Annotated in this window: 52 protein-coding genes and 2 pseudogenes (1 of these 54 only partly in view); 17 read left to right on the top strand and 37 right to left on the bottom strand. The window is 64.1% G+C overall.

Translation table 11 applies throughout. The features are described 5' to 3' along the window. Window positions 1–1,026: the 5' portion of an AMP-binding protein gene (locus tag HY852_RS06650; protein ID WP_291603597.1), read on the bottom strand. The gene continues 618 nt to the left of window position 1, outside the view; 1,026 of the gene's 1,644 nt are visible here — the first part of the coding sequence; it begins with the start codon at window positions 1,024–1,026; its stop codon lies beyond the left edge, outside the window. A gap of 1,661 nt (window positions 1,027–2,687) precedes the next feature. On the opposite strand from HY852_RS06650, the gene HY852_RS06645 reads away from it, so the two are divergent. Beyond that, window positions 2,688–2,924, top strand: a complete 237-nt coding sequence (locus tag HY852_RS06645) for a hypothetical protein (RefSeq protein ID WP_291603596.1) — start codon at window positions 2,688–2,690, stop codon at window positions 2,922–2,924. A gap of 72 nt (window positions 2,925–2,996) precedes the next feature. On the opposite strand, the gene HY852_RS06640 is transcribed toward HY852_RS06645, so the two are convergent. From HY852_RS06640 to HY852_RS06630, 3 genes are all read right to left on the bottom strand, one after another. Next, a complete protein-coding gene (locus HY852_RS06640) occupies window positions 2,997–3,662 on the bottom strand; it encodes a hypothetical protein (RefSeq protein WP_291603594.1) in 666 nt (221 codons plus the stop codon). Window positions 3,663–3,799: 137 nt separating this feature from the next. Further along, window positions 3,800–4,480, bottom strand: a complete 681-nt coding sequence (locus HY852_RS06635; protein ID WP_291603593.1) for a hypothetical protein — start codon at window positions 4,478–4,480, stop codon at window positions 3,800–3,802. Window positions 4,481–4,637: 157 nt separating this feature from the next. Continuing rightward, window positions 4,638–4,886, bottom strand: coding sequence for a hypothetical protein (locus HY852_RS06630; RefSeq protein WP_291603592.1), 249 nt, complete (start codon window positions 4,884–4,886; stop codon window positions 4,638–4,640). Window positions 4,887–5,058: 172 nt separating this feature from the next. Between HY852_RS06630 and HY852_RS06625 the strand changes: the two genes are divergently transcribed. After that, complete coding sequence (locus HY852_RS06625) at window positions 5,059–5,688, top strand: hypothetical protein (protein WP_291603590.1); 630 nt, start codon at window positions 5,059–5,061, stop codon at window positions 5,686–5,688. 109 nt (window positions 5,689–5,797) lie between these two features. On the opposite strand, the gene HY852_RS06620 is transcribed toward HY852_RS06625, so the two are convergent. The 9 genes from HY852_RS06620 to HY852_RS06580 form a co-directional block, all read right to left on the bottom strand. Beyond that, window positions 5,798–6,706 (bottom strand): nitronate monooxygenase, encoded by a 909-nt coding sequence (locus HY852_RS06620; protein WP_291603612.1) that lies wholly within the window; start codon window positions 6,704–6,706, stop codon window positions 5,798–5,800. A 328-nt stretch (window positions 6,707–7,034) separates the two neighbouring features. After that, window positions 7,035–9,089 carry an ATP-binding protein gene (locus HY852_RS06615; protein ID WP_291603589.1) on the bottom strand — a complete coding sequence of 685 codons (2,055 nt, stop codon included), beginning with the start codon at window positions 9,087–9,089 and terminating at the stop codon, window positions 7,035–7,037. Continuing rightward, complete coding sequence (locus tag HY852_RS06610; RefSeq protein WP_291603588.1) at window positions 9,086–10,585, bottom strand: ATPase domain-containing protein; 1,500 nt, start codon at window positions 10,583–10,585, stop codon at window positions 9,086–9,088. The genes HY852_RS06615 and HY852_RS06610 overlap by 4 nt, the downstream gene beginning before the upstream one ends. Window positions 10,586–10,706: 121 nt before the next feature. Then, complete coding sequence (locus HY852_RS06605) at window positions 10,707–11,480, bottom strand: thioesterase family protein (protein WP_291603587.1); 774 nt, start codon at window positions 11,478–11,480, stop codon at window positions 10,707–10,709. 8 nt (window positions 11,481–11,488) lie between these two features. Further along, window positions 11,489–12,457, bottom strand: coding sequence for a nitronate monooxygenase family protein (locus HY852_RS06600; protein ID WP_291603586.1), 969 nt, complete (start codon window positions 12,455–12,457; stop codon window positions 11,489–11,491). 116 nt (window positions 12,458–12,573) lie between these two features. Then, window positions 12,574–13,098: a hypothetical protein gene (locus HY852_RS06595; protein WP_291603611.1), complete on the bottom strand. Its 525-nt coding sequence runs from the start codon at window positions 13,096–13,098 to the stop codon at window positions 12,574–12,576. A gap of 92 nt (window positions 13,099–13,190) precedes the next feature. Then, window positions 13,191–13,772, bottom strand: a complete 582-nt coding sequence (locus tag HY852_RS06590) for a YqaA family protein (RefSeq protein WP_291603585.1) — start codon at window positions 13,770–13,772, stop codon at window positions 13,191–13,193. Window positions 13,773–13,834: 62 nt separating this feature from the next. Further along, a complete protein-coding gene (gene hisE / locus HY852_RS06585; protein ID WP_291603584.1) occupies window positions 13,835–14,239 on the bottom strand; it encodes a phosphoribosyl-ATP diphosphatase in 405 nt (134 codons plus the stop codon). Between the two features lie 107 nt (window positions 14,240–14,346). After that, on the bottom strand, window positions 14,347–14,829 hold the full coding sequence (locus HY852_RS06580) for a hypothetical protein (protein WP_291603583.1): 483 nt from the start codon (window positions 14,827–14,829) through the stop codon (window positions 14,347–14,349). Window positions 14,830–15,082: 253 nt separating this feature from the next. On the opposite strand from HY852_RS06580, the gene HY852_RS06575 reads away from it, so the two are divergent. The 5 genes from HY852_RS06575 to HY852_RS06555 all read left to right on the top strand — a co-directional run bounded on the left by HY852_RS06575 (window position 15,083) and on the right by HY852_RS06555 (window position 22,288). Continuing rightward, the gene (locus tag HY852_RS06575) at window positions 15,083–16,093 is read left to right on the top strand and encodes an ABC transporter substrate-binding protein (protein WP_291603610.1); all 1,011 of its coding nucleotides are present in this window, start codon (window positions 15,083–15,085) and stop codon (window positions 16,091–16,093) included. A gap of 84 nt (window positions 16,094–16,177) precedes the next feature. Beyond that, window positions 16,178–17,974 (top strand): glucan ABC transporter ATP-binding protein/ permease, encoded by a 1,797-nt coding sequence (locus HY852_RS06570; RefSeq protein ID WP_291603582.1) that lies wholly within the window; start codon window positions 16,178–16,180, stop codon window positions 17,972–17,974. A gap of 186 nt (window positions 17,975–18,160) precedes the next feature. Then, window positions 18,161–19,687: a D-alanyl-D-alanine carboxypeptidase family protein gene (locus tag HY852_RS06565; protein WP_291603581.1), complete on the top strand. Its 1,527-nt coding sequence runs from the start codon at window positions 18,161–18,163 to the stop codon at window positions 19,685–19,687. Window positions 19,688–19,844: 157 nt separating this feature from the next. Further along, window positions 19,845–21,533, top strand: a complete 1,689-nt coding sequence (locus HY852_RS06560) for a long-chain fatty acid--CoA ligase (RefSeq protein WP_291603580.1) — start codon at window positions 19,845–19,847, stop codon at window positions 21,531–21,533. 269 nt (window positions 21,534–21,802) lie between these two features. Further along, window positions 21,803–22,288 carry a peroxiredoxin gene (locus tag HY852_RS06555; RefSeq protein ID WP_291603578.1) on the top strand — a complete coding sequence of 162 codons (486 nt, stop codon included), beginning with the start codon at window positions 21,803–21,805 and terminating at the stop codon, window positions 22,286–22,288. 104 nt (window positions 22,289–22,392) lie between these two features. Here the strand turns inward: HY852_RS06555 and rnhA are convergent, their stop codons facing one another. The 3 genes from rnhA to ispH are packed head-to-tail and all read right to left on the bottom strand — an operon-like array spanning window position 22,393 to window position 24,804. Next, complete coding sequence (gene rnhA, locus HY852_RS06550; protein ID WP_291603576.1) at window positions 22,393–22,857, bottom strand: ribonuclease HI; 465 nt, start codon at window positions 22,855–22,857, stop codon at window positions 22,393–22,395. After that, window positions 22,854–23,837: a homoserine kinase gene (locus HY852_RS06545; protein WP_291603574.1), complete on the bottom strand. Its 984-nt coding sequence runs from the start codon at window positions 23,835–23,837 to the stop codon at window positions 22,854–22,856. The genes rnhA and HY852_RS06545 overlap by 4 nt, the downstream gene beginning before the upstream one ends. A gap of 4 nt (window positions 23,838–23,841) precedes the next feature. After that, the gene (gene ispH / locus HY852_RS06540) at window positions 23,842–24,804 is read right to left on the bottom strand and encodes a 4-hydroxy-3-methylbut-2-enyl diphosphate reductase (protein ID WP_291603572.1); all 963 of its coding nucleotides are present in this window, start codon (window positions 24,802–24,804) and stop codon (window positions 23,842–23,844) included. A gap of 232 nt (window positions 24,805–25,036) precedes the next feature. Between ispH and HY852_RS06535 the strand changes: the two genes are divergently transcribed. Further along, window positions 25,037–25,729 carry a DUF1013 domain-containing protein gene (locus HY852_RS06535; RefSeq protein ID WP_291603571.1) on the top strand — a complete coding sequence of 231 codons (693 nt, stop codon included), beginning with the start codon at window positions 25,037–25,039 and terminating at the stop codon, window positions 25,727–25,729. 85 nt (window positions 25,730–25,814) lie between these two features. Next, window positions 25,815–26,030, top strand: coding sequence for a hypothetical protein (locus HY852_RS06530; protein ID WP_291603570.1), 216 nt, complete (start codon window positions 25,815–25,817; stop codon window positions 26,028–26,030). A gap of 127 nt (window positions 26,031–26,157) precedes the next feature. Here HY852_RS06530 and HY852_RS06525 read toward each other — a convergent pair whose 3' ends face one another. From HY852_RS06525 to HY852_RS06490, 8 genes and pseudogenes are all read right to left on the bottom strand, one after another. Then, on the bottom strand, window positions 26,158–26,877 hold the full coding sequence (locus HY852_RS06525; protein ID WP_291603569.1) for an OmpW family outer membrane protein: 720 nt from the start codon (window positions 26,875–26,877) through the stop codon (window positions 26,158–26,160). 309 nt (window positions 26,878–27,186) lie between these two features. Then, a pseudogene (locus tag HY852_RS06520) lies at window positions 27,187–27,359 on the bottom strand (PhnA domain-containing protein); the annotation flags it as partial. A 12-nt stretch (window positions 27,360–27,371) separates the two neighbouring features. Beyond that, on the bottom strand, window positions 27,372–27,578 hold the full coding sequence (locus tag HY852_RS06515; RefSeq protein WP_291603568.1) for a DUF6494 family protein: 207 nt from the start codon (window positions 27,576–27,578) through the stop codon (window positions 27,372–27,374). A 17-nt stretch (window positions 27,579–27,595) separates the two neighbouring features. Continuing rightward, a complete protein-coding gene (locus HY852_RS06510; RefSeq protein ID WP_291603566.1) occupies window positions 27,596–27,856 on the bottom strand; it encodes a hypothetical protein in 261 nt (86 codons plus the stop codon). Window positions 27,857–28,035: 179 nt separating this feature from the next. Further along, window positions 28,036–29,937, bottom strand: a complete 1,902-nt coding sequence (locus HY852_RS06505; protein WP_291603565.1) for a propionyl-CoA synthetase — start codon at window positions 29,935–29,937, stop codon at window positions 28,036–28,038. Window positions 29,938–30,059: 122 nt separating this feature from the next. Then, complete coding sequence (locus HY852_RS06500; protein ID WP_291603564.1) at window positions 30,060–31,457, bottom strand: tetratricopeptide repeat protein; 1,398 nt, start codon at window positions 31,455–31,457, stop codon at window positions 30,060–30,062. Between the two features lie 308 nt (window positions 31,458–31,765). Continuing rightward, entirely contained in the window at window positions 31,766–32,296 is a 531-nt protein-coding gene (locus HY852_RS06495; protein ID WP_291603563.1) for a DUF992 domain-containing protein, read from the bottom strand. 186 nt (window positions 32,297–32,482) lie between these two features. After that, window positions 32,483–33,256, bottom strand: coding sequence for a hypothetical protein (locus HY852_RS06490; protein WP_291603561.1), 774 nt, complete (start codon window positions 33,254–33,256; stop codon window positions 32,483–32,485). A gap of 141 nt (window positions 33,257–33,397) precedes the next feature. Here HY852_RS06490 and HY852_RS06485 point away from each other — a divergent pair. Beyond that, window positions 33,398–34,167 (top strand): annotated as a pseudogene (locus HY852_RS06485) (hypothetical protein). Between the two features lie 179 nt (window positions 34,168–34,346). On the opposite strand, the gene HY852_RS06480 reads toward HY852_RS06485, so the two are convergent. Beyond that, window positions 34,347–35,147: an SDR family NAD(P)-dependent oxidoreductase gene (locus HY852_RS06480; RefSeq protein ID WP_291603558.1), complete on the bottom strand. Its 801-nt coding sequence runs from the start codon at window positions 35,145–35,147 to the stop codon at window positions 34,347–34,349. Between the two features lie 246 nt (window positions 35,148–35,393). Between HY852_RS06480 and HY852_RS06475 the strand changes: the two genes are divergently transcribed. Continuing rightward, entirely contained in the window at window positions 35,394–36,569 is a 1,176-nt protein-coding gene (locus HY852_RS06475) for a YncE family protein (RefSeq protein ID WP_291603557.1), read from the top strand. Window positions 36,570–36,698: 129 nt separating this feature from the next. Here the strand turns inward: HY852_RS06475 and HY852_RS06470 are convergent, their stop codons facing one another. After that, window positions 36,699–37,178, bottom strand: coding sequence for a hypothetical protein (locus HY852_RS06470; RefSeq protein WP_291603556.1), 480 nt, complete (start codon window positions 37,176–37,178; stop codon window positions 36,699–36,701). A 237-nt stretch (window positions 37,179–37,415) separates the two neighbouring features. On the opposite strand from HY852_RS06470, the gene HY852_RS06465 reads away from it, so the two are divergent. After that, window positions 37,416–37,715 carry a hypothetical protein gene (locus HY852_RS06465; RefSeq protein WP_291603609.1) on the top strand — a complete coding sequence of 100 codons (300 nt, stop codon included), beginning with the start codon at window positions 37,416–37,418 and terminating at the stop codon, window positions 37,713–37,715. A gap of 72 nt (window positions 37,716–37,787) precedes the next feature. Here the strand turns inward: HY852_RS06465 and HY852_RS06460 are convergent, their stop codons facing one another. Together HY852_RS06460 and HY852_RS06455 are read right to left on the bottom strand one after the other, a co-directional pair. Next, window positions 37,788–40,016, bottom strand: coding sequence for a CHASE2 domain-containing protein (locus HY852_RS06460; RefSeq protein WP_291603555.1), 2,229 nt, complete (start codon window positions 40,014–40,016; stop codon window positions 37,788–37,790). Between the two features lie 121 nt (window positions 40,017–40,137). Beyond that, on the bottom strand, window positions 40,138–40,305 hold the full coding sequence (locus HY852_RS06455; protein ID WP_291603554.1) for a hypothetical protein: 168 nt from the start codon (window positions 40,303–40,305) through the stop codon (window positions 40,138–40,140). Between the two features lie 358 nt (window positions 40,306–40,663). Here HY852_RS06455 and HY852_RS06450 point away from each other — a divergent pair, with 358 nt between their 5' ends. Further along, window positions 40,664–41,452: a transglutaminase-like cysteine peptidase gene (locus HY852_RS06450; protein WP_291603553.1), complete on the top strand. Its 789-nt coding sequence runs from the start codon at window positions 40,664–40,666 to the stop codon at window positions 41,450–41,452. A gap of 152 nt (window positions 41,453–41,604) precedes the next feature. Here the strand turns inward: HY852_RS06450 and HY852_RS06445 are convergent, their stop codons facing one another. From HY852_RS06445 to HY852_RS06420, 6 genes are all read right to left on the bottom strand, one after another. Further along, entirely contained in the window at window positions 41,605–42,804 is a 1,200-nt protein-coding gene (locus HY852_RS06445; RefSeq protein WP_291603552.1) for an ABC transporter substrate-binding protein, read from the bottom strand. Window positions 42,805–42,882: 78 nt separating this feature from the next. Continuing rightward, entirely contained in the window at window positions 42,883–44,721 is a 1,839-nt protein-coding gene (locus tag HY852_RS06440) for a long-chain fatty acid--CoA ligase (protein WP_291603550.1), read from the bottom strand. Between the two features lie 76 nt (window positions 44,722–44,797). Further along, window positions 44,798–45,586, bottom strand: a complete 789-nt coding sequence (locus HY852_RS06435) for an ABC transporter ATP-binding protein (protein ID WP_291603549.1) — start codon at window positions 45,584–45,586, stop codon at window positions 44,798–44,800. Between the two features lie 3 nt (window positions 45,587–45,589). Then, complete coding sequence (locus tag HY852_RS06430) at window positions 45,590–46,348, bottom strand: ABC transporter ATP-binding protein (RefSeq protein WP_291603548.1); 759 nt, start codon at window positions 46,346–46,348, stop codon at window positions 45,590–45,592. Beyond that, window positions 46,345–47,496, bottom strand: a complete 1,152-nt coding sequence (locus HY852_RS06425; protein ID WP_291603547.1) for a branched-chain amino acid ABC transporter permease — start codon at window positions 47,494–47,496, stop codon at window positions 46,345–46,347. The genes HY852_RS06430 and HY852_RS06425 overlap by 4 nt, the downstream gene beginning before the upstream one ends. Before the next feature lie 3 nt (window positions 47,497–47,499). Then, the gene (locus HY852_RS06420; RefSeq protein ID WP_291603546.1) at window positions 47,500–48,375 is read right to left on the bottom strand and encodes a branched-chain amino acid ABC transporter permease; all 876 of its coding nucleotides are present in this window, start codon (window positions 48,373–48,375) and stop codon (window positions 47,500–47,502) included. A gap of 243 nt (window positions 48,376–48,618) precedes the next feature. On the opposite strand from HY852_RS06420, the gene HY852_RS06415 reads away from it, so the two are divergent. The 4 genes from HY852_RS06415 to HY852_RS06400 all read left to right on the top strand — a co-directional run bounded on the left by HY852_RS06415 (window position 48,619) and on the right by HY852_RS06400 (window position 52,415). After that, a complete protein-coding gene (locus HY852_RS06415; protein ID WP_291603545.1) occupies window positions 48,619–49,368 on the top strand; it encodes an ABC transporter ATP-binding protein in 750 nt (249 codons plus the stop codon). Next, the gene (locus HY852_RS06410) at window positions 49,365–50,891 is read left to right on the top strand and encodes a permease (RefSeq protein WP_291603544.1); all 1,527 of its coding nucleotides are present in this window, start codon (window positions 49,365–49,367) and stop codon (window positions 50,889–50,891) included. The genes HY852_RS06415 and HY852_RS06410 overlap by 4 nt, the downstream gene beginning before the upstream one ends. 87 nt (window positions 50,892–50,978) lie before the next feature. Further along, window positions 50,979–51,797 carry an MBL fold metallo-hydrolase gene (locus HY852_RS06405; protein WP_291603543.1) on the top strand — a complete coding sequence of 273 codons (819 nt, stop codon included), beginning with the start codon at window positions 50,979–50,981 and terminating at the stop codon, window positions 51,795–51,797. A gap of 75 nt (window positions 51,798–51,872) precedes the next feature. Continuing rightward, window positions 51,873–52,415, top strand: a complete 543-nt coding sequence (locus HY852_RS06400; protein WP_291603542.1) for a hypothetical protein — start codon at window positions 51,873–51,875, stop codon at window positions 52,413–52,415. Between the two features lie 95 nt (window positions 52,416–52,510). Here HY852_RS06400 and HY852_RS06395 read toward each other — a convergent pair whose 3' ends face one another. The 3 genes from HY852_RS06395 to pcaB all read right to left on the bottom strand — a co-directional run bounded on the left by HY852_RS06395 (window position 52,511) and on the right by pcaB (window position 55,847). Beyond that, on the bottom strand, window positions 52,511–52,966 hold the full coding sequence (locus tag HY852_RS06395) for a cupin domain-containing protein (protein ID WP_291603541.1): 456 nt from the start codon (window positions 52,964–52,966) through the stop codon (window positions 52,511–52,513). A gap of 164 nt (window positions 52,967–53,130) precedes the next feature. Beyond that, a complete protein-coding gene (locus tag HY852_RS06390; protein WP_291603540.1) occupies window positions 53,131–54,384 on the bottom strand; it encodes an aminopeptidase in 1,254 nt (417 codons plus the stop codon). A gap of 92 nt (window positions 54,385–54,476) precedes the next feature. Beyond that, entirely contained in the window at window positions 54,477–55,847 is a 1,371-nt protein-coding gene (pcaB, locus tag HY852_RS06385) for a 3-carboxy-cis,cis-muconate cycloisomerase (RefSeq protein ID WP_291603538.1), read from the bottom strand. Between the last annotated feature and the right edge of the window lie 505 nt (window positions 55,848–56,352).

Below are 56,352 nucleotides of genomic sequence, written 5' to 3'. Positions count from 1 at the left end.
CCCCAACGGCCGCCCGAAGGCGCGGGTGTGGATCATGCGCGGCTCTTCGCTGGCGATGAAGCCGCCGCCGGTCTCCGTCATGCCCCAGAGCTCGATCAGCGGTACGCCGAAGCGATTTTCGAACGGTTCGTGCAGTTCCGGCTCGACGCCGGCACCGACGCAGAACTTCAGGCCGTGCGCGCGATCGTCGGGCGAAGGCGGCGCCTTCATCAGCATCGCCGGCACGACGCCAAGGTAGTGCGCGACCGTGGCGCGGCTGTCGATGATTTCGCGCCACCACGAGGTGGGGTGGAAGCGGTCGGGCAGGATGGAGCAGCCGCCCTTGAGGATCATGCCCATGAAGCTGGTGACGCCGGCGTTCATGTGAAACAGGGGCAGCGGATTGAACACGCGTTCGACCCCGTCGCGCAGCGTCGCGAGCCCGCCCATCTCGGTATAGAAGCGCCCGACATTGCGGTAATATTCGTTGGGAATGACGCAGCCCTTTGGCCGACCCGTGGTGCCCGACGTGTAAAGCAGGCTCGCTTCGCTTCTGAGCCCGATCTCCCCGGAAAGCGGCCGCTTGAACGGTGCGGGCGGCGGCGCGAAATCGCCGCCGATGGCGACCACCGCGGGCCTCTCGGCGCAGGTGGCGGCGACCTCGGCGATCGCCTTCTCCCACTCGGGAAGCGCCACGATCAGGCAGGCTTCGGAATGTTCGATCGCGTAGCGGCTCTCGTCCGGACGATAGTCCGGGTTGAGCGGCACGATCGACGTTCCGAGCCCGTTCAGCGCGAGGAAGTGCAGATGAAAATCCGGCCTGTTCTCGAGCAGGATTGCGACGCGATGGCCGAAACCGTAGCCGGCGCGCACGTAGCGCTGCCGCAGATCCGCGACGACTTTCGCCGCCTCGCCGTAGGTTATTTCCCAACCTTGCGGCAGGTAGGATCGGCTCGCGAGCGGACCGACGCAGAGAAACGGGCGATCCGCCCATTTCTCCGCGCTGCGCTCGAAGACGCAGGCCGCCGTAGTCTCGGGCGTTGTCATTGGCGCGGTGCTCCGGGGCTCTTCTGGTGAGCATGATCTGGTCGGAAAGGCGTGTCGGGATTGTTCTGAACTCGTGCGTTCGAGTCTTGTGCAAACTGGCTGCCGCCGAACTCCTGCGCCCCCTCGTCATGGCCGGGCTCGTCCCAAAGGGCGTCCACGCGCCGTCTAGCGACCGAAGCGATGCAGACTATCTCCGCGGATGCAGTCTGGATTGCTTCGCTTCCGTCTTCGCTCGCTGAGCTTCGGCGGACAAGTGGCTCGCAATGATGCTGGTCCGAATTCTTCATCCCGAGATGACCGCTTTCATCTCCTCATCCTGAGGAGCTTGCGAAGCAAGCGTCTCGAAGGATGAAGGCCCCGCTGGTCGCCAACAGCCCTGCGGCGACAGCCGGGCCTCGCCCTTCGAGACGCCGCGATTGCGCGCGGCTCCTCAGAGTGAGGTGATGGTGTGTCGCTCGCGGCAACATCCGATTCAATTCTCAAACAGCAGAGAGACGTGAGTCCGCATTCTACGCGCGCCTGCATCCGCATCGTCTTTGCGAGCGAAGCAATCCAGAGTCACACCGCGGCGAAAGTCTGGATTGCTTCGTCGCTGTCGCTCCTCGCAATGACGCAACTGCCAGTTCCTCATCCTGAGGAGCGCGCTTGCGCGCGTCTCGAAGGATGAAGGCCCCACTGCGTCGCCAACAGCCCTGCGGCGACAGCCGGGCCTCGCCCTTCGAGACGCCGCGCTCACGCGCGGCTCCTCAGGGTGAGGTGATGGAGTGTTGGCGCGGCAAGATCCTGTTCAACTTTCAGACAGCAGACGCGACTTTGCATCCTCGCGGCGCCTGGCGTCCGAGTTATGTTTCACTTTCTCACCCTCTCCAGAAACAGAGGGCGCAGGGAAGGCCGGGTGCCGGCTGGCACCCGCGGTCCGTGCGCGAACGCACACGGCTTGGACCACAGGGCAGCCGGAGCAACCCGGCCTTCCCTGCGCGAATGGTTTTAACGGCTTATCTTCGTGCTCTCCCCGGTGAGACGAGCTCTATTGCCACCGTCGCCGCGCGGATATTTTCGCGCCTCACACCCGGTCGGGGTGAACCGCCTCCGCGGACTTGACGCCAGCTTCGGGCGCCAGGACCACACGATTTCGCCGTCCGCGGACGTCCTCGCCCGGCTTTCGACGGCTGGCGTGTGCTCACCCTCGAAGCCAAAGCGAAGACGCTCTTCAGCGCCGTTCGTCTCGCGCGCGCAGACCACTCACGACAACCGCCCTGTGATTGCGCCTCGCGCCGACGCTGCCGCGTCCACCGCATCCCGACCCGCGTTTCGTGACGACTCGCGATCCGCCCCTCGTACCGGGTGAGACGGGCGACATATACGCCGGTTTACAATTCGGATAAAGCGAAATCTTTTTGCCGCGGGGGATTGACGGGTTTTGCCCCGTCGGGCAAATCGGTTCTCGACTCTCGGCGCGGCGCTCGCTGATTGCATGCGCCGACCACTTCTCACAGCGGTCTGCCCTCCTTCGTCCAGGAAGTCGACGGCGCGGTACCGGGAATCGGCGCGGCACTCTGCCTCTTCCTCGCCGGCCAAAGGCAGCCTACGATTGCGGGCTCTGTACCGCGGGCTGAAACCAGATCAGGGCTTGCCGCGACAAACTTGCGCCGGGTGCCTCGATGACGAAGCCAGGAGCGACAAGATCACGCGACAAGCGGCAGGACGACCTGCCGCGCTACTTCGTCTGGGTCACTGGCCTCTACGGCCCCGAGCCGCAGAAATGGGCGAGGCTGGATTTCGGCATCGGCGAGTGGAAGAGACCGCAGGTCCTCGCCTGGCGCCCGCTTTTGGAAGAAGAGCGCCAGCTCCCTCTGTCCACGCTGGCGCGGCGCTACCCGCCGCCGACCATCGACTGAGCCCCGGCAACGCAACAGGGGGAGGCGCGCATCATCGCACGGGTCGGCGCGCCGGCTCGTCCGCAAGGTGAGTCACTCGTCGTCATTCGCGAACAGCCGTATTTGCGGAAAGCCGTAAGCGCGCCGCGCGCCGTTGTCGCGGGCCTCGGCGTCCTCCCTCACCCGGCGGTCGACATCGCCCCAATCGGTCGGCTCGCGCCAATCCCGGCGATGGCGTTCAGCCCAGCGCTGGCGCCGCTCGGCGCGCCGCCGTTCGGCAGCCTCGCGCCTGAGGTCGGAATAGTTCGCCCTGGCATAGGCGTCTTCCGGCGAACCCGCCTTCTCGCCCCAGCCCGGCTGCTCGGCGGTTCTTGCGGTCGGCGCCGATGAGGCATCCGCCGGCTTTCCATCGTTCTTGCCATTGTTCTTGCCATCGTTCGTCGCGCTCGCCCGCGCCGGAGCTTGCGTGGAATGGGCTTGCCGCTCAAAGGCGGCGCCGAAGCCGGCCCGCTGCGTCTCGGCGAGGTAAGGCACCGGATCGGATGCGAGGATTGTCCTTTCCGCCGCAGCGCGCGCCGGCGTAGTGCTGGCACCGACCGTATCCACCGGTGCGCCCCGCTCGAGCCTGGTCGCGGCGGAAGCCTCTTTGGGCAACTGGGGATTCATGATGTTGCCGGCGATCAGGCCGCCGCCGAGCCCGACCGCGATCGCGGCGACAATCGTGCCGGCGCCGGCAAAATAGGCCATCGAAGCGCGCATATGTCCGTTTCCTCGTCTCCCGGCGGGCAACGCCTCAGGCTTTGCCACGTTCCCGGGCCACATACTGGAAGACGAGGAACCTGGGGAAACCGGCGCGATAGCAGGCGTGCGGGAACGGCGCGATTGGCGATCGCAGCTCAGATCTGCTGCGCGACCTTCTCCAGCCCGATGATGCGGGCGAGCTTGCGCACTTCTTCCTTCTGGTCGTCACGCAACTGGAACAGCAGCGGCATCGCCGCGGACTTGAGCTCCTGGATCTCCTGCGAGTCCGGATCGATCGGCATGCCGCCGGCGTTCGGATTGCTGAGGCGGTTGGCCTGAATCCGGCGCGCCACGTTGCGCAGTGCGCTTTCCACCGCCGGCCAGTAAGATTCCTGCGACGAGGATAGCCGCAGCCGCTCCCTGATTCCGGCGATCTGCACGTCCGACAGGAGCGAATAGGATTTCTGCGACTTGACCGCGACCTTCGGCTTGGGCGCCGGATTGGCGGCAGCGGCAGACGCATCGGGCGCGGTGGCGATCGGCGCTGGAATGTCGTTGGCGGTTGCCGCTGCGAAAGCCTGGCGCAGCGATGCCGTGACATCGGCCGACGGCGCGTCGGGTTCGGCCGCAGCAGCCGGCTCGACCGGAGCCGGGGCGATGCTCGCCAAATGAAGCCGATCGGCCTTGCCGGCGCGATTGGCGGCCGGGTGGGCTGACGACATCGACGAGCTCATTGCGGCGGCGGCCGGGACGCTGTCGCGCGCCAGGATGCTGGTGGCGGCGGCGCCGACGATCAGGAAGCAGGTCAGCGCGGCGATGGTGATGACTTTCGACAAAGAGCTCTCCGCGTCCAAGTCTTCCCAGTACCAACACGATCCCGTGGGATCATCATTGAGGTGCGCGAGAAAGTAGGCGGTAATTAAGGCTTAACCGTGCCACTCATGGGGCGATGGCGTTCTGATGGACGGAAATCCCTGGAATTTTTAGGGAGAATCACGCCGCAGCGGCCAGTTCATAGGCCTGCTGGATATCGGCGACGATGTCGGATGCCTCCCACACCGCGCCCGGCTCGACCGATTGCAGGCTGATGGTCCAGTTGCCGCCGCGCGAGTTGCGCGTCACGCTGACGATATCGAACCGGACGTTGCGGCACAGCGGATGGCGGGAGAGTGCGTTGGCGACCCGGATCCTGATCTCCTCCAGCGTCGCTGCGGTTTTTGTGTCAGGCTGATCGTACTCCATCGCCCATCCCTCTGAACATTGCGGTCCGGCGGCGCTGCGGCCGGTACAGTGCTCGGCCGTTGGAGGTAATTCTGGGAGGACATGGTTAATCTGCAGTTAAGTCGCAGTACCGGAGCAATACCGTGTAGTCCCGCGCTCGAACGCTTTGTGGGCGCCAGGCGACCAACCCGACATGGAGAATCCGGCAGCCGGCAGGCGTCCGCCGCGCATCACTCTCGCGCTGTCGATCGCGCTCTCGCTCAGCGCGCTATGGATCGCGGCCGTCGAAATACCGATGGCGCAATGGCCGTCCCCGGCTATGGTGTTCGTTCTCCCGGTGCTCGCACCGCTTTTTCTTGGCTGCAGCCTCTGGTCGACATTCGTGCTGACGCGCTGGCGCCGCCACGGTCCGGCGGTCGCGGTGCCCTTTCTCGTCTGTGCAACGACGCTCGCCCTGCTCCTATGGACGCCGTTCACGCAAATCTGGCTGCAAGTGGACTTCTGGCGCTATCGCGAGGCGCGCGAACGCGTCGTCGCGCAGGTTGCGGCCGGCGAGCTGAAGCCCAACGTGTCTTACAACCCGACCCTGATCGCGCTCGAACGTGGCGCGCCGGCTTTGTCAGCCGGCAACGAAATCGTCGTCGCCGATTCAGCGGATGGCACCTACGTACTGTTCCTCACTTCGCGCGGTATCCAGCATCGCTTCTCGGGTTTCCTCCACGTGCCCAGAGGCGCCGATGCTTCGGACTTCTTCGAGTTCGGCCACAAGCCGCCGCGCCTTTTCGTCCGCTACGATACGGATTGGTATTTCGTGGCGAACTAGGGCGCGATTGCTTGCGAATAGATCGCTCTGTCCCCACGCTTCGCTTCACCCTCCTTGGAGGGGAGTAGGGAAACCGTTCGCCCTTGCTGCACGGGCCCGAGCTGCCGTTCTAGCCCGCGCCATCCTTCGCCGTCCGATACTCGGCGCCAGTCTGCGCAACGAGATCGTGAACCGCCAGTACGGCCTTCACCGCCGAGGTGGAATGGCCCGCGCTCCAGATGTCGCGCCAGCGCTTCGGGTTATCTTCCCGCGCGAGGACGTCGATGTCCTTCGCGATGTCGATGGCGCCGTGCGCCGGCAGGTTGTCGGGATCGAGGCCTGCGGCAACGATCGATGGCTTGAGCATGTTGGTCTGAAGGCCGGTGAAGGCGGTGGTGAGCAGGATGTCGTCGGCGCTGCTATCGACCAGCATCTGCTTGTAGCGGGCGTCCGCCATGCTCTCGCGCGTGGCGATGAACCTCGTGCCCATATAAGCGAGATCGCAGCCCAGAACCTCCGCCGCGCGCAGTGCATGCCCGTCGCCGATGCCGCCGGCGAGCACGATGATTCCGTCGAAGAACGAACGCACCGCGCGCACGAACGCGAACGGATTTAGCCAGCCGGTCTGGCCGCCGGCTCCGGCCGTGAGCAGCACCAGCCCGTCGGCGCCGGCTTCCGCCGCACGTTCGGCGTGGCGGACCGAGGCGACGTCGGCGAGCACCAGCGCGCCCACATCATGCAGCGGCTTGAGCACCGGCGCAGGCGAGCCGACCGAGGTGATGACGATTTCGGGCCGGTGCCGCAGCAGCACTTTGAGGTCCTCCTCCAGCCGCGCGTTGGAGCGATGCACGATCAGGTTCGGGCAGATCGGCGCGGGATGCCGACCCGTCTCGCTCTCATGGCGCAGCAGGCGCTCTTCGATCGCCGCCAACCAGCTGTTGAGCTCCTCGGTGCTGCGGCAATTCACGGTCGGAAATGCCCCGATCACGCCATCGCGGCAGGCCGCTACCACCAGCTCGACGCCCGAGACCAGAAACATCGGCGCCGCAATCAGGGGCAGGGTCAATCGGGCGCGAATGCGGCTCAACTGGTCGGATGACGGCACCTGAGTATCCTCCCTCGCCCGCGGCCGTTTGCGATTGCGCGGCGCGGATCCACTTGTGCTACGTTTGATCCAAGTTTGGCACGACAAGAGGCCAAAGACAAAAGCAAGGAGGGAAGATGCCCGGTCCGCTTTATGCCTTTCCGACCGTCTGCGGGCAGACGCTGCGGACGCTGGCACGCTACCGTCGCGCACCGCCTTCAGCTGGCCGGGCGGATCGCTGAGCTACCGGGGCGCGATCGACCTGATCGGCCGGGCCGGCAGACTAGCTGAGCAATTGATCGAGACGGTCGCGCAGATGGTCCTGATGATACGGTTTCGCCAGCCGCGGCACGTCGATCTGAGTGCCCTCCGGCAATTCGGCGTATCCTGTCGCGAGCAGGATCGGCAGCGATGGCCGCAGCTGCCGCGAAGCTGCCGCGAGCTCGAGGCCGGTCATGCCGGGCATGACGTGATCGGTCATCATCAGGTCGATCGGCTGGTCGCTTTTCAGGATGTCGAGTGCGTGCCGGCCGGAACTGGCTCCGATCACGCGATGCCCGAGATCTTCCAGCATCTCCGTGGTCGACATTGCGATCAGGGGATCATCGTCAACGAACAGGATCACCGCCGATCGCCGGACCTTCTGCGGCGCATAGACCCGCCTCTCAGTCATGGGCGCCGACGTCGCGACCGGCAACAGCAGCGTCGCAGTGGTGCCCTTTCCTAAAGTGCTCGCGAGCTGCAGGGCGCCGCCGAGCTGCACGGCAAGCCCATGCACCATCGACAGGCCGAGGCCCGTACCCTTCCCAAGCGGCTTGGACGAGAAGAAAGGCTCGATGGCGCGCTTGAGGATCTCGGGCGGCATGCCCGTGCCGGTGTCGATGACGGAGAGTTCGAGGTAAGAGCCGGGCGCCAGCGTGCTGTCGCCGTCGATCCGGCATTCGGAGACCTTGATCTCGATCGTCCCGCCATCAGGCATCGCATCCCGGGCGTTGATCGCAAGGTTGAGAACCGCGAGCTCGAGCTGATTGGCGTCGATCCGGGCCGGCGGCAATGCCTGCCGCAGATCGAGCTTCAACACAACGCGTGGTCCCAGCGAACGCTCCAGCAGTTCGACCATACCCTTGACCAGGGCACACAGGTCCACCGGCTCCGCCTTCAGATCCTGCTGTCGCGCAAATGCCAGGAGCCGCTGCGTCAGCGACGCGCCGCGTTCGGCGCCCTGCAGCGCACCGTGGATCAGGCGGTGCAGGCGCGGATCGTCCGGCATGCGCTTGCGCAGGAGTTCGAGATTGCCCATGACCGCCATCAGCAGGTTGTTGAAATCGTGCGCCACGCCACCGGTGAGCTGCCCAATGGTCTCCATCTTTTGTGCCTGGCGCAGCTGCTCCTGCGCCCTTTCGCGCGCGGCAACCTCGTTCATCAGGTCGGCCGTTCGCTGCTCGACCCGCTGTTCCAGCGTGGCCGTGAGCTCGGCCAGCGCGGTCCGCTCGGCGGCCAGTTGTGAGAGCAAAGTCTCGCGTTCGATCTCGGCACGCTTGCGCGCGGTAATATCGGAGGAAACCCCGACGAGGGATGCAATGCTGCCGTCCCGGCCACGGACCGGACGGGCGCGGACATCGACCCAATGCTGCGAGCCGTCCGGCCAGATATTGCGATACTCGATGCTGTAGTCCGTACCGGCGCTGATTGCCCGCTCCAGTGCCTCCCGGCGTCGCTCCCGATCGTCGGGATGAACGGATGCCAACACGTCGGCATAGGACAAGGGCTCACTTGGCAGGCGTCCGAACGAGGCCTTGCAGGTGGCGGAAGCTTCCAGCTCGAAGCCCGGAAGATGCAACTCCAGGGCACCCAGATTTCCTGCGTCGAGCGCCGTCTGCAGCAGGCTTTCGCTCTCCGTCAGATGTTCGAGAATTGCACGCGTCTGGTATTGACGGCGGCGGCCCCGCACGGCGGAGCCGACGACGCTGACCAGCGTCGTCGGATGGAAGGGGCGCTCGATAAAGGTGACATTGCCGAGGATGTGTCCAAGCCGCATCGCGTCGGGATTGCGCTCCGGCCCCCCACCCTGGCGCGTCAACAGCACGATCGGAAAATCCGACCACGGGGGCTGCTCGTTGAGCCAGCGCATCATTCCGCGCAGATCCGCGGTCTTGATTGCCTCGTCCGCGATGACGGCGAGACCGGCACCCGACTCGACTTCTCCCAGCAGCGTCGGAAGATCGCCGGCGATGTCGGCTTGATAACCTGCTTCTCCGATCAACGCGGCCGCGACCTGGGCATCGCGTCCGACCGGCGCCAGGATGATCGTCCGTTCCGACGAAGGCCCGCGCCTCACGAGGACGGCTCCTCGAGCAGCGGTTGCGCTTCCCCGATATAGACCGGAATGCCCCGCAGCACGCCCTGGAAGTCATCGAGCGGAGCGCCGATCGTAAGCCCGCGGCTGTCGATCCGGTATTCGCGGATCGTCGGCTCGTGCGCGCCGGTCCGCTTCTTGATGATCGAGATGGCGCGCCGCACGCTTCCGACAGCCTCGAAATAGCGCAGCAGCATCACCGTATCCGCAAGATAGGTGACATCGACCGGTGCCTTCATGTCCCCGACGAGACCGTGCTGCGCTACGGTCATGAACGTGGCCGCGCCGCGGCGGTTCAGGTATTGCAGCAATTCGTGGATGTGCAGGATCAGCGAGTTCTCTGCGGGCATCGCCGACTGATAGCCGTTGAGACTGTCGATCACCACCGTCCGGATTCGATCTTCATCCACGCGCTTGCGAACGCGGTGGGCGAATTCGCCGGGCGACAGCTCTGCGGCATCCACCTGTTCGACGAAGAGCTGGCCGCTGCGTTGCAGCGCCGGCAGATCGAAACCCAATCCCTTCATCCGCGCAAACAACAGCCCGAGTTCCTCGTCGAACGCGAAAAGTGCGCCCTTCTCGCCCCGCGCGATCGCCGCGATCAGGAAGACGATGGCGACGAGGGATTTGCCGGTTCCCGCAGGCCCCAGGATCAGCGTGCTCGATCCGGCTTCGATGCCGCCGCCGAGCAGCTGATCGAGCCCGGGAACTCCACTTGCCATCATGCTCCGTGTGAAATCCGAACGATATTCGGATGCGACCAGCCGCGGAAACACGTTCATGCCGCCGGTCGTGATGGTCGCGTCGTGATAGCCGCCGCGGAACTTCACGCCACGATATTTGATCACCCGCACTCGCCGGCGCTCCGCGCCATAGTCCGGCGCCAGCTCTTCGAGCCGGACCACGCCATGCGCGACGCTGTGGACCGTCTTGTCGGCGGTCTCGGCCGTCAGATCGTCGAGCAGCAGCACCGTGGTGCCGAACTTCGCGAAGTAGTGCTTGATGGCGAGTATCTGCCGGCGGTAGCGCAGCGAGCTTTGCGCCAGCAGCCTGATTTCGGAGAGGCTGTCCAGCACGACCCGGCTTGCGCGCGAGCGTTCGACCGCTTCGAATATCTGTTTGGTGGTCTCGCCGAGCTCGAGGTCGGAGGAGTAGAGCAGGCTCTGCTGCTGCTCCGAATCGAGCAGGCTCTCCGGCGGCAGCAACTCGAAGATGTCGAGGCCGTCCTTCAAGATCCAGCCATGCGAAGCGGCACTTTCGCGCAGCTCGCGCTCTGTCTCCGACAGCGTGATGTAGAGGCCCTTCTCGCCGGATTTGACGCCCTCCAGCAGGTATTGCAGCGCCAGCGTGGTCTTGCCGGTCCCTGGGGCGCCCTCCACCAGGAAGACATGCCCGCGTGAAAAGCCGCCCGACAGGATGTCGTCCAGCCCCCACACGCCGGTCCTGGTTTTCTGAGCAGCGCCTTGGTCGAAGTCCATAGGACCCCCTAACGGGGGTAAACCCGCGCCTGCTGCGTGCAGTTCCCTTCAAGGGCCTCTTTTTGGAGGAAAAGAACTCCTGGGCGTGCGCAGGCCAGTGGCCGGGCAGCGCCGCATCCGACTATCGTTTTTCGATCACCAGGCTCTGCACGGCGCGGCCGAAATAGCCGCGTTGATCGGCAAGGCGCGACATCGCCAGCCCGGCGCCGTTGGGGCCGATCCAGGATTCGCCGTCGAGCAGGATCCATTCGCCGACCGGCTGGCGCGCGAAGCTCACGGTGAGGTCGGCGTTGATGAAGGTCCAGTGGCGGAAATCGAGCGTCGAGGCGGTGCCGTTGGAGAAATCGGCGGCGACCACCGCGCGCATGGCCTGCGAGATGCCAGAGCCTTCGATCAGCGGCTTGTCGACGCGAAACCAGATCGCGCCGGGACCGGGCCGGCCGAAACGGCCGCGCGCGGCGCGCAGCGAGATTCCCTTCACGAACGGGCTGCCCGCAAGGTCGCCCGGCTCGACCAGCGACTGCTCCGGCCGCGGCAGCTCGAGCGGCGGCTCCCCGATATGCGGCGGCAGGCTCAGATCCTGCGTCTTGATCTTCAACACGGTCGCGCCGACCACGAGCACACCGTCGGCGAACAGGCGGATGCCGCAAAGCTGGATCTTGCGGCCCTCGCGCAGCGTCTCGGTTTCGATCGTGAGCGGCGCCAGCGGCACCGGGCGCATCAGGTCGATGGTGACGCGGGCGACCGTCATCGGCACCGGCGTCGGCACGCGCTCGGCGGCCCACACCGCCAGCGAAGCCGGCGCCGAGCCGTGCTGCATGCCCGGATCCCAGGGACCTGCCGCATCGGGGCTGGTCAGAACGCGGTTTCCGTCGACGCGATAGATGGCGTTCATCGGCTCTTTCACAGCGGCGGATCTGTGGCTTCGTCGTATTCCTTCTTCAGCCGCGCGATCAGCTCGGCCGCCGGCACCACCTTGTCGACGCTGCCGATGCCCTGCCCGCTTCCCCAGATCTCCTTCCACGCCTTCGGCTTGGCGCGCTCGCCCGACGCGTCGGTGCCGAAATTCATCTTGGAAGGATCGGACGTCGGCAGATTGTCCGGATCCATGCCGGCCGCGATGATCGACGGCTTGAGGTAGTTGCCATGCACGCCGGTGAACAGGTTGGAATAGACGATGTCCTCCGCCGCGGAAGAGGTGATCATCTCCTTGTAGCGCTCGACCGCGTTGGCCTCCTTGGTCGCGATGAAGGCCGAACCGATGTAGGCGAAGTCGGCGCCAAGAATGCGCGCGGCCCGGATCGCCTTGCCGCTGCCAATGGCTCCCGAGAGCGCGATCGGACCGTCGAACCATTGCCTTGTTTCGGTCACGAAGGGGAACGGCGACAGCGTGCCGGCGTGGCCGCCCGCTCCGGCGGCGACCAGGATCAGGCCGTCGGCGCCCTTCTCGATCGCCTTGTGAGCGAACTTCTGGTTGATCACGTCGTGGAAGACGATGCCGCCCCAGCGATGCACCGCCTGGTTCAGCTCCTCGCGCGCGCCAAGCGAGGAGATGATCATCGGCACCTTGTATTTCTCGCAAAGCTGCATGTCGTGGTCGAGCCGGTTGTTCGACTTGTGCACGATCTGGTTGACGGCGAACGGCGCCGACGGCCGCTCCGGATGCGCGCGGTCGTAGGCAGCGAGCTCCTCGTTGATGCGCGCCAGCCACTCATCGAGCAGCGCCGCCGGGCGCGCATTCAGCGCCGGAAACGAGCCGACCACGCCCGCCTTGCATTGCGCGATCACGAGATCGGGCACCGAGATGATGAACAGCGGCGAAGCGATCACCGGAATCGACAAACGCCCCTTGAACAAGGCAGGCATGGACATCGACGCAAAATCCTTTTTCGTGGCGCGAAAACGCGGGAGGAAGGGGCCGGGCCAAAGATGCCAGACATCATATCAACAAAGCAATTGCACCGGCCCGATTAGCTTGCGTCTAGGCGCTACTGGCAAAGCGCGCGGGTGACGTAGGTGTCGGTACGACAGTCGTCCGGCTTGCGCTGCCGGCCCGGGATCAAGACCTTGGGCGAGCAGGTTTCGGCGGAATCGGCGGTGAGGCTCTTGCCTTCCTTGTAGCCCTTGCTCTGGCAAAGGTTGTCGGCGCCCGCCTTGCAGTCCGGCGCGCCGTTCACGGATGCCGGACAGATCACGCGGCCGGACACCATCATGGCGGGTTTGGCGAGACGCGACAGCGCCTCGCCGGCATCCTTGGCGCGCGCGTTGAGATCGTCGATGGTCTCGCTCGGGCTCTTGATCGGCGGAAGAATCTTCCCGAACAGCTTGCCCATTTCGTTGATCAGTCCCGGATTCTCCTCGCCCGCCGGCGGCGCGGGAGCTTGCGCACCCTGCTGCGGCGCAGCTTGCGGCGTCGCCTCCTGCACGCCTGGGGCGGGCGGCGCGGCCGACTGCGGCCGGCTGGCCTCGACCATGCCCAGCAGCACGGCCAGCGCGGCAAGCGCCGTGAACATCGTTCTGAATGGCACCACGAACTTCGTCGGCCGCCCCATCATGCCGTCAAACTAGCCGAAGCCGGAGCAAGGACCAAGCAATCATGCCCCGCTCAGATCAGCTTGACCGCGATCACAAAGCCCAGCACGAGCACGACGGCACCGATCGCCACCCACAAACCGAGGTGCCGTTCGATCCTGACGCGTATCCAGTCGCCATAGCGGTTCAGCAGGATCGCGGCCACGAAGAAGCGTCCGCCGCGCGCGATGATCGAGCACACGGTGAACAGGAAGAGATTGTAGCCGGCAAATCCCGAGGTGATGGTGACGAGCTTGTAGGGGATCGGTGTCAGGCCTTTGACCAGGATGATCACCGCGCCCCATTCGGCATAGGACGCGCGAAAGGCCTCCACCTTGTCGCCGAGGCCATAGAGCTGGATCAGCCAGTGCCCGAGCGAGTCGTAGAGCAGCGCCCCGATCGCGTAGCCGACAAGGCCGCCCAGCACGCTCGTCGCGGTGCAGACCGAGGCATAGACCCAGGCCCGCTGCGGCCGCGCCAGCGACATCGGGATCAGCATCACATCCGGCGGCACCGGAAAGAAGGAACTCTCCGCGAACGATACCGCACCCATGATCCAGAGCGCGTAAGGCTTATGAGCGGCGTCGATACACCAGTCGTAGATCCGTTTCAGCATGCCGCGATGAACCATCGTGGGACGGATTTGTCCATGGCGAGAATGGGCAAATTGTTGCCCGCTCAGGACCGCTTGCGGACGGCGGGGCGTTCGAGCGCGACAATTGGCCGCCGGGGAGCCATGCCGGGCGCGGCCATCTTGGGCCCCTTCGGCGGCGATTTCGGCACCTTCTCGGCAATACCGAGCAGGTCTTCGCGCCGGGCCATCTCGCGCCAGACGTCGTCGGGGCGAATGCCCGCCGAAGCCCACAAGACGGTGAGATGATAGAGCAGATCGGCGCTCTCGCGGATCACCGCGTCGGGGTTGCCATGAATGGCGTCGATCACAACCTCGATGGCTTCCTCGGCCAGTTTCTTGGCCATCTTGGTCGGGCCGCGCTGAATCAGCTTGGCCGTCCGCGAGGACCCCGGATCAAGATCCCGGGCGGCAAGCACCGCCGAGTAGAGCCGTTCGATCGAATCACTCATGGCGGGCAAAATAGATCATGAAAACAACAACCGTGTTAACCCCCGACAATAAAAGCAAAAAATAGGCCGGCGCGCCATCGCGCGCCGGTTGCGTCACGGTCTTAAGGTTACCAGCAGTTGGTCATGTATCCTTGTCCGCAGTACTCATAGGGACTGCTGCCGCCATAGCTCTGGTAGGGGTAGTTCGGCCCTATGCCGTAATAGTACGGACCACCGCCATAGTACGGACCACCACCGTAGTACGGACCACCACCGTAGTACGGACCACCACCGTAGTAGACCGGCCCGCCATAGTAGCCGTCATAATAGCCGTAAGCGGCCCGATTCTGGGCTGCGGCGATCGCAAGCCCGGTGCCAACGACGCCGGCAAATGCCGCGGCAGCCGCGGCACCACCGTATCCCCTGCGACGCGCACTGAAGTCGGTGGCGGTGCTCTCGCCTGTCGCGGTCACAGCAGCCGGTCCTGACGACGATGCCTTTGAGGCCGCATCGGCTTTCGACGGTTCGACAGAGCTCACCATCAATGCGGCAACAGAAGCAACGGCGGCCATACGGCCGATGGGGAACAACGGGGCTGTTGGGGCAAACATATCCAGGATCTCCTATCCGCCTGCGAGCAGGCTCCTCCAATCAACCCCCGCTTACATCTTGGGTTCCCAAGCCCCCGCGCAGGCCCGGATTGCGAAATCGTGACGCATCCTGCTCATGGACCGTTCAGGTTTGATTGTTCACAATGCCCCGGCCGGCTCTTCCGGCGTCATCGACCAAATAACCAAAGCAGCCGTCGAGTTGCCCATGCGTATTCGCCCCACCATGGTCTCCCGCCGCCGATTGGCTCAATGCATGGGCCTCTCCGCGCTGGCGTGTCTCGCGGCCACAACGCCGCTCCTGGCGGCCGAGGAGAAGCAGCCGGTCGCGATCCAGTTCACCTTCGATCGCCCGCTGGATTCGAGCATCGCGCCATTCATCGTGGCCGCGAGCCGAGGGTTGTTCGGCGCACAGCATCTGGCCGTCACATTCAATCAGGCAGCCGGCTCGACGGAGGCGATCGCGCGCGTAGCCAAGGGCGATGCCGATCTCGCTCTGGTCGACCTCAATGAACTGATCCGCGCGCACGACAAGGCGGAAGGAACGCCGGCCAAGGCGGTGTTCGTGTTGTTCAACCGCTCTCCCTACGCCATCGTGGCGCGGAAGAGCCGCGGCATCCACACGCTCGTCGACGTCGACGGCAAGACGGTCGGCGTCGCGGACAGCGACCTCTCGATCCGGCTGTGGCCGGCTGTTGCGCGCCAGAACGGCATCAACGCCGCGCACGTCAAATTCTTCAGGATGAGCGCGGCGGTGCGCGAACCGATCCTCTCCGCCGGCCAGGTCGACGCTGTGACCGGCTTCTCGTATCTCTCCGCGGTCAATTTGCGCGACCGCGGCGTTCCGGCGAGCGACCTCGTGGTGCTTCGCTATGCCGATTTCGGTTGCGAAGCCTATGGCTTTGCGGTGATCGCCAATCCCGCCTTCGCCGCCAGCCGCCCCGATGCCGTGAAAGGCTTTGTCCGCGCCCTGATCGCGGGCATCCACGTTACCGTCAAAGAGCCCGAGCGCGCAGTGGACGATGTCGTCGGTCGAATGGAAAACGGCGCGCGCGATCTCGAGCTGGAGCGGCTGAAGACCGTGCTTGCGGACAACGTCCTGACCGCGGAGGTCCGACGCAACGGCCTCGGCGCGCTCGATCCGATCCGGCTCGAGCGCTCGATCGACCAGATTGCGGAAGACTACAAGTTCAAGAAGCGCCCCACCGCGGCCGATATTTTCGATGAGTCATTCCTGCCCCCGGTCGCCGGCCGGCTGATCAATTGAGTACAACGCAAAGCTTCCGCTGTATCTTGCCGGCGATCCCCGGTTAGAATGCGGCCGGCCAGCATCACCTGAGTCCGCGATCGCATGTCCATGCTCACCCTCTATACCCGCGTCCTCGAGCTTCTCGGAAAGGAAGCCCGGCTGGGCTGGGTTCTCGCCGTGGCCAACCTGCTCCTGGCAGCCGCGCAATTCGCGGAGCCGGTGCTGTTCGGCCGCATCGTCGACGTGCTGTCGGGCAAGGCGGTGGCCGGCTCCCCTTCGGCCTGGCCTTTCCTGATCGCATGGGTGGCGTTCGGGTTGTTCACCATCGGTGCAAGCGCCGCGGTCGCGCTCTATGCGGACCGGCTGGCGCACCGACAGCGCCAGGAGGTGCTGACCGGCTATTTCGAGCACATCCTCCAACTGCCCCTTACCTTTCACACCGGCACCCATTCCGGCCGGCTGATGAAGGTGATGCTCAATGGCACCGACGCGCTGTGGCGGCTGTGGCTCGGCTTTTTCCGCGAGCATTTCGCCGCGATCCTGTCGGTGTTGGTGCTCCTGCCGCTCTCGCTCTATCTCAACTGGCGCCTGGCGATCCTTCTCTTCGTGCTCTGCATCGTCTTCACCGCACTGACCACCTTCGTGGTGCGCAGGACCTACGGCATGCAGATGGCGGTCGAGGAGCACTATAGCGACCTCTCGGCCCGCGCCTCGGACGCGCTCGGCAACGTGGCGCTGGTGCAGAGCTTCGTGCGCATCGAAGCGGAAGTGCAGGGCTTGCGTTCCGTGGCCGACCAGGTCCTGGCGGCGCAGATGCCGGTCCTGTCCTGGTGGGCGCTGGTCACCGTGATCACCCGCGCCTCGACCACCATCACCGTGCTCGCCATCTTCACCGTCGGCATCGCGCTGCACGGCCAGGGCCTGACGACGGTCGGCGAGATCGTGATGTTCGTCAGCTTCGCGACGCTGCTGATCCAGAAGCTCGAACAGGTCGTGAGCTTCATCAACAACGTGTTCATGGAGGCGCCACGGCTGCGCGAGTTCTTCAACGTGCTGGATGCGGTGCCGGCTGTCCGCGACCGTCCCGACGCCATCGATGCCGGCCGGCTGTCGGGCCTGGTCGAGTTCAAGGACGTGACGTTCTCCTATGACGGCAAGCGGCCTGCGGTCGAAGACCTCTCCTTCACGGCGCTGCCCGGGCAGACCATTGCCCTGGTCGGACCGACCGGCGCCGGCAAGTCGACCGCGATCGCGCTTCTGCATCGCGCCTTCGATCCGCAATCCGGCTTCATCAACATCGACGGCATGGACGTGCGCGGGCTGAAGCTGAGCGCGCTGCGGCGAAACATCGGCGTGGTGTTCCAGGAGGCGCTCCTGTTCAACCGCTCGATCGCGGACAACCTGCGCGCCGGCAAGCCCGACGCGACCGAGGATGAATTGCGGCTCGCGGCCCAGCGGGCGCAAGCGCTGGAGTTCATCGAGCGCAGCGAACGCGGCTTCGAGACCAATGCGGGCGAGCGCGGGCGGATGCTGTCCGGCGGCGAACGGCAACGGCTGTCGATCGCACGCGCCCTGCTCAAGGACCCCCCGATCCTGATCCTGGACGAGGCCACCAGCGCGCTCGATGCGGTCACCGAGGCAAAGGTCAATACCGCGCTGGATGAGGTGATGAAGGGACGCACCACCTTCGTGATCGCCCACCGGCTCTCGACCATCCGCAACGCCACGCGCATCCTGATGTTCGACAGCGGGCGCGTGATCGAAAGCGGAACTTTCGACGAACTGGTCGCAAAAGGCGGCCGTTTTGCCGAACTGGCGAAGGCCCAGTTCATGGTGCAGGAAAACGCCCGGGCCAGCATGCTGCCGCATGAAGCCGCTCGCGCTCCTGTCAAGGGCTAAGGGATTTTTGTACCGTCGAAATTCAGCCTGTTTCCTGTTTGAATTTGTCGCTCAAGCCCCTGTTCTCGACGAACGAGCCGGTATACTTTGCAGCCGCCGCGGCGGCGGCCCCGGACACGCTTCAAGCCCGAACCTCACATGGTGAACCGTCGTTGCCGACGGCTCTCGAAGAACCGGAATCGGATAGTGCATTTTCTTCGCCCGCTGCTTCGCAGATCTCCGTTGAATCTGTTGCTGATGACTGCCGCGCTGGCGCTCGTCGCTCCGTCGGCCGCAAGGGCCGAAGCGCTGTTGCTGGTCGAAGCCGATACCGGCAAGGTGCTTCAGGCGGAGAACGCGACCTATCCCTGGTATCCCGCCTCGGTCACCAAGATCATGACGGCGTATGTCACCCTGAAGGCGGTGAAGGACGGAAAAATCGCGCTCGACACTCTGCTGACGGTCTCTCCGGTCGCCGCTTCCCAGTCGCCGTCAAAGATGGGTTTCAGGCCGGGCACCCAGATTACCGTCGACAACGCGCTCAAGATGATGATGGTGAAGTCGGCCAACGACATGGCCGTGGTGCTCGCCGAGGGGGTCGGCGGCTCGGTCGACGGGTTCTCGGCGATGATGAACCAGACCGCTCGGAAGCTCGGCATGACGCAGACGAGCTACGTCAACCCGAACGGGCTTCCCGCCGACGGTCAGATCACCTCGGCGCGCGATCTTGCCATCCTGGCGCGTGCCGTCCTGCGCGATCTGCCCGAATACGAGTACTTCATGCACATTCCAGCGATCCGCTTCGGCCGCAGGGTGATGCCGAACTTCAACAGACTGATCGGCCGCTACCCGGGCGCGGACGGATTCAAGACCGGCTTCATCTGCGCCTCCGGCTACAACCTCGTGGCTTCGGCGACGCGCAACGGAAAGCGACTGATCGCGGTCGTGCTTGGCGCGTCGTCCGGCCAGACGCGCGCGATCAAGGCGGCACAGATGCTCGAGCGGGGCTTCTCCGGCGAAACCCTGTCGTGGCTGCGCCCCTCGCTCGGCGCGGTCGACAACCTAGTACCGGTCGACGCCTCGCCGCCCAACCTGCGCGAGGACATGTGCAGCGGCAAGCGCAAGCGTCCGGCCAGCGACGAGGACGAGGATTTGCTGATCAGCAGTGCCGCTGCCGGCAACGGCGACAATGCGATCAGCTTTTTCTCGGCAGGGTTGCAGCCACCGGCGATGAGAGCTTCCGAATTGCTTGCTGCCGCGCCCGCCGCGGCCGAGCCCGTTCCCGTCTATACCGGGCCGACCAAATCCGGAGCAGCGCTGATTGCCGCCGTCGCGGCCGATGCCGACAAGGACAAGCAGGTACATGCGCGCGGCAAGAAGTCGCGCCTTGCCGCGAAGAAGCCGGAAGCCGGAGAAAAGGCCGCGGCGAAGGATGCCAAGACTGAGGCCAAGACCGACACCAAGACCGACGGCAAGACCCGGACCGCGACGGCCAAGGACGCCAGCAAGAACGCAAAGTCCGAGACCAGGCCAGAGACCAGGTCAGAGACCAAACCGGCAGCCAAGCCTGCTTCGGTCAAACAGGTCGCGGCCAAGCCCGACGCCGCGCACAAACCGGCGGAAAAGCCTGCGGCAAGCGGCGATCAGCCCCCGCCCAAGCCGAAAGCGGCGGCAAAGCCCGCAGCCAAGCCGGGAGCCAAGAGCACAACCGGCGAAGCCAAACCCGCCGGTTAACGCGGACGGCCGACGACGACGCCTCGAGGCGCGCCCGTTCGGCTCGGTTCCACCGCTTGCCATCAACGGCGGCAAGCTCGATACTGCAGAAATTGAAGGCACAGGAGTGAGGCGAGCCCGCCTTCCATGCGGGATCGAAGGCAATAGGGGAACAACCATGGAGCGCATCTGGCTCAAGCACTATCCGGCCGGCGTGCCTGCTGACATCGACCCGACGCAGTATTCCTCGCTGGTCGAGCTGTTCGAGGAATCCTTCGCGAAGTTTGCCGACCGCAAGGCTTTCATCTGCATGGACAAGTCGATCAGCTATCGCGACGTCGACCAGATGTCGGTGGCACTCGCGGCCTACCTGCAGAGCCTGGGGCTGGCCAAGGGCGCGCGCGTCGCGCTGATGATGCCGAACGTGCTGCAATATCCGGTCGCCATCACCGCGGTGCTGCGCGCGGGCTATACGGTCGTGAACGTGAATCCGCTCTACACCCCCCGCGAGCTCGAGCACCAGCTCAAGGATTCGGGCGCCGAAGCCATCATCGTCCTCGAAAACTTCGCGCACGTCGTCGAGCAGGTCTACGCCCGGACGGCCGTCAAGCATGTGATCGTCGCCAGCATGGGCGACCTGCTCGGCTTCAAGGGCGTGATCGTCAACCTGGTGGTGCGCCGGGTGAAGAAGATGGTGCCCGCGTTTTCGATTCCGCGCGCCGTCGCCTACAACGCCGCGGTCGCGGCCGGCCGGAGCATGAGTTTCGTCAGGCCAACGATCGGGCCGGACGACGTCGCCTTCCTGCAATACACCGGCGGCACCACCGGTGTGTCCAAGGGAGCCACCCTGGTCCACCGCAACGTCGTCGCCAACATGCTGCAGAACGATGCCTGGCTGCAGCCGGCACTGGCCGAGCCGCCGCACGTCGAGCAATTGCTCATCGTGTGCGCGCTGCCGCTGTATCACATCTTTGCGCTCACCGCCTGCTTCCTGCTCGCGGTGCGCGCCGGCGGCTGCAACCTGCTCATTCCCAACCCGCGCGACATCCCCGGCTTCATCAAGGAATTGATGAAGTACCAGGTCAACAGCATCCCGGCGGTGAACACGCTATACAACGGCCTCTTGCACCACCCCGACTTCAAGAAGGTCGACTTCTCGAAGCTGAAGATATCCAACGGCGGCGGCATGGCGGTGCAGCGGCCGGTCGCCGAGCAATGGAAGAAGCTGACGGGCTGCGGCATCGCGGAAGGCTACGGACTGTCCGAGACGTCTCCGACGCTGACCTGCAACCCGGCGAACGCTGCCGAATTCAGCGGCTCGATCGGCATTCCCGTGCCGTCCACCTATATTTCGATCCGCGACGATGATGGAAACGAGGTGCCGCTCGGCCAGCCCGGCGAGATCTGCGCCAAGGGCCCGCAGGTGATGGTGGGGTACTGGAACAGGCCGGACGAAACCGCGCAGGTGACGACGCAGGATGGCTATTTCCGCACCGGCGACATCGGCGTGATGAATGAGGACGGCTTCATCAAGATCGTCGACCGCAAGAAGGACATGATCCTGGTCTCCGGCTTCAACGTCTATCCCAACGAGGTCGAGGAGGTCATGGCGAGCCATCCCGGCGTGCTCGAAGTCGCCATCATCGGAGTGCCGGACGACCGGTCCGGCGAGGCGGTCAAGGCCTTTGTCGTGAAGAAGGATCCGTCGCTGACGGCCGAAGAGCTGCTCAAGTTCTGTCACGAGCAACTGACGAACTACAAGGTCCCCAAATACGTCGAGTTCCGGACCGAGCTGCCGAAGACCAACGTCGGCAAGATCCTGCGCCGTCACCTTCGCGACGAGAAGAAGGACGCAGCGGCGGCGTAGGGCCGGCGAATCCGCCATTACGAGCCAACGCCGTCGCGCGGGAGGCCTGCGCCGTCATTGCGAGGCGCGAAGCGCGGAAGCAATCCAGACCGTCTCCACGGCGACGATGGCGGATTGCTTCGCGGAGCCTGTCATCGGGCGGCCGCTACGCGCCGACCCGTTGGCATGATGGAAAATTTGCAGCCACGACTATCACACGCCGGTGAAGCAGGTTTCCATATACCGCCAAAATGATCTAAAAGATGCTCGCTCATGAGGGAGAACGAAGGATGACGATCAAAGTTGGCGACAAACTGCCCGAGGCGAAGTTTCGCGTCATAAACGCCGATGGCGTGCAGGTCAAAACCACCGACGACATCTTCAAGGGCAAGAAGGTGGCGCTGTTCGCGGTCCCCGGCGCCTATACGGGCACCTGCCACAAGATGCACTTGCCGAGCATCTTCCTGAACGCCTACGCCCTCAAGAACAAGGGCGTCGACACCATCGCCATCGTCTCCGTCAACGACGCGTTCGTCATGGATGCCTGGAAGCGCGACACCGACCAGCGCGACGAGGCGATCTTCCTCGCCGACGGCAGTGCCGAGTTCACCAAGGCGGTCGGCATGGAGCTGGACGCCTCCGCCAATGGCCTCGGCATCCGTTCGAAGCGCTATTCGATGCTGGTGGAAGACGGCGTGGTGAAGAAGATCAACCTCGAGCCGATGCCGGGCAAGGTCGAGGTCTCCGGCGGCGACACGCTGCTGGCGCAGCTGTAATTCAGCCGTCGATTGCGAGGAGCGTCAGCGGCGAAGCAATCCAGACCGTCTCCGCGGCACAACTCTGGATTGCTCCGCTTCGCTCGCAATGACGACTTCGGAGCCTACTTGCGCACCCTTTGCTGCAGCCGCGCCATGGCGACGCCGTCGCGGGCGAGCTGATCGGCCCGTTCGTTCTGGTCGTGGCCGGCGTGACCCTTGACCCAGTGCCAGCGCACCTGGTGCGGTTTGAGCGCGGCATCCAGCCGCTGCCACAGCTCGGCATTCTTCACCGGCTTCCTGTCCGCGGTGCGCCAGCCGTTCTTCTTCCAGCCGTGAATCCACCCGGTGATGCCCTGCCGCACGTATTGGCTGTCAGTGTAGAGATCGACCGTGCAGGGCTTCTTCAGCGCCTCCAGCGCCGAGATCGCAGCCATCAGCTCCATCCGGTTGTTGGTGCTGTGCGGCTCGCCGCCCTTCAATTCCTTCTCGACCTCGCCGAACTTCAGGATCGCACCCCAGCCGCCCGGCCCGGGATTGCCCGAGCAGGCGCCGTCGGTATGGATCGTCACCAGCGGAAGCGCGTTCACACGACCAGCCCCGACGTAGAGAGACCATAGTCGCGCACGCTGTTCACGCTTTGGTGGAAGCGCAGCTTGCGGACATATTCCAGCGGGTCCTTCGGCTTGACCAGTGCGCCCGGCGGCACGTTCAGCCAGTCGACGAGGCGCGTCAGCAGGAAGCGGATGGCCGCGCCGCGCGCGAGCAGCGGCAGCGTGTCCTGCTCGGCCTCCGAAAGCCGGCGCTCGCGGCCGTAGGCATTGAGGAAGGCGCGCGCCTTGGTGACGTTGAAGGCGTGATCCGGCTCGAAGCACCAGGCGTTGAGGCAGATCGCGACGTCATAGGCCAGCATGTCGTTGCAGGCGAAGGTGAAGTCGATGAGTCCGGACAGGCGGTCGCCGAGAAAGAAGACGTTGTCCGGAAACAGATCGGCGTGGATCACGCCTTCGGGCAGATGCTTCGGCCAGACGCCGCTTTCGAGATAGTCGAGCTCGTCGCTCAGGAAAACGCGCAGGCCCGGCTGCACTTCGTCGGCGCGCGCGGCCGCCGCCTCGAACAGCGGCCGCCAGCCGGAGACCGACAGCGCGTTTGCTCGCGACATGGCGAAGTTGAGGCCGGCAAGATGCATCTTCGCCAGCGCCTGACCGACGCCGGCACATTGAGTGACGTTCGGCTTGCGCGGCCAGATGCCTTCGAGAAAGTTGATGATCGCGGCAGGACGGCCAGCCAGCTCGCGCAGCGCCTCGCCATCCCTGCCCTTCACCGGCAGCGGACAATTGACGCCTTTGGATGCCAGATGCGTCATCAGCGCGAGAAAGAACGGCAGGTCTCCCCTGGCGACGCGCTTTTCGTAGAGCGTGAGGATGAAGGAGCCGGCGGAGGTGTGCAGCAGGAAGTTGGAGTTCTCGACGCCCTCGGCGATGCCCTTGTAGGACAGGAGCTCGCCGAGATCGTATTGGCTCAAGAATTCCGCAAGTTCGTCGGCGGCAACGTCGGTATAGACCGCCATTCTCTTACGCCGCGTCGGGCCGCAGCGAGCGCGGCAGCGGGAAGAACTCGTTTTCCTCCGCGGCCGAAACCGTTTCCACGTGCAGGTGGTAGCGTTCGGCGAAGGCGTCCATGATCTCCTCGACGATCACTTCGGGCGCGGAGGCGCCGGCGGTGATGCCAACGCTCCTGATGCCTTCGAAGCGCTTCCAGTCGATGTCGCCGGCGCGCTGGGCGAGCACCGCGATCGGGCAGCCCTCGCGCTCGGCGACCTCGCGCAGGCGCTGCGAATTCGAAGAGTTCGGCGCGCCAACCACGATCAGGGCGTCAACGACCGGCGCCACCTTCTTCACCGCCAGCTGGCGGTTGGTGGTGGCGTAGCAGATGTCTTCCTTGTGAGGTCCGGAGATGTTCGGAAAGCGTTCCTTCAGCATCGCGACGATCCCGGCCGTGTCGTCGATCGACAGCGTGGTCTGGGTCACGAAGGCGAGGTTGTCGGGATTCTTCGGGCTGATGGTCTTGGCGTCCGCGGAGGTCTCGATCAGGGTCACGGCCCCGGGTGGCAGCTGGCCGAGCGTGCCCACCACCTCCGGATGATGGGAGTGGCCGATGAGGAGGATTTCGCGACCGCGCTTGAAATGGATCGCGGCTTCACGGTGCACCTTGGTGACCAGCGGGCAGGTGGCGTCCAGCGAGAACAGATTGCGCGACTGCGCCTCGGCGGGAACCGATTTGGGTACCCCGTGAGCGGAGAACACCACCGGTGCGGTCGTGTTATCGGGGATCTCGGAAAGCTCCTCGACGAAAATGGCGCCCTTGGTCTTCAGGCTGTCCACGACGTATTTGTTATGGACGATCTCGTGCCGGACATAGACCGGCGCGCCGTACATGGCGAGTGCCCGTTCCACGGTGTCGATGGCCCGTACCACCCCGGCACAGAAGCCGCGGGGAGAACAAAGCACGATTTTCAGATTTGGTTTGGCTGCCATGGGAGCGATCTCGGGACCGAATCACCCCTCGCCGGCGGGCAGAAAACGGTCAAATTGGTGCCTACGACTTGGGACTGCTTTCAGGCAGTGTCAAGGGACTTTAGCAGAAGCAATGCGCCGAACCATTGCGTAATCGCCGGGTCAGGGCTTATATAGGACCCAATTCCCGTCATCGCTGATGACCCCCGGTTTCGCCTCCAGAGAGGTGGGCGAAGCACAAAGGAGATTTGCCATGAGCAACGCACCTCTGATGCCCAAGGCGACCGCCGTCTGGCTGCTGGATAACACCGCGCTGACCTTCGACCAGGTCGCCGATTTCACCAAGATGCACCCTCTGGAGATCCGCGCGATCGCCGATGGCGACGCCGCCCAGGGCATCAAGGGCATGGACCCCATTTCGACCGGCCAGCTCTCCCGCGAGGAGATCGAAAAGGGCGAAAATGATTCGAACTATCGACTCAGGCTGCAGGAAACCAAGGTGACCCTGCCGCCCCAGCCCAAGCGCAAGGGACCGCGCTACACCCCGGTTTCCCGCCGCCACGAACGGCCGAGCGCCATCCTCTGGCTGCTGCGCAACCACCCGGAGCTGAAGGACGCCCAGATCATGCGGCTCGTCGGCACCACCAAGAGCACCATTGCCAGCGTACGCGACCGCACCCATTGGAACACCTCGGCGCTGACGCCGATGGACCCGGTGACGCTGGGGCTGTGCTCGCAGATCGAGCTCGATTTCGAAGTTCAGCGCGCGGCCAAGGAGAAGCCGGTCGATGCGGCTTACGGCGGCGCCACCCTGCTGCCGGCCTCGGAGACCACCCGCAAGGAGCCGGAATTCGAGCCGACCGAGAAGGCGAGCGACGACCTCAACGTCGATGCCGTGTTCGCCAAGCTGAAGACGCTCGGCGGCAAGAAGCAGGAGCAGGAATAGGCCGTCGCCCGCTCCGTATTTGAGCGGAGATTGCGCCCTGTCGCCGCCGACTAAGCTTTCGGCAGGCGATTCGAGGGGATTGGCGATGGCGGGCCTGTTGTTTCTGCTGGCGATCATTGCCGCGGGCGCGTCTCTGCTGTTCAAGAACGCGGCCGGACAGGTTTTTGTCGGCACCGATTGGGCGGTCGCGGTCTGCTCGACGTCGCATTTGTTTTGCCAGCATCCGGAATATCTGGCCTATGGCGCCGGCGGACTCCTGGTGCTCGCCATCGGCTTCAAGCTGGGCAGCCTTGCGCACTGAGCCGGCCCCTGTTCGCCGGGCGCAAAGATCATCCTTTCAAAAACGCAAGGCGCGATAGCGTTTCCGCTATCGCGCCCTGGAAATTGAAAGCGGCGGCGGGCCCCCACGCCCGTCGCCGCTCGCTGCGTCAGAACTTGTAAGTGACGCCAGCGCCCACCAGCCATGGGTCGATGTGAGCGGTACCGTTGACCGGGATCGCGCCGTTGACGAGCGCCGTATAATCCGGCCGCAGCCACAGCTTCTTCACGTCGACGTTGAGGCCCCAATGCTTGTCCAGCATCAGGTCGAAGCCGAACTGAACGGCGCCGCCGAAGGCGTTGCTGACGCTGAGGTTGGTGACGGCGAGGCCGCCCACCGGCACATTCGCGGCGCCCGTGTTGAAGAACACCGTGTAGTTCACGCCAGCACCGACATACGGCTTGAAGGCGCCGAGGCCGGTGAAGTGGTACTGCAGGGTGAGGGTCGGCGGCAGCAGCGTGGTCTTGCCGATCGGGAGGCCGTTCAGCGTACCGGTGCCGTCGATCGAATGCCTGGTCACGCCCAGGATCAATTCGGCTGCGATGTTCTTGGTGAAGAAGTAGGTGATGTCCAGCTCAGGCACGACCTGATTGCTGATCGACAGGCCGGAATTCGGCGAGGACAGCGCGGGGACACCCACGACGTTGACGGTGCTGCCGCCGGCGTCCGGAATCACGCCGAGCGCGCGCAGACGGATCATCCAGGGATTGAACGGCTCAACAACCGGTGCCTTGGTATAAACGGGCAGATCCGCAGCTTGAGCAGCGCCCACAGCTCCCAGGGTCGCCAGCACCAGCAGCGACGCCGTGTTCAAGATTGTCTTCTTCATCGAGTTCCCCATAGCCATTGTCGACGCGAGATGTGCGCGACCCATGCCTGTCAGAGCAGATACGGGGGCGATATGGGTTTGATCCTGATCAATTCGTGCGGGGCATGTTACAATTCAGTAACGGCGTTGCAAAAGAGCTACAGAAACAGCCAATGCAAGCAGTTCGCGACGGTACCGGAGTCATCTGGATCGTGATGAGCGGGCCAGTCGTTGCAGGATAGCCGCAGCAAGCGTTCTTCCCACAGCTCAAGGGCTGAGCACGCGATCGGAGTGATTCGGTGAGAGTTGATGCTGCTCCGAACTCACGACTTTCTTCAGAAACTCGGTACGCTGCACCAGGCCCTTGATCTTGTCGGTGCGGCCTTCGATCTCGTCTTCGTTGTCAGTCAGACGAATACCCCTGATCATCGTACCGCGCTTGAGCACGGCGGAGGAGCCCTTCAGCTTCAGATCAAGGTCACGTTGTCGCCGCCGGCCAGCAGCGTGCCATGCGGCTAACCGAGCTCGATCTCGTCAAAGACCTCATGCGAGAGGCCGAGGCTACCGATGGTCAGCACCATCCTCGCCTGCAGCTTTTCGTTGCCTTTGAGCCTGCCACTGGCGAGCGCATCGCGCACAGCCCGTTCGATCTCCCGTTGCGAGGTGATGCCGACCTTCTTCAGGAATCGGCGCAGGCTGGTGTTGAACAAGTCCTCGTCCATGACGGCCTCCCGCTGTGTTACGGTCGCTCCGGGTGGTTCAGCATGTATTCCCCGAGATTGCGCTGACGACGGTCGGCGCGCGCGATGGCCGCGCTGCGCTGGACGTCGCGATCCTTGCGGCAGGCAACGTATTCCGGCGAGCCGACCTTGACCCCATTGGCCTGGCATGCCGCGTCATCATCGTCATTGAGCGCCGCAACCGGCGCCTGGTTGCGCGCGACGCAGGCGGAAAGCACGACGGTGGCGAGCAGCAGCGCGAACAAAGATTTCGAATTCATAGTTGGCTTTGCCCTACCCTCATGGTGAGGAGCCCGCGAAAGCGGGCGTCTGGGACGATGCTCCGCATCGCCCGACGAACCATGAGGCCGCGCTCGGGCCTCATCCTTCGAGACGCGCTCCTTCGGAGCGCCTCACAGGATGAGGTTCACCGGAAAAATACGGCGTATTCAAGAAGCCCTTACACCCTGCCCTTGAGGGCGTCGCCGATTTCGTCCAGCACCTTGGGATCCTCGATGGTGGCCGGCATGGTCCAGGGCTCGCCGTCGGCGATCTTCTTGATGGTGCCGCGCAGGATCTTGCCCGAGCGCGTCTTGGGCAGCCGGCCGACGGTGATCGCCAGCTTGAACGCGGCGACGGGCCCGAGCTTGTCGCGCACCAGCGCGATGATCTCCTTTTCGATCTCGGAGGGGCTGCGGCTGACGCCGGCCTTCAGCACCAGGAAGCCGCAGGGCACCTCGCCCTTGACCGCGTCCTTGATGCCCAGCACGGCGCATTCGGCAACGTCGGGGTGCGAAGCGAGGATCTCCTCCATGCCGCCGGTCGAAAGCCGGTGGCCGGCGACGTTGATGATGTCGTCGGTGCGGCCCATCACGAAGACATAGCCGTCCTCGTCCTTGAAGCCGGCGTCGGAGGTTTTGTAATAGCCGGGAAACTCGCTCAAATAGCCGTCCTTGAAGCGCTCCTCCTGATTCCACAACGTCGGCAGGCAACCCGGCGGCATCGGCAGCTTGACCACGATCGAGCCCATGGTGTTGGCGGGCACCGGCCTTGCCGCCTCGTCGACGATGTCGACCTGATAGCCTGGCATCGGCACGGTCGGCGAGCCATGCTTCACGGGCAGCATGCCCAGGCCCACCGGATTGCCGGCAATGCACCAGCCGGTCTCCGTCTGCCACCAGTGATCGATCACCGGCACCTTCAATTGCTGTTCGGCCCATTCCACCGTCGGCGGGTCGGCGCGCTCGCCGGCGAGAAACAGTGTGCGGAATTTCGACAGGTCGTATTGCCGGATGAACTTGCCGTCCGGATCTTCCTTGCGGATGGCGCGGAAGGCGGTCGGGGCCGTGAACAGCGCCACCGCCTTGTGCTGGGAGATCAATCGCCAGAACGCGCCGGCGTCGGGCGTGCCGACCGGCTTGCCCTCATACATGATCGACGTCGCGCCGTGGATCAGCGGGCCGTAGACGATATAGCTGTGTCCGACCACCCAGCCGATATCGGAACCGCACCACCAGACCTCGCCGGGATTGACGCCGTAGAGGTTGAACATCGACCACTTCAGCGCGACCAGATGCCCGCCATTGTCGCGCACGACGCCCTTGGGAATGCCGGTCGTGCCCGAGGTGTAGAGGATGTAGAGAGGGTCGGTGGCCAGCACCGGCACGCACGGGGCGGTCTTGCCCGCATCGAGCGCGGCGCGGCGCAAGGTTGCCCAGTCATGATCGCGCCCGGCGCTCAGTTCGCAGGTGTGCTGCGGCCGCTGCAGGATGATACAAGCCCCCGGCTTGGCGCTGGACAGCTTGATCGCCTCGTCGAGCAGCGGCTTGTATTGCACGATACGGCCCGGCTCGATGCCGCAGCTTGCGGAAAAGATCAGCTTGGGTTGCGCGTCGTCGATGCGCGTCGCCAGCTCCTTGGCGGCAAATCCGCCGAACACCACGCTGTGCACGGCGCCGATGCGCGCACAGGCCAGCATCGCGAACACCGCCTCCGGCACCATCGGCATATAGAGGATGACGCGATCGCCCTTCTTGATGCCGAAATCCTGCATGGTCGCGGCGAGCGCCTGCACTTCCTTGAGTGCATCGGCGTAGGTGAAGCTGGAAACCTTGCCCGTCAGCGGGGAATCGTGGATCAGCGCGGTCTGGTTGGCGCGGCCGCGCTCCACATGACGGTCGAGCGCGTTGTAGCAGGTGTTGACCACGGCGCCGGCAAACCAGCGGCCGTAGGCCCCCTGGCCCGGATCGAAAATCTTGTTGGCAGGCTCGATCCAGTCGATCTCCCGCGCCGCTTCCGCCCAGAAGCCGGTCGGGTCGCGCATCGACCTGGCATAGACTTCATGGTAGCCGTTGGCAGTCATGGCGCTTCCTCAAGAGCTGATGTTGTTCCCGTCTATTGTCACGGGACAAAACGCCAGTTCAAGGCGCAAGGAATTGATCTGGATCAGCGTAAGACCGCGCTGGCGCGAATCTTCCCGACAGCTCAACGCGTTGCGGCTTTCAGCGTATCGAGACGGCGCTGCAGGGCTAGACGAAGGTCGTAGTCCGGCTGACCGAAGCGGGCATTTCGCGCTGCGATGAAGTCGCGCTGCGCCTCGCGCAACGCAACGGCAGTCCGGCGGCTCGATGTCTTGAGCAGGCGGGCATAGGTATCGGAGATCTCACGATCCAGTCCCCCCAGCTGCGGGTCCGCGCAGATCACCTTCTCCGCGGCGTGCTTCGCCGTGGCGCAGTCGAACGAGGGCTCGCTCGACCCCGGCAGCAGCCCGGCGCGGGGAGCCGCGCCGAACTTCTTGATCTCGGCCAGCATGATGCGGCGGCCGTTGGCGGCATTCTCGTTGGTCGGATCGAGGCGCAGTGCCGCCTCGTAATCGGCCAAGGCCTTGGTGCGATCGCCCATCTTCTTGAACAGCACGGCCCGGTTGTTGTGGGCGAGCGCGGACTTCGGATCGAGGCGTAAGGCCGTGTCGTAATCGCTGAGCGCCGAGCCAAATTCGCCCTTGAACTGGTAGGAATCGCCCCGGTTGGTATAGAACTTCGCGCGCTGTTGCAGCCGGATGGCCTGGTCGTAGTCGGCGATCGCCTTGTCGTACTCGCCCATGGCCGCATAGGTGAGGCCACGGTTGTCGAAATATTCCGGCACCTTGGGATCCAGCCGGATCGCCTCGCTGTCATCGGCGAGCGCCTTGTCCATCTGGCCGAGCTTCTTGTACGCGGCGCCGCGGTTGGTATAGGTGCGCGGCCGGACCGGGTCGAGGCGCAGCGCCTCGTCGTAGTCGCGCACGGCCTTCTCGTGGTCGCCTGAGAGATAGTAGGTCACGCCGCGGTCCGAATGGGCCTGGGCGTCGTCAGGCTTCAACCGGATCGCCTCGCTGTAATCGGCGATCGCGCGGTCGTACCTGCCCTGGTTGGTGTAGACGATGCCGCGCAGTTCATAGGCTTCGGCATCTTTCGGATCGAGCCCGATGGCCGTGCTCAGATCCGCCAGGGCCCGGTCGAGATTGCCCCCGGCTTCGCGCGTCAGGTCGCCCCGCAAGCGAAAGGCGCGGGCATTCCTGCGATCGATCGCAATGGCACGATCGAGATCGGCCACCGCCTTGGTCAAGCCGCCGGAAGTTTTGGCGTGGGCGTCGGCCCGCGCCAGCAGCGCGGACGCACGATCCGGGCCTGAACTCGCCGAATTGTCGATGATTGAACTGCAGGCGGCGATCAGGTCGAGCGGGGACGCCTTGCTCCCGGGCGCACACTCGACGCCGTCGCCGGCGGCGGCCTGGCCGGCCGCAAGGGCAAGGCCCGCCAACAGGCTGAAACCGAGCCGGGACGCCCGCAACGAAAACCGGGACGACAGCGACAGCTGCACGGGACTGAAAATGGCAAGCATGGCGCGGAACTCCGTAACGAGGGCTGTTCCATTGTCGCAATCGCGCCCGATTCGGTTCAAGCGAAAAGCACGCCCCGCGGCTGACGACCCAGGCCCCGGGGCGTGAACTTGTAGATCCGCAGCTTCAGGCAGGCGGTGTTCACCTTCACCCTTGAAGCTGCCATTCGAGGCGAACACCGGCGATTCCGCAATTGCCCAACAGCGGACATCCTCGTGAGGACCGGAAGAAGCACCGCCTCCCAAAGCTTACCGGCAGCGACTGGGGATACTGCCAATTCTTCTGCTTTGATTCACCGGCGATGATGTCGTCACTGGGCCCTGCGACGTGCGGGCGCAGTGGCCGGCCGCAGCTCCATTGTGGATACGCCCGCCGCAATGTTCACGCCCGTCTGCGCCTGCACCGATACCGGCTGCAAGGTGACCGTGCGGTCCGAGCCTCCGACCAGGACGTTGGCCCCAACTCCGACGCCAACGGTGCCACCGGCGGTCGCACCCGCATAGGTTCCTGCCAACGCCGCGCGGCGCAGCGTGGTCGGCGCAAAAACGGCCCAGGTCAGCTGGCCGCCGGACGTGGCGCCGATGTCGAGGCCAAGCGTGCTGACGGTGCCTTCATAAGCCTCGCGCGCCCTGCCCCTCGCCGATGCATAGATGCAGCTCAGTTGCCGCTGTCCCACGACAATCATGCCGACCCCGGGCGATATGTTGCAGGTGAGCATGCCGACCCTCGTTCGCCCGGCCTCCTGAGCCGTTGCCGGAACCATGGCGAGGGCGAGCGCCAGGGCGGCGCATGCGGTCGCGAGGTTGTTCAGCGTTGTTCTGTTCAGCGTTGCTTTGATCATGGGCGGCCCTCCAGAGACGTATTCGGATGGTCCCTCAATGCGGACCGATAGGGCGAGGTTCCTGTTGCTCGCACGTGCGAAGCCCAAAGACGGACTGAGCGCCGGAACCTGTCTCGGCGGGAAAGGTTCGAATGTGGGTTTCACGTGGTCCGCACGCGAAACGGACATCAAGCGTATGAGTATCCCCTAATAGCCATCTACGCCGTTGAGATCCTGCAACCGCTCACGCATCGCCTTTTTGAGGTCGTACCCCGGGCGGCCGAAAGCGGCATTGCGGCGGGCAATGAATTCGTCCTGCTTTCTCTGCAGCGCTCGTACGGCGGGTGGGCCCTCGGACGCCGCCTCTCGCAGCACCCGGGCATTTGCCGCATAGATCTCGCGGTCGAGGTCGGCGAGTTCGGGATTAACGCAGATCGCCTTCTCGACCGCGCGCCTGGCGGTGGCGCAATTGAAGCTCGGCTTGCCTGCGACCGCCATCTGCGCGCCCAGCCGCTCCAATTCCTGCGCCAGCGCCCTGTGGTTGGCCTTGGCTTTGGCGTGATCGGGTTTCAGCTTCAGCGCCGCGTCGAAATCGTGCACCGCCTTCACCCGGTCGCCCTTCTTACGCCACAGCTCGCCGCGCGCATTGAAAATGTCGGCCAGCATCGGATCGAGCCGCAGCACCGCGTCGTAGTCGGCGATGGCGCGATCGGCCTGGTCTCGCCGCGCAAGCACGCCGGCACGCGCAATCAGCGCCTTGAGGCGGTCGCCCCTTGCCGTCTTCTCGTTGTCGATGACGTCGGCGCAGATCGAGAGGACCCTGTCATCGTCCCCTGCCGCAATCGCGGCAAGGCAGGGCGCGGCGTCGATCTGCGGCGGCGCCGCCGGCTCGCCGGTCGCGCACAAGCCGGGCGAAGAGTAAAGGCCGAGCACGAGCACGATGGCCAGTCCCGGAAGCAGAGCTGGACGACGGCACGGCATGGTTTTCGTGGAGACCCTCACAATGCTCGCTGGGCGTAGTCGTGCGAGAGCCGATATCGCCCCACGCCGCAACGATAGGCCATCAGCGGGATAAAGGCGATTCGCCTTGAACCAAATACCGCTCCGCCGGACTCACCGTTCATGACCACTTTGACACAGGATGGTCGCGTTCGCGCCGCGGTAGCAGCGCCCGCGCGATATTTTTATTTTACATGGCGCTGGCGTGTGCGGCCGTCGCCTTCCTGGGCTTTGCCCCGACTTATTGGGTTCCGCTTGCCCATCGGACATTCTCGGGCAGTCCGGTGGTTCATTTCCACGGCTTCTTGTTCTTCACCTGGACGCTCTATTTCGCGTTCCAGGCCTGGCTTGCCGCGTCCGGGCGGCTCGCGCGGCACAGGTCGCTCGGAATCGTCGGTGTGTCGCTTGCGACCGCGATGACTATCTTCGGCTTCCTGGTAGCGGTTCATTCGATGAAGCAGGGTGCCGCAACCGGGCAAACCGAGGCGGGCATCGCTTTTTCCATCGTGCCGCTGAGCGGGATCGCCTTCTTTGCAACCGTGTTCACGCTGGCGATCGTCTATACGCGCCAGCCGGAGGTTCACAAGCGCCTGGTTCTGCTCGCCAGCATCTCGCTGCTGGATGCCGCAGTGGCACGCTGGTTCCTGACTTTCCTCGCCCCTGCCGGCCCTCCCGGCCCGCCGCCGGTTTCGGTGACCATCGCGCCGGCGCTCGTGGCCTATCTGTTGCTCATTGCGGCCATCGTCCACGACCGGCGCACGCGCGGCAGCACGCATCCCGTCTATGCTTATGGCGGCATCGCGCTGCTCGCGGTGAAGCTCCTGAACTGGCCGATCAGCATCACGCCGGCCTGGCACGCAATGGCGGGCGGCATCCTGGCACTGGCGCAGTAGCACCGTGACTAGCTAGGACGCCTCCAACTCCGTCACGCTGCGAGGCCGTAAGGTTTTATCCGCCGTCATCGCGAGCGGAGCGAAGCAGTCGGGAAATGTATCCGCGGAAGCCGCTCTGATTGCTTCGTCGCATCGCTCCTCGTCGTCGTCGAGAGCGCTCGCATTTGGTCGCCAGCACCTCAGCTCTTGCAGGTGATCCCGCCGTCGACGACGAGCTCGATGCCCGTGACGTATTTCGACTCGTCGGATGCCAGGAACAGCGCGGCGTTGGCGACGTCCCAGCCATCGCCCATGTGTCCCATCGGCACCTGGGCATCGCGCTTGCGCCACATCTCCTCCACGTCGCCCTGGGCATAACTTGCCGCGAGCCCCGCCGAATGTTCGACCATCGGCGTCTTCATCAGACCGGGCAAGATCGCATTGACGCGGACATGGTGGCGGGCGAACTCGACCGCGGTGGTACGGGTCATCTGGTTCATCGCCGCCTTGCTCGTGCCGTAGGTGACGTAGGAGATGCCGACATGGCGGATCGAGGCGATCGAGGAAATATTGATGATCGAGCCGCCGCCCTGCCCGATCATGAGCGGGATGACGTGCTTCATCGCCAGATACGCACTCTTCAGGTTGACGGCGAAGACGCGGTCCCACTCGGCTTCGCTCACCTCGACGACGCTGCCGGTCTCGGCGATGCCGACATTGTTGTCGAGCACGTCGATGCGGCCGTAGGCCTTGAGACACGCAGCGACCATGGCCTCGATCTCGCTGGCCCTGGAAACGTCGGCGGTGAAGGCCATCGCCCTGCCGCCCTCGCCGTTGATGATGCTCGCCGTCTCCTCCGCGGCCGCCCCGTTGCGGTCGACACAGAAGACCTGCGCGCCCTCGCGCGCGAACGTCACCGCGGTCGCCTTGCCGTTGCCCCAGCCCGGCCCGATCGAGCCGGCACCGACAACCATCGCCACTTTCCCCTTGAGCCGATCCATCGACGTCTCCCTTACTTCGCCTCTTGTCCGCAGACCCTCATTGTCCGTCAATCGTCTGGTTGCCATTGAAACCAGCAGCCGGCAAGCCACTCCCGGCCGGCGATCGGGCCACTGGCAGGGCGAACAGGCCTGCAGCAACATCCCATACCCGACATGGCCAGCGCGTCCGACTGGCATGAGCCGACCTCCCCGCGTATGCTGTCGCCACCGGCCCGCTAGAGACCGGATATAAATCGGGAGAACGCCATGATGCATGCCCGTCGTGCCGTCGGATTCTCGCTGGGAACGGCGATCCTTCTCGGCGTTGGCCTACCCGGCCTCGCTCACGCCAAGCCATTCATGATCGTCGGGCTCGACGAGAAACTCGTCTGGGACGACGACGGCAAGCCGGTCCTGTCGCTGCCCGGCAAGGACCAGGTCCTGATCGTCGACGTCGCCGATCCCGAAAGCCCGAAAATCGTAACCTCGCTGCCCCTGAAGAACTCGGTGATCGGCCCACCGGTCAATGTCGCCATCGATCCGACCGGCACCGTGGCGCTGGTCGCCGACTCGGTCGACGTGATCAAGGAGGGCGACGCATTAAAGCAGGTGCCGGACAACAAGATCTACGTGATCGACATGACCGCCAGTCCGCCCAAGCTCGCGGCGACGCTGACCGGCGGCAAACAGCCCTCCGGATTGAGCTTCAGCCCGGACGGCAAGATGGCGCTGGTCGCCAACCGCGGCGACAATTCCGTCAGCGTGCTCTCAGTGAACGGCACCGACGTCAAGATCACTGATACGGTAACACTGCCCGACAGCGTCGCGCACGTGACCTTCACGCCGGACGGCAAGCGTGCCCTGGCCGCCCGTTTCCCGATGCACAAGATCTCGGTGCTCGACATCGCCGGTGACAAGGTGACGTACAGCAAGGTCGACCTTCTGACAGGGCAGTGGCCCTACAACGTCGCCGTGGTTCCCGGCGGCAAGATCGCACTGACCGCCGACAACGGGGCGGCGGGATCCTCCGACGGCAGCGTCGACACGACGAGCGTCATCGATCTCGAGGCCAAGCCGCCGCGCATCATCGACCGCGTGGTGGTGGGCGACGGACCGGAGGGGCTCGCCGTCAACCCGAAGGGCGACCTTGCCGTCTCGGTGATCCTGCGCGGCTCCAACAACAAGAAGGCGTTCTTCTACGAGAAGAACGGCAGCGTCTCTGTCCTGAAGATCGACGGCAAGAAGGTGACAAAGACCCAGGACATCGAGGTCGGCGGATTGCCGGAGGCCGCGATGTTCACGCCCGATGGCAAGTACCTCCTGGTCGGCAACTATCTCAGCAAGGACTTCTCGATCCTGAAGGTCGACGGAGAGAAGGTCACCGATACCGGCAAGCGCTTCCAGGTGCCGGGTTATCCGGCCTCGGCGCGCATGGGGCCGTAGCCGGAGGGCGCTGCTCGATCAGGCCCGGCTCAACGTGAACCGGGCCTTCTCGCCGCCGCTCTACCTTATGGCTGACGCCGCGGGGCGAGACGTGCGCGCATGGCCTACGACGCTGCGATCGCCTTCAGCTTACTGGAACGTCATGTCGAGGCACTTCGAGATATCGGAGCCGAGTCCCGACGAGATCGTGATGCAGCCGCGCAACTTCTGGGCCGTGGTGTCCGCCGCCCAGATCGAATAGCCGCCCGGACCAAAAAACGAGTTGGTGTTCGGCGGCTCGGTCTCGGTCGCGTCGAAATCATAGTTGGAATCGGTGTCGAAAATCCGCGCCTTCTTGGCACAGCCGCCGTCGCTCTGGACGTTGAGCACTTCCTTGTTGTCCCGCGTCAGCGCCAGCGAGACCTGGCAACGGAAATATTCCGAGGTCTTGGCGTTGAAGATGTAGGTGTAGGACTTGCAGGTCGCCGTATTGAGCTTGCCGGCGGAAAGTCCACGGCTGCACGAAATCCTCTGGTTGTGGCTGAGCTTGAATTCGTCCGCACCGGCAGCAGGGGGCAGCATCAGCAGCCCCAAGGCGCCGGCCAGGCAAATTCCGACAACGTGGTTCATTCGAATCATCCCTGACTGTATCCTCGTCCCCGTCGTTCTAGACGGAAACTTGAACATAGTCGCGAGCCGGCAGACCGGAAACCGCAAACTGATGGGATGATGTCTACAATTTGCCCGAGATTATGCGGCGCAATGTCCATCCCTATTGACTGACGTATTGATTGACGCGCGAACGACGTTCGTGATTTGTTCGAGAGGTCGCAGGGGCAGCGATGGTTACGGGAAGGATGAAGGATGATGGGTTTCATAGCAAAATCGATTGTGGCGGCAGCCGCGCTCGGCGCGCTGGTGGGCACCGCCTTTGCAGAGGAGGCGCCGACTCCGTGGGAGCTGAAGACGGACATGGCCTATGGCTATGAAAAGGACGGCAAGACCGTCGCCTACAAGATGGGGACCGCGAACGCCGGCCGGCTGTTGAAAGGCGCCAAGAAGGTGCCGCGCGGCACGCTGTTCTTCCTCGGGCAGAACGGTCAGCTCTACATGCGCACCGGCCCGTATCTGGAGGACGGCAAGTTCATGTTCGGAGCGGATGAATAGATCGCCGGGGCTGCCCGGCGAAAGCACAGTCCGCAACCTGCGAGGGGGCGCGCCAAATGCGGGCTGCCGACGCTACTTCGTCAGCAGCGCGTAGGCGCCGTTCCAGTCAGCCGGCGGCGGATTGAGCTGATAGCTGCGGATTCTCGCGGCGTACAGATCGTACAGCTTTGCCAGCGCAAGGCCGTCGTCGCTCTTGCGGCCGCGTTCGATGGCCGCGAGCGCGCCTTCCCAGTCGCGGGCACGATAGCAGGCAAGCATCTCGATGGTGAGATTACGCAGCCGCTGGAACTGCTCCGAATGCATCACGTCTTCGCGGCCGGCGATCGCGTAGATGACCTCCGGCTCCTTCTTGCCCTTCACCATGACGAAGTCGAGCTCGAGGATGGCGAACCTGTCCTTGGCGGCGAGCGCTGTGTTGGAGCCGACGATGATCGGGAAGCCGTACTCCTTCGACTGGCCCTCCAGGCGCGAGGCGAGGTTGACGCTGTCGCCGAGCACCGAATAGTTGAACTTCAGGTCGGAGCCCATGTTTCCGACCACCCCGATGCCGGTGTTGAGACCGACCCCGACATTGAGCGGGATGTAAACGTGGCCGCCCTCGTTGGCTTCCTGCTCGCGCTGCCGGTTCAGCTCGTCAATGCGATCGAGCATGTCGACGGCGGCCGAGCAGGCATTGATCTGGTGCTCGGGGTCGTCGAGCGGCGCGTTCCAGAACGCCATGATGGCGTCGCCCATGTACTTGTCGATATAGCCCTTGCGGGCGATGATCGCGTTGGTGAGCGGCGTCAGGAAGCGATTCATCAGCCTTGTCAGACCCTGCGGGTCGCGCTTGTAGGTCTCCGAGATCGTGGTGAAGCCGCGCACGTCGGAGAACATGATCGTCATCTCGCGCTCTTCGCCGCCCAGCACCAGCTTCTCCGGCGACTGCGCGAGCTGCTCGACCAGCACCGGGGACAGGTACTGGCCGAAAGCGGAGCGGATCTGCCGTCGTTGGGCCTGTTCGCGGACGAAGCTCGCAAAGATCAGCGTCAGATAGATCGCGGTGGTCGACAGCAGCGGATAGGTGAAGTCGATCAGGAGCCGATACTGCACGTAGTAGAACCAGGACACCCCGATCAGGACCGAGGCGAGCAGCGCACCCACGATGACCAGCGTCACCGGGCCGAATTGCGGGGCAAGAATGATCACCAGGATGCCGAGGATCAGGGCGGCGAAAAATTCGAAGGCAAAGCCGTAATTCGGCTGCGAAACGATTCCGCCGGTCAGTGCGCTTTCCAGCACCTGCGCATGGATCTCGACGCCCGGCATCGCTGGATCGACAGGCGTGGTCTTGATGTCGTTCATCCCGGTAGCCGAGGTTCCGACCAGCACCAGCTTGCCCGCGATCTTTTCCGAAGGAACCTTCCCCTGCAGCACATCGACCGCGGAAACGTAAATCGAGGGATCGTGGCGCGCGAAATGCACCCAGAGCTGGCCGTTCTTGTCGGTGGGGATCTGGAATCCCTTGACGCCGGCACTGATGATGCCGGCCTTGTCCGCCTTGATGAACAGCGTATCGGTGCCGGTCACCACGCGCAGCATCTCGAAAGTCAGCGACGGCATGATGGTGCCCTGCGCCTGCATGATCAGCGGCACGCGGCGGACGATGCCGTCGCGCTCGGGCTTGATCGTGAACAGGCCGCGACCGGCCGCGGCCTGTTCAATGACCGGCACGTTGCGCAGCAGCCCCGGAAATTCGAACAAGAACGGCCTCGGGTCCTCGCCGTGGGTCGCCAGCCCGGTCTGCGGCAGCTTCTTGTCGAGCTCCGCATTGCTTTGCGGCAGCCCCGACTCGCCCAGCACCACGCGCGAGCGCTTGATCGCATCGGCGAACACCTGGTCGTTGCTCGGCTGCGCCTTCAGCTTCTCCCGCGTCGCCTCGTCGAGATTGCGGAAGGTATCGACCACCACGTCCGGATTGAGCCGGTCAGGCTCGGAGAACACCGCGTCGAAGGCGATAGCCGCGGCGCCGAGCCGGGTCAGGTTGTCGACCAACTCGGCAAGCTCCGTCCGCGGCCAGGGCCACTGCCCGACCTCCTTGAGACTCCGCTCATCGATGTCGAGAATGGCGACCGGCCGCACTTCCTTCTTGCGATGATCTATCACCTGGAAGGTGTCGAACGTCCTGACACGGATCTCCTCCACCGGCGCGGGATCAGCGATGCGAAGCGCGGCAAAACCCACGAGGAGCACAAGACAGACCAGCCGCGCATAACCGAACTTACGCGTGAACCACCGTCGCCATACCCTCAGCCGCTTCATGCGCGCTCACTTCCAAGCCCTGCTGCGGGACCAGCATATGCCACCGGTAAGACGACTTGAACAGGCCGTCGGTTCAATGCTCGGCGTTCTGGAGGGCGACAGGACGGTCCCGATCCTGCGCCTAGATCGGATGCGGAGCGACGATGAAGTCGCTGGCCTGCAGGTTGGGCAGCGCGACATTCTTCAGCAGGATCGAATCGTTGTCCAGCGTGACGATGACGTCGTTGCCGTTGAGCGGGCTCGCGGTCACATGGGTCGCGAACCACTGGTCGACGCTGGCGGCATCCACGACCGATGCTATTATTGTTCCCCTGCGCAGCTATATAAGACACTGCACCAGTTGCAGCGTTAAAGCTGTGATCCAGGTAACAAAATCCGGCGAATCCACCGAATTAGCCATATCGAAGGGAAATCGCCCGTTGCAACTTGTGCCTGCAAAGGCAAGGTCCTCCCCGCCGTGTCCCGTGATCGTCGGCCGCGATCTGTAAAGTTTTAGGCGAATCGGCGAGGCGACTTTCAGCCTCCTCAGCGCTTTCCGGCGCGCCATCCGCCCCGTTAAGCAGAATAAAGGCCGCTCCTTCCATCATTGGCGCGAAACGAGCCAGTCACGAGCGGAGCCCCGCCGATGACGGGACAGGGGGTGTCCGATGAAAAGCGTTGCTCGCTTGCGCGCCTGGCGTGCCTTCATGCTGCTCTGCGCTTTCGGCTGCTTCGGATCGGCAGAGCTGCAGGCAGGCACGGTGCTTTCACCCGGCCCGGCCGTGCTGATCCGGAAATCCGTCGAGCCGTTCGGCCTGTTCGCGTTTGCCATTTCCGACGGCGGCCTGCGCCAGAAGTGGCTCCGGCTCCTCGATGACGAGATGGATCAGCTTGCGCTGTGCGACGCCGACCGCGACGGCTGCCCATCGCCAGCGGCGTTGAAGCTGCTCGCCATCGTCGACGCTGCCCGGACGCGTGAGGGCCGCGCCCGTCTCGGCGAGACCAATCGCGCGGTCAATCTCGCGATCAGACCGATGAGCGATCTTGCCCAGCATGGCGAGGACGACGTCTGGAACTCACCGCTCGCCACCTTGGAAAGGGGCGCTGGCGACTGCGAGGACTATGCTATCGCCAAGCTCGTCGCCCTGCGCCTGGCGGGCGTTCCCGCCGACGACCTGCGCATCGTGGTGATGCGCGACGCGCTGGCGGGCGAAGAGCACGCCGTGACCGCGGCCCGGCTGGACGGACACTGGCTCGTGCTCGACAACAGGCGGATGGCCATGATCGAGGACGACTACGTCCGCAACTACCAGCCGCTGTTTGTCATCTACCAATCCGCCGTCATGAAATATGCCGATACATTCCCTTCGCGCGCGCGGCAGCAGGATGATGCAGCGCGCGCGGTGGCGAGCACTGAGATCGGCCGCCAAGACAGTCTGATCTCCGCGACCGACTGATCCGCGCGCGTGAAGGCGCGTTCGATCCGAATTCACAACTTCGTTCCTTGGCGGGCTCGACGGCCTCCAGCCCAAGCACTCCGGCAACGATCAAAACGAAAAGGGCTGCGCGAGAACATCGCGCAGCCCTCTCGCTGTGGCCGGACCTGCCCTCAGAACATCAGGTTGTCCTTCACCAAAACCCAGCGGCCCTTCTGGATCTGCTGCACCTGGGTGACGGTGTTGGCGAGGTGATTGGTCTTGGAAAACTTGGTCGGCGGCGAGTTGAAGATGTCCCGGAATTGTTCGCCCGACTCCAGCGCATCCAGCATCTTCTGGCCGGTCAAGTCCTTGCCCGCCTTTTGCGCATAGAAGGCGAAGGTCATCACCGCGTTGTAGCCAATGATCGCCTGCGTATTGGCGTCGCTGCCGAACATCTTCTTGTAGTTGGCCAGCCAGTCCTTGACCTTGCCCTTGGCGGTGTCCTCGTAGGGGATCTCGAATCCGGAGGCAGAATAGAGGCCTTCCACCACTTCCTTGCCGAGCGCCGGCACTTCCAGCACGTTGACGGGCGTGGCGCCGAGGAAGGTGACGTCCCATCCGAGTTTCCTGGCTTCGCCCATCGTGCCGATCGGCTCGCGGAGCACCGCGCCCAGTACAACCAGATCGCAGCCGTCGGATTTCATCTTGGCGACCTGCGCGCTGAAGTCGGATGCACCGCGCTTGTAGCTTGTGATCGAGGCCGGCGTGGCCTTCATCGCAGCGAGTTGCTGGTTGAAACCATCGAGCACGTTTTTGCCGTACTCGTCATCCTGATGCATGATGCAAGGCTTCTTGAACTGCTTCCATTCCATCATGTATTTGAGCGCGGCGCGCGTGCTCTCGACGTAAGGCAGCAGGTTGTTGAACTTCAGCCGCTCCTGCGGCTTGGCGGGATCGAACTTGAAGGTGAACTCTGCCGCCGTGAGCGGAAACAGTTGCAGTACCCCGGCATCGAGCAGGATGTCCTGCGCAGCGAGGACTGTCGGCGAGCCCATCGGGCCGACCATGGCGAAGATCTTGTCGCGCTCGACCATCTTTTGCGTCGCAAGCACCGCACGTTTCGGATCGTAACCGCTGTCCTCCGTGACCAGCCGCAGCTTGCGGCCGTTGATACCGCCGGCGGCATTGATTTCCTCCACCGCCATCTTCATGCCGTTCGAAACCGGAACGCCCCAACCCTTGATCGGGCCGGACAAATCCTGATGAGTCCCGATGACGATCTCGGAAGCCGAGATGCCCTGATCGGTGACTTTGGTTTGAGCGGCGGCCGGCAGATGCGTCAGCGCCAGCGCGCTCACCGCAAGGCCCAGCGCCTTGAACGATTTCGACATGCTACGTCTCCTCTCCCTGGCCCGTGTTGCGCGAAGGGTGGGCCAACGCTCCTTCGCTCTTTCCGCCATGCGTTTTGGTCACGCCACGGCGCGCTCGCCGTACATGGCCTCGATCTCTGCGGCGTAACGCCTGTTCACGAAGTTCCGCTTGAGCTTCATGGTCGGCGTCAGCTCCTCATCCTCCGGCGTCAGCTGTCGCTCGATCAGATAGAATTTCTTGATGGTCTCGACGCGGGCGAAATTTACGTTGACCGCCTCGATCTCGCGCTGGATCAGATGCTGGATCTCCACCGCCCGGCACAGGCTCGCGTAGTTGGTGAAGGGAATGTCGTGATCCTGGGCGTATTTCTCCACGTTCTCCTGGTCGATCATGATGAGGCAGGTCAGATACGGCCGCTTGTCCCCGATCACGACGGCATCGGAGATGTAGGGCGAGAACTTGAGCTGGTTCTCGATCTCCGACGGCGTGATGTTCTTGCCGCCGGAGGTGATGATGATGTCCTTCATCCGGTCGGTGATCTTGACGAACCCCTCATTGTCGATGGTGCCGACATCGCCGGTATGCAGCCAGCCTCGCGCATCGATGGTCTCGGCAGTCTTCTCCGGCTGGTTCAAATAGCCCATGAACAGGAAGTCGCCCCGGATCAGGATCTCGCCGTGCGGGGACAGGCTGACTTCGCCCCACGGCACGGCCTTTCCGACCGAGCCGAGCTTGGTCCGCTCCATGGGCATCAGGGTGGCGACGCCGCAGTTCTCGGTCTGGCCATAGACCTCGTGCATGTCGATGCCGAGCGCGAGATACCAGCGGATCAGGTCCGGCGAAATCGGCGCCGCGCCGGTGAAGGCGATGCGGCAACGGGCGAGCCCGAGCATGCGGCGGATGTTGCGGACCACCAGCCAATAGGCAACGCGGTTCGCGATGCGCAGCGCCGCTGACGGCTTCTCCCCTTCGAGCCTGCAATCGGTGATGCGATAGCCGATATTGATCGCACGCCGGTACGCCCATTGCTGCAGGGGCGTTGCATCCTTCAGCGCAATGGTGATTGCCGAATAGAATTTCTCCCAGACGCGCGGCACCGCAAGGAAGGCGGTCGGTTGCACCTCGCGCAGATTGTCCGGCACCGTTTCGGGGCTTTCGGCGAAGTTCATCACCGAACCCAGCGCGACGGAAATGTAGTAGCCACCCACCCGCTCGGCGACGTGGCAGAGCGGCAGGAAAACCAGTCGTTCCTCATTCCCACTTGCCGGGATGAAGTCCATCGCGTGCCGCATCTGGTGCGTCACACTGCGGTTGGCGTGCATCGCGCCCTTCGGCGGGCCGGTCGTGCCCGAGGTATAGACGAGAATGGCGAGGTCGCCGCTGGCGCGGCTTTCGATCATCTCCTGCCACAACGCCTCGTTGCCCACCATGTGGTTGCGCCCGAGGGCCTGGAACTCGGCGAGCGACATCACCATTGGATCGGAGAAACCGCTTAGGCCCTCCATGTCGAACACAACGATCTTCTCGAGCGTCGGACAGCGAGCGCGGCAGCTCAGGATCTTGTCGAGCTGTTCCTCATCCTCCGCAAAGATGACCTTGGTCCGGGAGTCGTTGATGAGATACTCGACCTGCGTGGGGGAGTCGGTCGGATAAATGCCGGAGGATACGCCGCCGGCGCACAAAATGCCCATGTCGGCGTACACCCACTCCGGCACGGCATTGGCAATGATGGAGGCGACGTCGCCCGGACGGAAGCCGGACGCGTGCAGCGCGTAGGCGATTTCCTTGGAGATCTCCAGCCATTCGGACCAGCTGGTCGGCTGCCAGATTCCGAACTTCTTCTCGCGAATGGCGGGCCGTTCCCCACGCGTCTGCACCGCGAGCAGGAAGCTCTTCGCAATCGTGTCGGCAACCGTCAGCACCGCCGGCTTGGCCATGCTCGCTTCCTCCTCAATCGCTTCCCGCCCGATTGCCGCCTTGAAGCGGTCTGAGTTCCCAAAGCGGAAGCCCTATTTAACGCCACGTTTTCTTCTTTTTCCAGCGCCGCTCGCCGCGCGCGCCGGCCTCCTTCGCACCGAGATAGAATTCCTGAATGTCCTTCGAATGCATCAGCCGCTCACAGCTGTCGTTCATCACGACGCGCCCGATCTCCAGCACGTAGCCATAATGCGCCGTCTCGAGCGCGACCTTGGCGTTCTGCTCCACGAGCAGGATCGACATGCCCTGCTCTTCATTGACGCGTCGGATGATTGTGAAGATTTCCCTCACCAGTATGGGGGACAGCCCGAGCGAGGGTTCATCGAGCAGCAGGAGCGTCGGCCGGTTCATCAACGCCCGGCCGATCGCGAGCATCTGCTGTTCGCCTCCGGAAAGCTGCCCGGCCGGCTGGTTCAATCGCTCCTTCAGCCGCGGAAAGTAGCCGTAGACGCGTTCCAGGTCCTCGGGGACGTTGGCGCGGTCGCTGCGCGGATAGGCACCCATCATCAGGTTCTCGCGCACCGAGAGGAAGGGAAACACCTCGCGGCCTTCCGGCACATGGCCCAACCCGAGCCGAACGATCTTGTCGGCTTCCATGCGCTGGATCGGCTTGCCCATGAACTCGATGGCGCCTTTCTGCGGGTCGAGAATGCCGGAGATGGTCTTCAGCACCGTGGTCTTTCCGGCGCCGTTGGCGCCCAGCAGTGTAACGATGCGGCCGCGCGGCACCTCGAGGCTGATGCCTCGGATGGCCATGATCGGCCCGTAATAGCTCTCGATATTGCTGAGCTTCAGGATGATGTCGGATGGGCTTGCGGCGTTCATGGGTCACGCTCCGAGATAGGCCGCAACGACGTCCGGATGCTGCTGTACTTCGGCGGGCGGCCCCATCGCCAGCACCCGTCCGGAGTTGAGCGCAATCACGCGATCGGAGACGCGGTTGACCAGCGACATGTCGTGCTCGACCATCAGCACGGTGATGCCGAGCTCGGTCCTCATGTCGCGGATCCAGAACGACATGTCGTCGGTCTCCTCGACGTTCAACCCCGACGACGGCTCATCGAGGAGGATCAGCTTCGGCTCGGAGGAAAGCGCCCGCGCAAGCTCGATCACCTTGCGCACGCCATAGGGCAAGCCCGAGATCAGCTTGTCGCGATAGGGTTCGAGATCGAGAAATTCGATGACCTGCTCGACCCGGCGGCGATGCGCCTTTTCATTCGCGCGCACGCTCGGCAGGAACAGCAACTCCTGCCAGAGCTGGGTGGTGGAATGCCGATGGCGCCCGACCAGCAGGTTGGAGAGGACGGTGGCATTCTCGAACAGCTCGATATTCTGGAAGGTACGCGCAATGCCGAGCCTGGCGATCGCGTAAGGCGGCTGTTCCGTGATGTCCTGGTCCTCAAAGAAGATCTTGCCCGAGGTCGGACTGTAGATGCGCGATATCAGGTTGAAGATCGAGCTCTTGCCCGCGCCATTGGGCCCGATGATCGAGAGGATCTCGCCTTTCTCGACGGCAAAGCTCACCGCGTCGACCGCCTTGAGGCCACCGAAATGAAGCGCGAGGTTCTCGGCGCGAAAATAGCTCATCGGTTCCGCTCCGATTTCACGTAGATCTTCTGCCGCTTGAAAGTGGCGCGCTTGTAGAGCGGGAAGAGCTGGAAGTAGAGCTTGATCTTCAGCCAGCGGCCGTAGAGGCCGAGTGGCTCGAACAGGACGAACAGGACGATGATGATGCCGTAGATCGCGCCTTTGAGGCCGTTGAGGGACGCGAACGCCGCGACACTGTCCTGGATGTGTGCCGCGCGCTCGCTGCCGGCGCCCATCGTTGCGGCCATTCCGGCGATCAGGCCCGGCATGTCGTCCTTGAGATACGTCAGGAAGGGATCGATCATGACGATGAAGATGGCGCCCAGCACCGCGCCGTGCAGGCTGAACGTGCCCCCGATCAGGATCACGATGATGAACTCGATCGAGAGCTGCAGGGTGAACATTTCCGGACTGATGAAGGATAGCTTGTGCGCGAAGAGGCAGCCGGCCAGACCGGTGATCGCGGCCGAAATCGCGAACGACTTTACCTTGTAGAGGGAGACGTTGATGCCCATGCTGCGGGCAGCGGTCTCGCTGTCTCGGATCGCGACAAAGGCCCGCCCCGTCGGTGACCGCAGGAGGTTGAGGGCGCCGACGATGGTCAGGACCAGCACAGCCAGGCAAAGGAAGTAGAAGGCGGGGCTGTCACGCGACACCGCGGTACCAAACAGGTACAGCGTCTTGACCCGCATGCCTTCGTTGCCATGGGTGACGCTTTCCCAACGCGCCAGGATTTCCTCGACAATGAAGGCAAAGGAGATGGTCGCGATCACGAGATAGATGCCCTGCAGGCGCAGCGCCGGAAATCCGACCAGCGCGCCGACCACCCCGGTCAACAACCCCGCAGCGAGGAAATAGACCGGAAACGGCACGTCGAACTGCTGAAGGTAGGCGGCCGTATAGGCGCCGATCGCGAGGAAGGCAGCATGTCCCAGCGAGGCCTGGCCGGTGAAGCCGGTCAGGATCAGCAGGGCCACGCCCACGGTCGCGTAGATGCAGACGAAGACCAGCTGGCTCATCAAGTAGCTGGAGAGCACGTAGGGCGCGGTCAGCAGCAGCGCGAACAAGATGCCATAGGAGACGAAGTAGCCGGAGTGCGGAAACAGCCGGATGTCGTCCTCGTAATCGGTCTTGAACAGAAACCGCATGGCTCAGACCTTCTTGCGTATGTGAAGGCCGAACAGGCCTTCGGGCTTGAGCAGCAGCACGGCCAGCAGAACGACATAGGGCGCGACATCCTTCCAGCCCTCCGCCAGATAAAAGCCGGCCATGCTCTCGATCACGCCGATGAGAACGCCGCCGACCACCGCACCAGGTATCGAGCCGAAGCCGCCGAGCACGGCGGCGGGAAAGGCCTTCAGACCGAGCACCAGTCCGACATTGGAATGAACGAAGGTGATGGGCGCGAGCAGCACGCCGGCGCAGCCCGCAACCGCGGCGCTGATCGCCCAGACGATTGAAACCACGCGCTTGACTGGAATTCCCATGTAATAGGCGGCGAGCATGTTCTCCGAACTCGCCCGCATCGCCGTGCCCAGCGTCGTCTTGTTGAAGAACAGATAGAGCAGCGTGCAGAGGATGATGGTCGCGGCGATCACGGACAGCTTGTCATCGGCCAGCACCAGCGAGCCGATGCGCACTACGCCCTGGCTGAACGGCGTATCGATCTTGAAGTCGTCGGTGCCCCAGATCATGCCGGAGACCGAGCGCAGGAAGAAACCGAGCCCGATGGTCGCCATGATGATGGAGAATTGCGGGTAGCCCAGGATCGGGCGCACCACCAGCCGTTCGGCAAGCATGCCGAACAGCGCCATTGCCGCAACTGCGCCGGCGAAGCCGAGCCAGTAGTTCAAGCCGAGCATGCCGATGAAGGTGAAGGCGAAAAAGCCGCCCAGCATCATCAGGTCGCCCTGCGCGAAATTAACGACCTCGGTGGCCTTGTAGACGAGCACAAAGCCGAGCGCGATCAGGCCGTAGACGCAGCCAAGCGCAACACCGCTCACCAGCTGCTGAACAAAGTCCAGCATCCCCGTTAGCTCCCTCCCTGGAGGCGGCGACGGTTCTTGGACCGCCTTGCCGCATTGACCGCTTCCCGGCCTTTGGGCTCTTGGAAGCGTCGCATTGTGCGAACCAATTCAGCCTGAACAGCGAAGACCTGTCAACAAAGCTGCTGTTGATCCCGGAACGCGGAATTGTCCGCCGCCGATTCACCCGGCCGAAATATCTTGGGGTCATGGTCCTTGCGACGCAAAACCGCAGGGTGTCCCTTCATGGAACCAGAGACCTCCGCGCTCGAACTGCGAGGGTTAACCAAGTATTTCGACCGGCCGGCGGTCGATTCCCTCGACCTTACGATCCGAACCGGCGAGTTCTATGCGTTGGTCGGCCCCAACGGCGCCGGCAAGACCACGACCCTGCGCATGGTCGCGGGATTGCTGCGGCCCGATGCGGGCTCGGTGACGGTGTTCGGCATCGATGCGCTGGCCGACCCGGTCGCGGCCAAGCAATTGATGGCCTGGGTCCCGGACGAGCCGATGATTTACGACAAGCTCACGCCGCTCGAATACCTCGAATTCGTCGCCGGCCTGTGGGGCATCGAACCCGCCATCGCCGAACCAATGGCTCATGATCTTCTGGTGTCGCTGGGTCTCGAGGCGCATCTGCACGAACGCTGCGAGGGATTTTCCAAGGGAATGCGTCAGAAGGTCGCCCTTGCCGGTGCGCTGGTCCATGATCCGCGTCTGATCATCCTGGACGAGCCGCTCACCGGGCTCGATGCGGTCTCGGCGCGCCATGTGAAGGGGCTGTTGGGTGGTCGCGTGCGCGCCGGCTGCACCGTCATCATGACGACACATATCCTCGAAGTCGCCGAGCGCATGGCCGACCGTATCGGCGTCATCGCATCGGGCAGGCTTGTCGCCGAGGGAACCCTGGCCGAGCTACGCCAGCAGAACGGACGGACCGATACCAGCCTGGAGGATCTCTTCATCGCGCTGGTCAACTTCGAAGCCGCCGCATGAGCTCGACGACCGCGCTCACCTGGTTCGCCCGGCATGAACTTCGCCTGGCCTGGCGCGAGTGGCTGGCCATGATGACGGGCGGACGGCGCAAGCGTCGACCCGCGGTCGCCGTCGGCCTCGTCGCGTTCGCCGCCATTATGCACCTGCCGGCCTGGGCCGTGGTCGGCCGCTTTTCCGACCTTGTACTGCCGCTCGACAAATCCTCGCTGATCGTCATCACCTCGACGATCGTGATGGCGTGGACCCTCATGCTGTCGCAGGCGATCGAATCGGTGACGCGGGTGTTCTATGCCCGTGCCGATCTCGACCTGATCATGTCCTCGCCGGTCAACCTCGCCAACGTCTTCTCGGTGCGCATTGCCGCGATCGCGCTCGCGGTAACGGCGATGGCGCTGTTGTTCTCGACACCCTTCATCGATGTGCTGGTGATCGGCGGGGGCGCAAGATGGCTGTCGGCCTTCGGCGTGGTGGCCGCGATCGGGCTGTCGGCAGCGGCGGTCGCGATCGCCGTCACCATCGTGCTGTTTCGCCTGATCGGCCCGGCGCGGACCCGCCTGATCGCCCAGGTCCTTGCCGCGATCATCGGCGCCGGCTTCATCATCGCGCTGCAGATTGCTGCGATCATGTCATACGGTACGCTGTCGCGGTTTGCGGTCGTCACCTCCGAGGCGGCTGCGGCCTATGCGCCGGATACGGACAGCATCCTTTGGTGGCCGGCGCGGGCGGCGATCGGCGACATCGAGGCGCTGCTACTGCTCCTGGCCCTCGGCCTCTTGCTGCTCGGCGCCGTCATGGCGCTCTTCTCGGGACGCTTTGCCGACACCGCGATCGATGCGGCTGCCCAGGGCACTTCCACGCGCCGACGACCGCGCACAGGGGGCTTTCGCCCCGGCTCGCGCCAGCAGGTGCTGCGACGGAAGGAATTCGCGCTGCTGGCGCGCGATCCCTGGCTGATTTCCCAGACACTGATGCAGTTGTTCTATCTGCTGCCGCCGGCAGTGTTGTTGTGGCGCAGCTTCGCCGATTCCTCGCTGGCGATCATCCTGATCACCCCGGTTGTCGTCATGGCGGCGGGCCAGCTCGCGGGCGGTCTTGCCTGGCTCACCATCTCGGGCGAAGACGCACCCGATCTGGTCGCGACCGCGCCACTGCCGCCCGCCCGGGTGATCCGCGCCAAGATCGAGGTGGTGTTGATCGCAATCGCCGTCATCTTCATGCCGATGGTCGCCGTGCTTGCCCTCGCCTCGCCGTGGCAGGCTGCGGTCACGACCGGCGGAGTTGCCATCGCTGCGGCCTCGGCCACCGCGATCCAGCTCTGGTTCAGGGTCCAGGCCAAACGCAGCCAATTCCGACGTCGCCAGACCTCCTCGCGCCTTGCAACCTTCGCCGAAGCCTTCTCCTCGATCGGCTGGGCCTCGACGTCGGCGCTGGCGCTCGCCCTCCCCATCGCCGGCATCGTCAGCGGCCTGATCACCGCGGGCCTCGTCGCCGCGACCTGGAAGTTCAGCCCGCAGCGGGAGTGAACATGCCGCTGACGCGCTCTTGATCGCCGGACCATGGCCGGGCGCTCGATGGCGCGATAGACTTTTCGCCACATTGGGGGATGGACCATGTGGCGATCGCTCTGCACAGCACTTGCGCTCTTCGGCACATTCATCGGCTCCGCCTTTGCGCAGGACGCCGTGCGACGCAGCGAGTGCCTCGCCATGGCGAGCGCTCCGCCGCGCGCCGAGCCGGTTGCCTTTCGGCGGCTTGCGGCCAGTGCGCCCGAAGTCGCGATCACCTATGCCGGACATTCCACCTATTTCATCGATACCCCGGCGGGCGTCCGGATCGCGACCGACTACAGCGGCGCCTACCAGATCGGCCGCCTGCCCGACGTCGTTACCATGAACCGGGCGCACGGCACGCATTACACCCTCTTTCCCGACAGCCGCATTCCCCACGTGCTTCACGGCTGGGGCGAGGACGGCAAGCCCGCCCAGATCGCAACACGTGTCGGCGACGTTTTCGTCCGCAACATCACGACCGACATCCGCCGCTATTTCGGCGACGACTTCGGCGGCGCGATGATCCGCGACGGCAATTCGATCTTCATCTTCGAGGTTGCAGGCCTGTGCATCGGCCATCTCGGCCACCTGCACCACAAGCTCGACGACAGCCACTTCGCGGCGATCGGACGGCTCGACATCGTCATGGTCCCGATCGACGGCACCTACACCATGTCGCTCGAGGGCATGTCGGACATCACGCGCCGCCTGCGCGCCTCCGTGGTTCTGCCCATGCACCGCTTCGCGACGCCGCTCAGCGATTTCATGCGCCGCATCGGCCAGCAGTTCGAGATCGACCAGCGCGGCGAGCGCACGTTGCGAATTTCCCGCGACACGCTGCCGGGCACGCCGACGGTCATCATCCTCGAAGGCGTCTGATCGGTTCCGGGAGCAATTTTCTCCAAGTTGCCGGGGCTCGCTCATGCTGAACTCGAGGTCCAACCGGAGGTCAGGATGGAAATTGGACACAACGGCTTTGCCGCGGTCCTGCATGCGAGCGGGCCCGACCCGGAGCTCGCCGCAAAACTGCAGCTTTACGGACGGTTTGTCGGCGATTGGGACGCCGAGATCATAGCGCACGCACCGGACGGCGCCAGCCACCGCGCAACCGGCGAGATCCACTTCGGCTGGGTGCTGGAAGGGCGCGCCGTCCAGGATGTGTGGATGATTCCGCGTCTTGCCGAACGCAAGGGTGCGACGCCGTTTCCGATCGCCGGCAACTGGTACGGAACGACGCTGCGCGTGTACGACCCCACGATCGATGCCTGGCGGATCTGGTGGATCGATCCCGGACGAAGCGTCTTTCGCCACCAGATCGGCCGTGCCCGTGGCAACGACATCGTCCAGGAGGGAACGACCGAATCCGGCGACTCCTCGCGCTGGAGCTTTACAGAAATCACGCCGCATTCGTTTCACTGGCTCGGCGAAGCGATGGCGTCCGGCGCGTCGAACTGGCGCCTAGTGGTCGAAGTTCTTGCAAGGCGCAGCATGCCCTGAATAGCAGAGCGCCGCGACCTTCCCGATGAGGAGCGTGGGCGCGGCGCGGAGCCTTGTTTCTCGAAGGCGCCGGGAAGCTGGTCGCGAGGCTCGTTCTAGCCCGTGCCGATCAGGCTGGCCGGACGGGGTTGGCTGGGCGCGGACATCATCCGCTTGAGCTTGTTGATCACGCGGACCGCAAAGCCGATGAGCGCCGGGTTGGTCTTGCGGCAGAAGGCGATCTTCTTGACGTAGCCTTCGACGTGCCATTTGGCGTGGGCGCCGTCGCGGAAGAAGATGACGTCGCCGGGGCCATAACGCTTGGGAGGCATGCCATCGCTCTCGATCACGATGCTTCCTTCCAGAATCATGATGGTTTCGTCGAAATCGTAGTACCAGTTGAACTTGCCCTCGGTGCACGACCACACGATGGTCGAGGCGGTGCCGTCCGAGCTCGTCGAGAGGATGCTCGAGTGCGACACCGGATTGCCCTCGATGACCCAAGAGGGTTCGATCGGACGCAGTTCCAGTTCAACGCTGGTATTGCCGGTTTCAATGAGCGCGCGGGACATCGTTAACCTCGAAAAAGCTTCAATCAGGCTCAGGCCGGCCGAACTTCGGCAGCCAGAAATACGCGCTGCGACGCTAGTCGCCGGCTTTTAACGATTCCTTACGCCCTGCCGGACAATCCGGCGCACCGCCCTTTCTGCGGCGATCTGCCGCTTACGGCCAAGCCTCAAGCCCACTCGCCCTTGCGGAACACCGGCACGTGGCTGCCGTCGGCCTTGATGCCGTCGATGTCGGTGTTGGCCGAACCGATCATCCAGTCGATATGGATGAGGCTCTGGTTGCCGCCCTGGGCTGCGATCTGCTGCGGCGTGAGCTTGGTGCCGTTGATGAAGCACTTCGAATAGCACTGGCCGAGCGCGATGTGGGAAGCCGCGTTCTCGTCGAACAGCGTGTTGAGGAAGAGCAGGCCGCTCTGCGAGATCGGCGAGGAATGCGGCACCAGCGCGACCTCGCCGAGGCGACGCGCGCCCTCGTCGGTGTCGAGCACCTTGTTCAATACTTCTGCGCCGCGCGAGGCCCTGGCATCGACAATGCGGCCGTCCTCGAAGCGCACGGCGATGTTGTCGATCAGCGTGCCCTGATAGGACAGCGGCTTGGAAGAGACGACGTGGCCGTAAACGCGCCGGCAATGCGGCGTGGTGAAGACTTCCTCGGTCGGGATGTTGGCATTGCAGACGATGCCGCTCTTGGATGTGGAGGCGCCGCCTTCCCATTCATGACCGTCGGCGAGCCCGACGGTGAGGTCGGTGCCCGGCCCCTTGAAATGCAGCGCCTTGAAGCGCTGGCCGTTCATCCAATCGGTGCGCTCGCGCAGGACGGCATTATGCCCTGCCCAGGCCGCGACCGCGTCCTCGCGATCGACACGCGAGGCCGCAAAGATCGCCTCGGCCAGCTTCCCGACCGCGACGTCCTCGGAATCGCCGGGGAACACCTGCTTCGCCCAGGACGGACTGGGATAGGCGATGATGTTCCAGTTGGTGTCGTAATTGACGATCTTTTCCAGCGCCGGCTGGTAGGCCAGGGAATTGGCCTTGTTGGCGCGCGAAACCTTGGCAGGATCCTCGCCCGACAGCAGCATCGGGTTGTCGCCGACGATGGCAAGGCGCGCGGTGTTCTCCGAGAACGCTTTCGCCATTGCCTCATAGAGCCAGCCCGCGGCGCGATCGAAACTGGGGTCGGCGCCGAAGCGATAACGCGACAGCGTCACCTCTTCGTCCGACAGAAAGGGGGTCACCAGCCCGGCTCCGGCCTTGTAAGCGTGCTCGGCAATTCGTCGCACCAGCGGCAGCGCCACCGCGGGCGCCGTGAGCAACAGGTCCTGGCCGGGGCGCAAGCCCAGCCCCACCTTCACCGCGACCTCGGCGAGCCGGTCGAGTTTCACGGGATCGATGACAGTTGCCGAATCGCGCTGTGCAGTCATGCCAGGTCTTCTCCTGTACTACATTTCCATTTAAGCAGAACATCGCACGGCGCAATAGCTTTCCGCGTCGGCCGCATGCAGGCGGAACATCGTCACGATTTCCGACGCTCCTTAGAGGCGAGCACGCGATCCACCATTTCGGGGGCAAGGCCAAGATAATTTTCCGGCGAAGTCAGCGCCTCGATCCTCGCCCGGTCGATGCGCTCTGAAACGCGGGGATCGGCCGACAAGGCATCCGCCAGTCGCAGGCCCTTTTCGTTGGCGAGCCGGCACGCGTCGTAGACGACATCATGCGCTTCCTGACGGCCGATCTGCGGCGCGAGTCCCATCATCACGGCCTCGGCCACGATCAGCCCGCGGCTGATGGCAAGATTCTCCTCCATCCTCTTTTCGTCTACGACCAGCCCGGATAGCGCGAACTTGGCCTGATGCAGCGCGCCGGCCGTCAGCACAAAACTTTCCGGGATCGCCATCCACTCGGCATGCCAGGGGCCGGTGGCGCGTTCGAAATCCTGCACCATGGCATCGAGCATCAGCCCGGCATGCTGGCGCACCGCCTTGGACGCGGCGAGCATCAGTTCGGACGAAATCGGGTTGCGTTTCTGCGGCATGGTGGAAGAGGCACCGCGTCCCTTTACAAAGGGCTCGTAAACCTCGGCAAATTCGGTCGAAGCCATGATCATGATGTCGAGGGCGATCTTGCCGAGCGTTCCGGCAACCAGCGCCAGGAAATTCACCGCCTCCGCCAAGCCGTCGCGCGCGACATGCCAGGTGGAGGCGGGAACGGAAAGGGCGAGTTCCTCGCACAGCGCCTGCTGCACCTCAAAGCCCTTGTTCCCGAGCGAAGCCAGCGTGCCGGCGGCGCCCGCGAACTGGCCGACCAGCACGCGCGGCTTCAATTGTTCGAGCCGTTCGGCATGGCGATCGAACATCGCGAGCCAGATCGCGGTCTTGTAGCCGAAGGTCACCGGCAGCGCCTGCTGCAGATGGGTGCGGCCGGCCATGGGAGTTGAGCGGTGTCGCCTGGAAAGGTCGGCCAGGATGTCGCGCAACTCGGCGATGTCGCTTTCGATGATCTTCAGCCCGTCGCGGACCTGCAGGACCACGGCCGTATCCATGATGTCCTGCGTCGTCGCGCCCCAATGGACGTAGCGGCCCGCCTCGCCACATTGCCTGGCGATCTGGTGCACCAGCGGCAGGATCGGATAGCCGACGATATCGGTCTCGTGCCGCAGCAGGTCGAAATCGAGCGCGGCAACGTCGGTCCGCGCCGCGATCGCTTCCGCCGCCTCCCGCGGAATGACCCCGCAGCGCGCTTCGGCTCGCGCCAGCGCGACCTCGACCTCGGCATAACGCGAGATCAAGGCAAAGTCCGAGAATACCTCGCGCATGCGCGCCGTCCCGAAGGCGTCGCGGAACAGGATGGAGTCAAGAACGGTGGTGGAAGTGGGAAAGGCGGGCATGGGGCTCGTTTTGCTGTGAATTAGTTCGGCCGACAGCTTACGCCAGGTGATGCGCCGGGCAATCGCCATTCGTGATACCAAGCAAAGCGCCACAACTTCGGTGTGTCCCCGCCTAGTGCGCAATTGCGCACGGGGGCAGGGACCCATAACCCGAGGGCGCAGTTGTGGCGGTCGATATCGACCCAGATCCCGCATAACCGACCCAAGCCTGGGGTTATGGATTCTCTGATGTGCAATTGCACATCAGAGCTCGCGCTTCGCGCGCCCCGGAATGACGAGTTTGTGGCGCACGTCTTCTCAACGCCGTCATTGCGAGCGGAAGCGAAGCAATCCAGAATGCATCCGCGGAGGCATTCTGGATTGCTTCGTCGCTCACGCTCCTCGCAATCATGCTGCCAACCTCATCCTGAGAGGGTATGAATCTTTTGAGGTTGCGACGTTCCAACCCTCATGGTGAGGAGCGCCGAAGGCGCGTCTCGAACCATGAGGCCCGGACCCGGGCCTT

This window comes from Bradyrhizobium sp. (genome assembly GCF_016213215.1).
GTDB lineage: Bacteria > Pseudomonadota > Alphaproteobacteria > Rhizobiales > Xanthobacteraceae > Bradyrhizobium.
This window is presented reverse-complemented; position numbering and strand designations above follow the sequence as displayed.

Coding starts and splice junctions, on each gene's coding strand:
- HY852_RS06545 (WP_291603574.1), bottom strand. CDS start 23,837: ATGGCGGTCTATACCGACGTTGCCGCCGACGAACTTGCGGAATTCTTG.
- HY852_RS06395 (WP_291603541.1), bottom strand. CDS start 52,966: ATGTCCCGCGCGCTCATTGAAACCGGCAATACCAGCGTTGAACTGGAA.
- HY852_RS06450 (WP_291603553.1), top strand. CDS start 40,664: ATGAAAAGCGTTGCTCGCTTGCGCGCCTGGCGTGCCTTCATGCTGCTC.
- HY852_RS06555 (WP_291603578.1), top strand. CDS start 21,803: ATGACGATCAAAGTTGGCGACAAACTGCCCGAGGCGAAGTTTCGCGTC.
- HY852_RS06575 (WP_291603610.1), top strand. CDS start 15,083: ATGGGCCTCTCCGCGCTGGCGTGTCTCGCGGCCACAACGCCGCTCCTG.
- HY852_RS06640 (WP_291603594.1), bottom strand. CDS start 3,662: ATGCGCGCTTCGATGGCCTATTTTGCCGGCGCCGGCACGATTGTCGCC.
- HY852_RS06620 (WP_291603612.1), bottom strand. CDS start 6,706: ATGTTTCTGGTCTCGGGCGTCGAGCTGGTGGTAGCGGCCTGCCGCGAT.
- hisE (WP_291603584.1), bottom strand. CDS start 14,239: ATGAGTGATTCGATCGAACGGCTCTACTCGGCGGTGCTTGCCGCCCGG.
- HY852_RS06500 (WP_291603564.1), bottom strand. CDS start 31,457: ATGCTTGCCATTTTCAGTCCCGTGCAGCTGTCGCTGTCGTCCCGGTTT.
- HY852_RS06405 (WP_291603543.1), top strand. CDS start 50,979: ATGTGGCGATCGCTCTGCACAGCACTTGCGCTCTTCGGCACATTCATC.
- HY852_RS06525 (WP_291603569.1), bottom strand. CDS start 26,877: ATGAAGAAGACAATCTTGAACACGGCGTCGCTGCTGGTGCTGGCGACC.
- HY852_RS06510 (WP_291603566.1), bottom strand. CDS start 27,856: ATGAATTCGAAATCTTTGTTCGCGCTGCTGCTCGCCACCGTCGTGCTT.
- HY852_RS06630 (WP_291603592.1), bottom strand. CDS start 4,886: ATGGAGTACGATCAGCCTGACACAAAAACCGCAGCGACGCTGGAGGAG.
- HY852_RS06435 (WP_291603549.1), bottom strand. CDS start 45,586: ATGAACGCCGCAAGCCCATCCGACATCATCCTGAAGCTCAGCAATATC.
- HY852_RS06445 (WP_291603552.1), bottom strand. CDS start 42,804: ATGTCGAAATCGTTCAAGGCGCTGGGCCTTGCGGTGAGCGCGCTGGCG.
- HY852_RS06410 (WP_291603544.1), top strand. CDS start 49,365: ATGAGCTCGACGACCGCGCTCACCTGGTTCGCCCGGCATGAACTTCGC.
- HY852_RS06580 (WP_291603583.1), bottom strand. CDS start 14,829: ATGTTTGCCCCAACAGCCCCGTTGTTCCCCATCGGCCGTATGGCCGCC.
- HY852_RS06535 (WP_291603571.1), top strand. CDS start 25,037: ATGAGCAACGCACCTCTGATGCCCAAGGCGACCGCCGTCTGGCTGCTG.
- HY852_RS06495 (WP_291603563.1), bottom strand. CDS start 32,296: ATGATCAAAGCAACGCTGAACAGAACAACGCTGAACAACCTCGCGACC.
- HY852_RS06390 (WP_291603540.1), bottom strand. CDS start 54,384: ATGACTGCACAGCGCGATTCGGCAACTGTCATCGATCCCGTGAAACTC.
- HY852_RS06595 (WP_291603611.1), bottom strand. CDS start 13,098: ATGTTCACGGCGCTTGCCGCGCTGGCCGTGCTGCTGGGCATGGTCGAG.
- HY852_RS06605 (WP_291603587.1), bottom strand. CDS start 11,480: ATGAACGCCATCTATCGCGTCGACGGAAACCGCGTTCTGACCAGCCCC.
- HY852_RS06625 (WP_291603590.1), top strand. CDS start 5,059: ATGGAGAATCCGGCAGCCGGCAGGCGTCCGCCGCGCATCACTCTCGCG.
- HY852_RS06420 (WP_291603546.1), bottom strand. CDS start 48,375: ATGCTGGACTTTGTTCAGCAGCTGGTGAGCGGTGTTGCGCTTGGCTGC.
- HY852_RS06560 (WP_291603580.1), top strand. CDS start 19,845: ATGGAGCGCATCTGGCTCAAGCACTATCCGGCCGGCGTGCCTGCTGAC.
- HY852_RS06470 (WP_291603556.1), bottom strand. CDS start 37,178: ATGAACCACGTTGTCGGAATTTGCCTGGCCGGCGCCTTGGGGCTGCTG.
- HY852_RS06530 (WP_291603570.1), top strand. CDS start 25,815: ATGGCGGGCCTGTTGTTTCTGCTGGCGATCATTGCCGCGGGCGCGTCT.
- ispH (WP_291603572.1), bottom strand. CDS start 24,804: ATGGCAGCCAAACCAAATCTGAAAATCGTGCTTTGTTCTCCCCGCGGC.
- HY852_RS06480 (WP_291603558.1), bottom strand. CDS start 35,147: ATGGATCGGCTCAAGGGGAAAGTGGCGATGGTTGTCGGTGCCGGCTCG.
- HY852_RS06490 (WP_291603561.1), bottom strand. CDS start 33,256: ATGCCGTGCCGTCGTCCAGCTCTGCTTCCGGGACTGGCCATCGTGCTC.
- HY852_RS06610 (WP_291603588.1), bottom strand. CDS start 10,585: ATGGACTTCGACCAAGGCGCTGCTCAGAAAACCAGGACCGGCGTGTGG.
- HY852_RS06400 (WP_291603542.1), top strand. CDS start 51,873: ATGGAAATTGGACACAACGGCTTTGCCGCGGTCCTGCATGCGAGCGGG.
- HY852_RS06460 (WP_291603555.1), bottom strand. CDS start 40,016: ATGAAGCGGCTGAGGGTATGGCGACGGTGGTTCACGCGTAAGTTCGGT.
- HY852_RS06515 (WP_291603568.1), bottom strand. CDS start 27,578: ATGGACGAGGACTTGTTCAACACCAGCCTGCGCCGATTCCTGAAGAAG.
- pcaB (WP_291603538.1), bottom strand. CDS start 55,847: ATGCCCGCCTTTCCCACTTCCACCACCGTTCTTGACTCCATCCTGTTC.
- HY852_RS06600 (WP_291603586.1), bottom strand. CDS start 12,457: ATGTCCATGCCTGCCTTGTTCAAGGGGCGTTTGTCGATTCCGGTGATC.
- HY852_RS06590 (WP_291603585.1), bottom strand. CDS start 13,772: ATGCTGAAACGGATCTACGACTGGTGTATCGACGCCGCTCATAAGCCT.
- HY852_RS06505 (WP_291603565.1), bottom strand. CDS start 29,937: ATGACTGCCAACGGCTACCATGAAGTCTATGCCAGGTCGATGCGCGAC.
- HY852_RS06475 (WP_291603557.1), top strand. CDS start 35,394: ATGATGCATGCCCGTCGTGCCGTCGGATTCTCGCTGGGAACGGCGATC.
- HY852_RS06415 (WP_291603545.1), top strand. CDS start 48,619: ATGGAACCAGAGACCTCCGCGCTCGAACTGCGAGGGTTAACCAAGTAT.
- HY852_RS06465 (WP_291603609.1), top strand. CDS start 37,416: ATGGGTTTCATAGCAAAATCGATTGTGGCGGCAGCCGCGCTCGGCGCG.
- HY852_RS06645 (WP_291603596.1), top strand. CDS start 2,688: ATGACGAAGCCAGGAGCGACAAGATCACGCGACAAGCGGCAGGACGAC.
- HY852_RS06570 (WP_291603582.1), top strand. CDS start 16,178: ATGTCCATGCTCACCCTCTATACCCGCGTCCTCGAGCTTCTCGGAAAG.
- HY852_RS06440 (WP_291603550.1), bottom strand. CDS start 44,721: ATGGCCAAGCCGGCGGTGCTGACGGTTGCCGACACGATTGCGAAGAGC.
- HY852_RS06430 (WP_291603548.1), bottom strand. CDS start 46,348: ATGAGCTATTTTCGCGCCGAGAACCTCGCGCTTCATTTCGGTGGCCTC.
- HY852_RS06425 (WP_291603547.1), bottom strand. CDS start 47,496: ATGCGGTTTCTGTTCAAGACCGATTACGAGGACGACATCCGGCTGTTT.